This is a genomic window from Desulfitobacterium dichloroeliminans LMG P-21439 (assembly GCF_000243135.2).
Lineage (GTDB): Bacteria > Bacillota > Desulfitobacteriia > Desulfitobacteriales > Desulfitobacteriaceae > Desulfitobacterium > Desulfitobacterium dichloroeliminans.
In genome coordinates this window covers 675,734-733,404 of sequence record NC_019903.1, presented here as the reverse complement: position 1 = coordinate 733,404, position 57,671 = coordinate 675,734, and the positions used below count along the sequence as shown (strand labels likewise).

General features: G+C 43.7%; 49 protein-coding genes and 1 pseudogene (1 of these 50 cut by a window edge). 8 read left to right on the top strand and 42 right to left on the bottom strand.

Annotation, left to right across the window (positions count from 1 at the left end):
* Nucleotides 1-84: 84 nt before the first annotated feature.
* The 7 genes from DESDI_RS03360 to DESDI_RS03330 all read right to left on the bottom strand — a co-directional run bounded on the left by DESDI_RS03360 (nucleotide 85) and on the right by DESDI_RS03330 (nucleotide 4,711).
* Nucleotides 85-822, bottom strand: coding sequence for a nitroreductase family protein (locus tag DESDI_RS03360; RefSeq protein ID WP_015261229.1), 738 nt, complete (start codon nucleotides 820-822; stop codon nucleotides 85-87).
* A 521-nt stretch (nucleotides 823-1,343) separates the two neighbouring features.
* The gene (locus DESDI_RS03355) at nucleotides 1,344-1,670 is read right to left on the bottom strand and encodes a HepT-like ribonuclease domain-containing protein (protein ID WP_015261228.1); all 327 of its coding nucleotides are present in this window, start codon (nucleotides 1,668-1,670) and stop codon (nucleotides 1,344-1,346) included.
* Nucleotides 1,667-1,957 (bottom strand): nucleotidyltransferase family protein, encoded by a 291-nt coding sequence (locus tag DESDI_RS03350; protein WP_041219676.1) that lies wholly within the window; start codon nucleotides 1,955-1,957, stop codon nucleotides 1,667-1,669. The genes DESDI_RS03355 and DESDI_RS03350 overlap by 4 nt, the downstream gene beginning before the upstream one ends.
* 155 nt (nucleotides 1,958-2,112) lie before the next feature.
* Nucleotides 2,113-2,538 carry a GNAT family N-acetyltransferase gene (locus tag DESDI_RS03345; RefSeq protein WP_015261226.1) on the bottom strand — a complete coding sequence of 142 codons (426 nt, stop codon included), beginning with the start codon at nucleotides 2,536-2,538 and terminating at the stop codon, nucleotides 2,113-2,115.
* A gap of 275 nt (nucleotides 2,539-2,813) precedes the next feature.
* Nucleotides 2,814-3,350 carry a GNAT family N-acetyltransferase gene (locus DESDI_RS03340; RefSeq protein ID WP_015261225.1) on the bottom strand — a complete coding sequence of 179 codons (537 nt, stop codon included), beginning with the start codon at nucleotides 3,348-3,350 and terminating at the stop codon, nucleotides 2,814-2,816.
* A gap of 186 nt (nucleotides 3,351-3,536) precedes the next feature.
* Nucleotides 3,537-3,782: a hypothetical protein gene (locus tag DESDI_RS03335; protein ID WP_015261224.1), complete on the bottom strand. Its 246-nt coding sequence runs from the start codon at nucleotides 3,780-3,782 to the stop codon at nucleotides 3,537-3,539.
* A gap of 383 nt (nucleotides 3,783-4,165) precedes the next feature.
* Nucleotides 4,166-4,711, bottom strand: a complete 546-nt coding sequence (locus DESDI_RS03330) for a dihydrofolate reductase family protein (RefSeq protein ID WP_015261223.1) — start codon at nucleotides 4,709-4,711, stop codon at nucleotides 4,166-4,168.
* Nucleotides 4,712-5,117: 406 nt separating this feature from the next.
* Between DESDI_RS03330 and DESDI_RS03325 the strand changes: the two genes are divergently transcribed.
* Together DESDI_RS03325 and DESDI_RS03320 are read left to right on the top strand one after the other, a co-directional pair.
* Nucleotides 5,118-5,978, top strand: a complete 861-nt coding sequence (locus DESDI_RS03325; RefSeq protein ID WP_015261222.1) for a tyrosine-type recombinase/integrase — start codon at nucleotides 5,118-5,120, stop codon at nucleotides 5,976-5,978.
* Nucleotides 5,971-6,603 (top strand): IS91 family transposase, encoded by a 633-nt coding sequence (locus tag DESDI_RS03320; protein WP_015261221.1) that lies wholly within the window; start codon nucleotides 5,971-5,973, stop codon nucleotides 6,601-6,603. The genes DESDI_RS03325 and DESDI_RS03320 overlap by 8 nt, the downstream gene beginning before the upstream one ends.
* A gap of 174 nt (nucleotides 6,604-6,777) precedes the next feature.
* On the opposite strand, the gene DESDI_RS03315 is transcribed toward DESDI_RS03320, so the two are convergent.
* On the bottom strand, nucleotides 6,778-6,963 hold the full coding sequence (locus tag DESDI_RS03315) for a hypothetical protein (RefSeq protein WP_156801101.1): 186 nt from the start codon (nucleotides 6,961-6,963) through the stop codon (nucleotides 6,778-6,780).
* A 31-nt stretch (nucleotides 6,964-6,994) separates the two neighbouring features.
* Nucleotides 6,995-7,600 carry a hypothetical protein gene (locus DESDI_RS03310; RefSeq protein WP_015261219.1) on the bottom strand — a complete coding sequence of 202 codons (606 nt, stop codon included), beginning with the start codon at nucleotides 7,598-7,600 and terminating at the stop codon, nucleotides 6,995-6,997.
* Nucleotides 7,601-7,847: 247 nt separating this feature from the next.
* On the opposite strand from DESDI_RS03310, the gene DESDI_RS18015 reads away from it, so the two are divergent.
* Both DESDI_RS18015 and DESDI_RS03305 read left to right on the top strand, forming a co-directional pair.
* Nucleotides 7,848-8,018 (top strand): hypothetical protein, encoded by a 171-nt coding sequence (locus DESDI_RS18015; RefSeq protein ID WP_015261218.1) that lies wholly within the window; start codon nucleotides 7,848-7,850, stop codon nucleotides 8,016-8,018.
* Between the two features lie 2 nt (nucleotides 8,019-8,020).
* Complete coding sequence (locus DESDI_RS03305; protein ID WP_015261217.1) at nucleotides 8,021-8,434, top strand: type II toxin-antitoxin system death-on-curing family toxin; 414 nt, start codon at nucleotides 8,021-8,023, stop codon at nucleotides 8,432-8,434.
* A 348-nt stretch (nucleotides 8,435-8,782) separates the two neighbouring features.
* On the opposite strand, the pseudogene DESDI_RS03300 reads toward DESDI_RS03305, so the two are convergent.
* The 21 genes and pseudogenes from DESDI_RS03300 to DESDI_RS03205 all read right to left on the bottom strand — a co-directional run.
* Nucleotides 8,783-9,274 (bottom strand): annotated as a pseudogene (locus DESDI_RS03300) (IS91 family transposase); the annotation flags it as partial.
* Nucleotides 9,275-9,478: 204 nt separating this feature from the next.
* The gene (locus DESDI_RS03295) at nucleotides 9,479-11,053 is read right to left on the bottom strand and encodes a glutamate synthase subunit beta (protein ID WP_015261216.1); all 1,575 of its coding nucleotides are present in this window, start codon (nucleotides 11,051-11,053) and stop codon (nucleotides 9,479-9,481) included.
* A 13-nt stretch (nucleotides 11,054-11,066) separates the two neighbouring features.
* A complete protein-coding gene (gene gltB, locus DESDI_RS03290; protein WP_015261215.1) occupies nucleotides 11,067-15,713 on the bottom strand; it encodes a glutamate synthase large subunit in 4,647 nt (1,548 codons plus the stop codon).
* Between the two features lie 279 nt (nucleotides 15,714-15,992).
* Nucleotides 15,993-16,883, bottom strand: coding sequence for a VOC family protein (locus DESDI_RS03285; protein ID WP_015261214.1), 891 nt, complete (start codon nucleotides 16,881-16,883; stop codon nucleotides 15,993-15,995).
* Nucleotides 16,884-16,938: 55 nt separating this feature from the next.
* A complete protein-coding gene (locus DESDI_RS03280; RefSeq protein ID WP_015261213.1) occupies nucleotides 16,939-18,078 on the bottom strand; it encodes a mechanosensitive ion channel family protein in 1,140 nt (379 codons plus the stop codon).
* A 199-nt stretch (nucleotides 18,079-18,277) separates the two neighbouring features.
* Complete coding sequence (locus DESDI_RS03275) at nucleotides 18,278-20,365, bottom strand: glutamine synthetase III family protein (RefSeq protein WP_041219245.1); 2,088 nt, start codon at nucleotides 20,363-20,365, stop codon at nucleotides 18,278-18,280.
* A gap of 175 nt (nucleotides 20,366-20,540) precedes the next feature.
* Nucleotides 20,541-21,911, bottom strand: a complete 1,371-nt coding sequence (locus tag DESDI_RS03270) for an aldehyde dehydrogenase (protein WP_015261211.1) — start codon at nucleotides 21,909-21,911, stop codon at nucleotides 20,541-20,543.
* Nucleotides 21,912-21,957: 46 nt separating this feature from the next.
* Entirely contained in the window at nucleotides 21,958-23,163 is a 1,206-nt protein-coding gene (locus DESDI_RS03265) for an iron-containing alcohol dehydrogenase (RefSeq protein ID WP_015261210.1), read from the bottom strand.
* Nucleotides 23,164-23,338: 175 nt separating this feature from the next.
* Nucleotides 23,339-25,075: a sulfoacetaldehyde acetyltransferase gene (gene xsc / locus DESDI_RS03260; RefSeq protein WP_015261209.1), complete on the bottom strand. Its 1,737-nt coding sequence runs from the start codon at nucleotides 25,073-25,075 to the stop codon at nucleotides 23,339-23,341.
* Between the two features lie 108 nt (nucleotides 25,076-25,183).
* On the bottom strand, nucleotides 25,184-25,504 hold the full coding sequence (locus DESDI_RS03255; protein WP_015261208.1) for an SCP2 sterol-binding domain-containing protein: 321 nt from the start codon (nucleotides 25,502-25,504) through the stop codon (nucleotides 25,184-25,186).
* A gap of 181 nt (nucleotides 25,505-25,685) precedes the next feature.
* Nucleotides 25,686-27,332: a thiamine pyrophosphate-binding protein gene (locus tag DESDI_RS03250; protein ID WP_015261207.1), complete on the bottom strand. Its 1,647-nt coding sequence runs from the start codon at nucleotides 27,330-27,332 to the stop codon at nucleotides 25,686-25,688.
* A gap of 100 nt (nucleotides 27,333-27,432) precedes the next feature.
* On the bottom strand, nucleotides 27,433-28,692 hold the full coding sequence (locus DESDI_RS03245; protein ID WP_015261206.1) for an MFS transporter: 1,260 nt from the start codon (nucleotides 28,690-28,692) through the stop codon (nucleotides 27,433-27,435).
* Between the two features lie 85 nt (nucleotides 28,693-28,777).
* Nucleotides 28,778-29,707, bottom strand: a complete 930-nt coding sequence (locus DESDI_RS03240; RefSeq protein WP_015261205.1) for a 3-hydroxyacyl-CoA dehydrogenase family protein — start codon at nucleotides 29,705-29,707, stop codon at nucleotides 28,778-28,780.
* A gap of 256 nt (nucleotides 29,708-29,963) precedes the next feature.
* Nucleotides 29,964-30,884, bottom strand: coding sequence for a LysR family transcriptional regulator (locus tag DESDI_RS03235; RefSeq protein ID WP_015261204.1), 921 nt, complete (start codon nucleotides 30,882-30,884; stop codon nucleotides 29,964-29,966).
* Between the two features lie 119 nt (nucleotides 30,885-31,003).
* Nucleotides 31,004-32,089, bottom strand: coding sequence for a quinolinate synthase NadA (gene nadA, locus DESDI_RS03230; RefSeq protein ID WP_015261203.1), 1,086 nt, complete (start codon nucleotides 32,087-32,089; stop codon nucleotides 31,004-31,006).
* A gap of 122 nt (nucleotides 32,090-32,211) precedes the next feature.
* On the bottom strand, nucleotides 32,212-33,993 hold the full coding sequence (locus DESDI_RS03225) for an ATP-binding protein (RefSeq protein ID WP_015261202.1): 1,782 nt from the start codon (nucleotides 33,991-33,993) through the stop codon (nucleotides 32,212-32,214).
* A gap of 58 nt (nucleotides 33,994-34,051) precedes the next feature.
* Nucleotides 34,052-34,174 (bottom strand): cyclic lactone autoinducer peptide, encoded by a 123-nt coding sequence (locus tag DESDI_RS17520; RefSeq protein WP_083879833.1) that lies wholly within the window; start codon nucleotides 34,172-34,174, stop codon nucleotides 34,052-34,054.
* Nucleotide 34,175: 1 nt separating this feature from the next.
* Nucleotides 34,176-34,760, bottom strand: coding sequence for an accessory gene regulator ArgB-like protein (locus DESDI_RS03220; RefSeq protein WP_015261201.1), 585 nt, complete (start codon nucleotides 34,758-34,760; stop codon nucleotides 34,176-34,178).
* Nucleotides 34,753-35,208 (bottom strand): hypothetical protein, encoded by a 456-nt coding sequence (locus tag DESDI_RS03215; RefSeq protein WP_015261200.1) that lies wholly within the window; start codon nucleotides 35,206-35,208, stop codon nucleotides 34,753-34,755. The genes DESDI_RS03220 and DESDI_RS03215 overlap by 8 nt, the downstream gene beginning before the upstream one ends.
* A gap of 166 nt (nucleotides 35,209-35,374) precedes the next feature.
* Complete coding sequence (locus tag DESDI_RS03210; RefSeq protein WP_015261199.1) at nucleotides 35,375-36,553, bottom strand: benzoate/H(+) symporter BenE family transporter; 1,179 nt, start codon at nucleotides 36,551-36,553, stop codon at nucleotides 35,375-35,377.
* A gap of 166 nt (nucleotides 36,554-36,719) precedes the next feature.
* Nucleotides 36,720-38,111, bottom strand: coding sequence for a hypothetical protein (locus tag DESDI_RS03205; protein WP_015261198.1), 1,392 nt, complete (start codon nucleotides 38,109-38,111; stop codon nucleotides 36,720-36,722).
* A gap of 299 nt (nucleotides 38,112-38,410) precedes the next feature.
* On the opposite strand from DESDI_RS03205, the gene DESDI_RS03200 reads away from it, so the two are divergent.
* A complete protein-coding gene (locus tag DESDI_RS03200) occupies nucleotides 38,411-39,778 on the top strand; it encodes a citrate/2-methylcitrate synthase (protein ID WP_015261197.1) in 1,368 nt (455 codons plus the stop codon).
* A gap of 198 nt (nucleotides 39,779-39,976) precedes the next feature.
* On the opposite strand, the gene DESDI_RS03195 is transcribed toward DESDI_RS03200, so the two are convergent.
* Nucleotides 39,977-40,864, bottom strand: a complete 888-nt coding sequence (locus tag DESDI_RS03195) for an HpcH/HpaI aldolase/citrate lyase family protein (RefSeq protein ID WP_015261196.1) — start codon at nucleotides 40,862-40,864, stop codon at nucleotides 39,977-39,979.
* Nucleotides 40,865-41,136: 272 nt separating this feature from the next.
* Between DESDI_RS03195 and DESDI_RS03190 the strand changes: the two genes are divergently transcribed.
* Nucleotides 41,137-42,048, top strand: coding sequence for a sugar phosphate isomerase/epimerase family protein (locus DESDI_RS03190; protein ID WP_015261195.1), 912 nt, complete (start codon nucleotides 41,137-41,139; stop codon nucleotides 42,046-42,048).
* Nucleotides 42,049-42,726: 678 nt separating this feature from the next.
* A complete protein-coding gene (locus DESDI_RS03185) occupies nucleotides 42,727-43,620 on the top strand; it encodes a LysR substrate-binding domain-containing protein (protein ID WP_015261194.1) in 894 nt (297 codons plus the stop codon).
* 121 nt (nucleotides 43,621-43,741) lie between these two features.
* Here the strand turns inward: DESDI_RS03185 and DESDI_RS03180 are convergent, their stop codons facing one another.
* Together DESDI_RS03180 and DESDI_RS03175 are read right to left on the bottom strand one after the other, a co-directional pair.
* A complete protein-coding gene (locus DESDI_RS03180) occupies nucleotides 43,742-44,890 on the bottom strand; it encodes a TDT family transporter (RefSeq protein WP_015261193.1) in 1,149 nt (382 codons plus the stop codon).
* A gap of 171 nt (nucleotides 44,891-45,061) precedes the next feature.
* A complete protein-coding gene (locus DESDI_RS03175; RefSeq protein ID WP_427846165.1) occupies nucleotides 45,062-46,102 on the bottom strand; it encodes a GerMN domain-containing protein in 1,041 nt (346 codons plus the stop codon).
* A 262-nt stretch (nucleotides 46,103-46,364) separates the two neighbouring features.
* On the opposite strand from DESDI_RS03175, the gene larA reads away from it, so the two are divergent.
* Complete coding sequence (larA, locus tag DESDI_RS03170; protein ID WP_015261191.1) at nucleotides 46,365-47,639, top strand: nickel-dependent lactate racemase; 1,275 nt, start codon at nucleotides 46,365-46,367, stop codon at nucleotides 47,637-47,639.
* Nucleotides 47,640-47,699: 60 nt separating this feature from the next.
* On the opposite strand, the gene DESDI_RS03165 is transcribed toward larA, so the two are convergent.
* The 9 genes from DESDI_RS03165 to DESDI_RS03125 all read right to left on the bottom strand — a co-directional run.
* On the bottom strand, nucleotides 47,700-48,413 hold the full coding sequence (locus tag DESDI_RS03165; protein ID WP_015261190.1) for a glycosyltransferase: 714 nt from the start codon (nucleotides 48,411-48,413) through the stop codon (nucleotides 47,700-47,702).
* Nucleotides 48,413-49,333 (bottom strand): NAD-dependent epimerase/dehydratase family protein, encoded by a 921-nt coding sequence (locus tag DESDI_RS03160; protein WP_015261189.1) that lies wholly within the window; start codon nucleotides 49,331-49,333, stop codon nucleotides 48,413-48,415. The genes DESDI_RS03165 and DESDI_RS03160 overlap by 1 nt, the downstream gene beginning before the upstream one ends.
* A 17-nt stretch (nucleotides 49,334-49,350) precedes the next feature.
* Nucleotides 49,351-50,391, bottom strand: coding sequence for an NAD-binding protein (locus DESDI_RS03155; RefSeq protein WP_015261188.1), 1,041 nt, complete (start codon nucleotides 50,389-50,391; stop codon nucleotides 49,351-49,353).
* Between the two features lie 523 nt (nucleotides 50,392-50,914).
* Nucleotides 50,915-52,150, bottom strand: a complete 1,236-nt coding sequence (locus DESDI_RS03150; RefSeq protein ID WP_015261187.1) for an NAD(P)/FAD-dependent oxidoreductase — start codon at nucleotides 52,148-52,150, stop codon at nucleotides 50,915-50,917.
* An 18-nt stretch (nucleotides 52,151-52,168) separates the two neighbouring features.
* Nucleotides 52,169-54,076, bottom strand: coding sequence for an anaerobic carbon-monoxide dehydrogenase catalytic subunit (gene cooS, locus DESDI_RS03145; protein ID WP_015261186.1), 1,908 nt, complete (start codon nucleotides 54,074-54,076; stop codon nucleotides 52,169-52,171).
* The gene (locus DESDI_RS03140; RefSeq protein ID WP_015261185.1) at nucleotides 54,069-54,569 is read right to left on the bottom strand and encodes a 4Fe-4S dicluster domain-containing protein; all 501 of its coding nucleotides are present in this window, start codon (nucleotides 54,567-54,569) and stop codon (nucleotides 54,069-54,071) included. The genes cooS and DESDI_RS03140 overlap by 8 nt, the downstream gene beginning before the upstream one ends.
* A gap of 295 nt (nucleotides 54,570-54,864) precedes the next feature.
* The gene (locus DESDI_RS03135; protein ID WP_015261184.1) at nucleotides 54,865-56,469 is read right to left on the bottom strand and encodes an IS1182 family transposase; all 1,605 of its coding nucleotides are present in this window, start codon (nucleotides 56,467-56,469) and stop codon (nucleotides 54,865-54,867) included.
* 164 nt (nucleotides 56,470-56,633) lie between these two features.
* Complete coding sequence (locus DESDI_RS03130; protein ID WP_015261183.1) at nucleotides 56,634-57,311, bottom strand: Crp/Fnr family transcriptional regulator; 678 nt, start codon at nucleotides 57,309-57,311, stop codon at nucleotides 56,634-56,636.
* 141 nt (nucleotides 57,312-57,452) lie between these two features.
* A protein-coding gene (locus tag DESDI_RS03125) for an ABC transporter ATP-binding protein (protein ID WP_015261182.1) crosses the window boundary here: on the bottom strand, nucleotides 57,453-57,671 show its 3' portion. 528 nt of this gene lie beyond the right edge of the window; only the last 219 of its 747 coding nucleotides appear in the window; the start codon falls outside the window, past its right edge; it ends in the stop codon at nucleotides 57,453-57,455.

The window sequence follows — 57,671 nt, the reverse complement described above, 5'->3', positions numbered from 1 at the left end:
TTACCGCGATATAAACAATCTTTTTATCTAATACAAAACCTAGTCATTCTAACAACTTACAAGGCCTTAATAAATTTCTGGACGTTACTTTTCTTTGTAACCAAATGACTTCAGGTATTCTCCTACTGATCTGGTCATTTCTCGGGAAAAGCTGGAATTATACTTTCGATAGCAAAAGGCAGTAACCCAGTCCTCGTAACTTTGTTCGCCCAATTTTTTTTGGAACATAATACGCAGTTCATCACCAGTCATCCGGTTATAGTGATTTGTATGAACTATGTGCTTCAAATCGCACCGTTCCGGCTTTGGACGATTTCGTTGTTGTTCTGTTGGGTATCCAAGCACCAGCATTGCTGCTGGGAAGACATATTCGGGCAATTCAAGCATCTCCCTGTGCTCCTCACAAAGCTGTATAATATCACCGATGTAACAAGAACCAATTCCTAAACTTTGCGCTGCAATTACAGCATTTTGTGCAGCAATAACGCTGTCTTCAACTGCCAGCATCAAGTCTCCAACACCTGGCAATCTTGGGCTGCACCCACCTTCTACAAAAGCATCATACCACTTTTGTAAATCGCCACAAAAAATCAATACCATAGGAGCCTTTGCTATAAAGGGTTGATTGTCACAGGATATTGCCAGTTTATCTTTTAGACTTTGTTCGGTAATATCTAAAATTGTATATAGCTGTTGGTTCCCTGCCGTTGGTGCCTCCATTGCAGCCAGTAGAATAGTTTCCTTATCATACTCTGAGATTTTAATATCTTTGAATACCCTTACAGATTTTCTCTCGTGCAAGCTTTTCAAAACTTCGTTCATATCTTGATTCCCCTTTCACTAATTGGACAAATATAAATAGTATTACTCCATACTATTATTATGAGGCAAAATAGATCGACACTTGCAATGTAGAACAGTATGTTTATGTACGATATAGCTTACCATTGCCAGATTGGATTTAAATTTAGTTTAGTCATAATTATAAAAGTCCTATCCGTGCATGGACGCGCGGCCTTTGCGTACGGTTTCAGCTAACGTCCTGCAAATTGCCGAAGTCTGGTTACTACATTCATATTCCCCCAGATTTTAGAAATTTGCTGTTATACGAAGCCGTATGCCCGTAGATTCAGAGGCCACCACGGATGGCGGCCCCTTTAATCTAAAGAGCAAACTCATTCAACCCAATGGGTCAAAAGCAAAGCCGTATCAAGTAAAACAGGTAAGACAAATTATTTTGAAATATAAACTTGGAGGCATCATCCTCTATTTGCGGGAATCCTCGTGTTATACGATGGCCCAGCCCCAAATGCAAACATGCACTGAACAAAGTTGTCCAGTGCTTAATCTAGCAATTCCATAATCCTAATTTTGAGTCGTGGCAACTCATTTTGTACCACATTCCATACAATCTTTAGACTGATCCCCATATAGTCATGTATTAACACATCACGAAGGCCAGCCATTTGTGTCCATGGTATTTCAGGGGTTTGCTCTTTCAGTCTTCGCGAAACTCTCTTTGTCGCTTCCCCAATAATTTCAAGATTACGAATAACCGCATCCTGTATAATTCCTGATGTCATGAATTCATCTTTGTCAGAGTTAGTATATGTTTCAATCTTTATGATGCTCTCCAGAATATTGTACAGAAAGACCTTGTCATCTTTCATATAGGCCTAGCCTCCTGAAGGATCTTGTCTTTTATTGTCCAATGAACAGAATCTGGAGTGACGACATCTATCTTTCTTCCTAAGATCTCCTCAAGATCATTTTTAAGCGAGATTAAATCAAATAATGAACAATCATCGCTACACTCAACCAAAAAGTCTATATCACTTTCTGCCTTTTCTTCTTCTCTAAGAACTGAACCAAATAGTCTAACATTAGAAAATTTGTAGTGTGAAGCTATTGATACAATTTGGTCACGTTTTGCCATAATATCATTAATCGCACGCATAGTTATCACCCCTAAGTATATTATACCGTATTTTTCCATAACAATAAACTCTTTGGGCTATCGTATAACGTCCCAAGGAGTCCCGCAGCGTCCTAACCTCATGCATCATCCTCTAAGTTGCGAGAATTCTGCGTTAGCTGAGGTGGCCGTTTTTCTTACTCTAAAGTCATATTTATTATTACTTCACCCGTTTCCGGCTGAACTTCCTCGCTTAAATATGCAAATCCGTTTTTCTTATAGAATCTTCCAGCATCAATATTCTTACTGTAAACACCAACGTTTAAATGCCCCTTTTCTCGTCTTGCCTGTTCAATTAATTTAGTGCCGACTCCTTTTCCTTGCTCTTTTGGTGTAATAAATAACGCTCCAATATAATTACCAAGTAGTGATATAAAGCCAATCAAATTACCGTTTTCCTCGGCAACCCATGTCTCCGCAATTGGTAAATACTTATTCCTTAATTCATCCTTGTGTGATTCCCACATTTCCTTTGGAATAAAGGAGTGTGCGACTACACTTACGTTATACCAGATCTCAATTATTTCTTCAGTATCAGGATGCTTGAATTTCCTAATTATCATTTTTGTCCTCCTCTTGAGACCTATTAAACGCTCATGCAAGCCATTTCAGCTAACGTCCCCGGCATTCCCAACGTGTCCGCCCCGTAAGGCCTGGCGCAAGACTTGCTTCTTTCATACTACTTTTAAATTGCAAGTCTTTTGACAGGGGACATGTGGTGCGGTTTACCCCATATACTCTCTTATCCGCACCCTCGCTGGAATCCTCGTGTTATATGATGTGTCCAATACCCCTGAGAACCGTCCAGGCTCTCTATGCCCTACTTCTAGAGTGATCCTCAGTCTATGCTAAGACCCATATAGATAAAATTATTGAATTCTCCTGATATAAAGAACTCTCGAGTAATTAACCCCTCTTGAATGAAGCCAAGTCTTTCGTATACACTCATAGCTCTATCATTATCACTTCTAACTCGAAGGTTGAGTTTGCGAATAATGTTTGAAACTTTAGCCCACTGAATTAATTCCTTCACCATTTCTGTTCCAATTCCTTTATCCCAGTAATCCTTAAGGACTGAAACACCGAATTCACCCGTATGCTGTATCCGGGGCCTTGCTCCACCTTCGAAATATAAACAACCAATCACCTTGTTACCAACTAGGGCAAGAAGCATAATCTTGTTTTTGGCAGTGCGGCTTTCTTCGAGCATGGCTTGCTCATCACTTACCGATACTGAAAACTCACCAGATCCGAAAGTTAGGAAATCCGATTCACCACCAATCTTTAGTAAGTAGGCAACTAGCTCTGTAGCGTCCTCTTTTACAGCCTCTCTTAATTGCACTGTATCTCCGTTTTTAAGTTGGATTATTTTCATTCGTAATACCCCCTTGCATTTCCGCATGCAATAAACCAAATTCTCGAAATAACCACTCCGATATGGACATATCATATAACGTTCAAGAGTTCCCGAAGTCTGGTTACTACATTCATAGTCTCTCAGATTTTGGGAACACGCTGTTACAAGAAGTAAAAAGCAAACCTTCTCGAAACTCAATCTTCATTAGATTGCACCTCGGAAACCAAATATCTGCTTTATCGGCACTTCAATCTCTTCTTTTCCTGTATGATATACCAAGATATCATCCTTTGCACGAACCAACTCCCGTGTCGCTTCCTTCTCGTCATCGAAAGCCTGGATTACTGCCATATCATCAATGAATCTGACGTTATTCTCAATATGTGAATCCAGTATTTGAATCTTAACAAAACGTTCAGGATATAACCTTCTGACCTCATTCCATTCCATTAGATTCACCGCCTTCTTACTTTCTAGATAATTCCATTATACCATTTTCTTAGCCTAGAACATCATTAATTAATAAAGTGCATGGATGCACGCTCGTGCACCGATTTCGTGTAACGTCCCGCGAATTACCGACGTTGCCGGCCCGTAGGGATTGGCACGGCATTTGCCCCTGAATTCTTCTCCATACTGCAAATGGCTTGCCAAAGGCAATGTTAGTAATTCGCTGTTATCTGATGCCGTACGCCCACAGATTCAGAGGCCGCCATGGACGGCGGCCCCTTGAACCTCCGCATATTTACGATATATAAATCGTCCATGGAGTATAAACTTACTCGGTTCCATTGGAATAACCTCGAAAAACGTGACTATGTTTGGCACTATGACTATCCTCTGGGAAATTCACTCGTGCCTTCCACGGCCTGTTGCACCTCATATTCGAGGAGAAGCATCCCACTGGGATAGGCACGGTGTCGAACGAGCTCCAAACACCGACGTATTCCGTGCGGGGGGAGCAACTGCACCCCACCTCCCAGAAGGATCGGTATAATCGCCGGTTCGAACGTATCAACCAGATTCCAGGCGAGTAGTTGGGAGAAGAGATTCCCTCCACCGTAGAGCCAGATATCTCGACCGGGTTGCGCACGAAGCTCTCGAACTCGTGCTTCGAGGCCCTCGCTCACGATCTCAACATTAGGATGATCCACTGGCCGAAGCGACCGTGAGACCACGATCACTTGCTTTCCGCGAAAGCTCTCGCCCGTTGCGCGTACGATCTCGTACGTGCGTCGCCCCATCAGCAACGTGTCGAATTGCGCATACAGCGCCTCAAAGTCGAACGAGGGCTCTGGCGTAATCCAATCAAAATCATCGTTCGGTGCCGCGATGTAGCCATCCATACTACATGCGACCTGGTATCGCACCCGCCTCATCCAATTATCACCTCCACATTGATCCACTCTTGTCCAACTGAAAGGATCTATTTCATCTAAAATCTTAGGATTACCGGAAAACAATAATTCCAAAATTGGTATTATTTAATAAATAGGTTTGCAAATGTAATTCTATATACCGGAACACCTTGGTAATTTAGGTTTTGCTACAAATGGCCCTAGCTACCACACTCCGTAATCCGCGCATGGACGCGCGGTTCTTGCGCACGATTTTATATAACGTTCAGGAGTTCCCGCAGCGTCCCAACCACATGCATTATCCTCTAGTTGCGGGAACTCTGTGTTGTACTAAACCGCTGCGCGGTGGCTTTCTAAAACACAAATATACATTGAGGCATGATATCATTCTTTTGCTAACCCAATTAAATTGGAAAGGATGATTGTCATGCCTCAAGATTTACAAACTCACTCGCCTCATCTACAGAAAATGAAGTTCGAAATGGAACTCCGAGGTCTTCCGCCTCAAACTCAAAAGCTTTACCTTAGCCATTTAAGATTGCTTGGAAAACACTTTAATAAATCTGCACCGGAACTCTCTCCCAATGAACTTAAATTCTATCTACATTATCGCATTAAATCTGGGATTAGCTACAGTAACATCAACATTTCTTGTAACGCCTTTAAGCTTTTTTTCAATAAGGTACTCCACTTCAATTGGTCTGACGATGTTATCGTTCGCCCTAAACGACCGAAGAAGCTTCCTTATGCGTTTTCTCAAGATGAGATTCTAACCATTTTGGATCAAGTGAGCAATCTTAAGCATAAAACCATTCTTCTAACCACTTACTCTTCTGGCTTGCGAATCAGTGAGACCCTTAATCTGCGGGTCTCGGATATTGATTCTCAAAGCATGTTTATTCGTGTGAATGAAGGTAAAGGGAGCAAAGATCGCTTAACTGTTCTTTCTCTGGAAAACTTGAAACTGCTAAGGCTCTATTGGAAGCTTTATCGACCGACTGACTTACTCTTTCCTGGCCCTATTGAGGGCAAACCCCTTGCCACCCGGAATATTCAACACGTCTTTCAAATGGCTAAACTGAATGCTGGAATCACTAAACCGGGGTCTGTTCATACGCTTCGCCACAGCTTTGCAACCCATTTACTTGAGAATCATGCTGACCTTCGTACTATTCAGATGCTCATGGGGCATAGTGATATTTCTACAACTTCTAAATATATTCATCTTTCTACTGCTCATATTGCTTCGGTCCGAAGTCCCCTTGATCGAGGGGACTTCCATGCCTGAACTTCAAGATATCTTTAATCAGGTTCGGCTTAAGTCCATGTCCCCTGCTCAAGCCAAGGCCTTTCATATGATTCGTCGTTGTAGAACTTCATCTATGGGGTGCCACTCCGAGGTTTGTACGGAGTGCGGTTCGGTCGATGTGTCTTACAATTCTTGCCGCAACAGGCATTGTCCTAAATGCCAACACTCGGTTCAAGCTCAATGGGTTGATGCTCAGATGTCCAAGCACCTGCCTGTTGGCTATTTTCACATCGTTTTTACACTCCCTCAGGAACTGAATACCCCTATTTTCCAGAATCAGAAACTGCTTTATTCTTTACTTCTTCAAGCCGCAGGCCATACCCTTGTTGAATTAGCGAAGGATCCTAAATTCTTGGGGGCTACCACCGGGGTGACTTCAGTGCTTCATACTTGGGGGCGGAATTTATCCTTCCACCCTCATGTGCATTGTATTGTTCCTGGAGGGGGGCTTTCCAACGATGGTCTGAGCTTTGTCCGTTCAAGCAAGAAGTTCTTCATTCCGGTTAAAGTGATTTCGAGAAAGTTCAGGGGGAAGTTCCTTTATCTTTTAAAACAAGCCGTCAGGACCTGCAGCCCCTCATCAATACACGAAAACCTGTCGTGACTGTTGCGGTTCTCATTTTGTTACGCTTCTTTTTCCTAACCCTTCAGGCGCTAGTCCATGATGTTTCGCAACAGAATACTTCTTTAAAATTGCCTCTTCATTGGGGAGGGGGAAGGTCTATCCATAATGGGCATCTTACTGTATTTTTGAGATCGATTTCAGATCCATTACTCTTTAACCATCCTTATTGAGGAATTTCTGACCTGGAGAAAAAAGATTAAATTCCCATAGACCAACATCGCTCGGCAGACGGTTCAGTACAACAAGAGATTGATAATGTTCTAATTGCTGCCTAAGTAAAGATTCCTTTAAAGCCACTGATTTTTGATCAATGGCTTTTTCTGTGTCTAGGAACATCATGAATCTCTAATTAGTTATCGGAAGTTGCCATTTAGTCCATAATTATCAAATTCGAGATATAAGGTACGACGAAGTCATGATTTAATCCTTGAGTATGTCTTGCTGAATCACTAAAACTCGGTGCTTTTTCAATAACATTTTTGGCAGAATTGTCAAAGTAAAAGTGCTTTGTAGCATAAATCTTAGAAAATCTACCCTTAAAAGGATTTAAGCTTTTGTCATCATTACCCCAAACATACCATATAAAAGGAAACTCTTTATTCTCACATTCGCATATTAGTTGGTCTGGAAAAGCATTAATCCTTCTAATCGCTTGTTTAAGATCTTTATCACAAAGGTACATTAAATTTAATACTTGAATGTAAGATCTATTTTCAATTCGCTTATTACAATGCCTATAAGCTTTTAGCATTATTTTTCTTACATTAGGCAAAAGGTTATCTTTGTCTAAAGCTATTTCCTGAAGACCATTATCGCTATTACTAGAAGGCTTCGCGGAACCAGGATTTTTCCCTACAATTGCGCCAATACATAAATCATCATCTGAAGGGTTTGATACTTCTTTTAAGTAAATCCTCGTATCAAATCTAAAAGTATGATTATCAATTTTTCTAAATCTTGCCCAATAGTTACCCATAATACCTCCTCCAAGATTATCATTCTTTAATACAGTTCTAACCCAAAACGCGATACATGCAAGCAATTTCCGATAACGTTTTCGCCATTCCCGCAGCGTCATATTACATTCATATTTGCTAAGTTGCGGGAATGGACGTGTTAGCTGAAGTGTTCCCTCGTTCTTTTTAAGCCTTCAAGACTATATCCCTTCAATTTGAATAATAATAGTAATAGCAATTGTTCTAAATCACGAAGGGTGGTACAATATGGATAAAGATAGAGCTAAGCCTGAGGGGGATACTGATATGGCTATTCCAAAAGAACCTAAAGACAGCGCACAACCAAATTCTTCAAATGAGCATAAAAGGAAAATTTCTAAGGCACTTAAGGAAGTTACTTCACAACATTCCAAACTACTTAAGAAATTAGCCGAGTAATTATGAATGATATCGAGCTACTCTATATTGAAGATATCCTCGCTATTCACGAAGAAGCCATAAACGCTTTTGGTGGGAGCTTTGAATTGTACCGTGATTCCGTGTCAAAAATCAGGAGCATCCTCGACCAACAATATCCTCATTTCGATCATGATAAATATCCTACCATTTATAAAAAGGCAGCAATGCTATGGTACTTCCTAACAAAAAGTCATTGCTTTGTAGATGGTAATAAGCGAGTTGGCTTTTATGCTGCCTCCATCTTACTTAAAATCAATGGACACTCTGATTATGTTGATGATGACGAAGCGTATGATAAGGCTATTCAAATATCATGTTCTCAATTAACCGGTGAGGCATTAGATACCTATATCCACGAACTGTCACATTGGCTAAAAGAGCGATTTCCTAAGTAAGCAGATCTCATTTATAGGGGTCTGTTTTTTATTGACCAATTAGACGAACATGCAAGGAACATTTCAGATAACGTCTTAGGATTGTATCTGAATTTGAGCGAGATATCTAAGATTCCTTAACCTCACTTCTTCCTCAAATGCAGATACAATCTCGTTGAACGAAGCCGCACCAGCAATCTATGGGGATTCAATAGCTTAATCCCCAGCAGAAATGCTTCATTTACATATACTCCATGACATTCTGGAAGTATTTTGTAATATACTTCGGTATAATTACAGGAATTTCCTCTTAAAGATTTAATCTTCTCTAAAAAAGAGCACACTTATCCCTGGGCGTTCGTCAAATTTCTAAGCTACTATGATATTGGGCGGGGAATAGGCCTTGGGCGTTATGCTTTCTTTTCTAATCATTTTGCCCGTTTTACATACTGAACACACTCTTACATCGATCCCTTTGAGCTCTAAAATCAGCTCTTCCCAAGACTTCGTAACTTTTGACCGTTCTTCCTTTTCAATATTGAAAATGTCCTTACACCGTATGATTTTTGTTTTTCTATTACGGTTACTTAGAATCCCATAGTGCCTGATCTTCACAAAATTTAGGGGTAATACATGAAGTAAAAATCTTCGTATGAATTCTTCTCCATCAAGCTCCATAACTTTCTTTTCATTCTGATCGGCATAGTCCTTCCATTTAAACGTCACTCGCCTATCCTTAATACTAAGAATTCTATCATTCGATATCGCAACTCTATGGGTATATCGCCCTAAATACTCCATGACTCTCATAGGATTTTTAAATGGCTCTTTGCAGTAGACAACCCATTCCTTTTTGTATAGCTGTTTTAAAATAAATGAAGAAGGGACAATTCATTTGGCATAACAACTACCAAATGAATTGTCCCTTCTCACTTCTTAACTAGTGAATTTTGAATCGCTTACATTTCCCTCCCGACTCTTAGCCCCTTACCACTTACTCTTACCACTTACACTTACTCTTACTACTTACACTTACTCTTACTTTTACCGCTTACCTCTAGTCACTTACTTAATAATACTCTTACCCATAAGATATTTATCCACTTCGCGGGCTGCTAGCTTACCTTCTTGAATCGCCCAGACGACAAGGCTTTGGCCGCGGCGGGCGTCTCCGGCGGCGAAAACTTTTTCAACATTGGTTTCAAAGTCATCATACTCTGCTTTGAGATTGCTACGGGCGTCCCGCTTTAGATTTAACTCCTTGGGAATAGTATCTTCTGGACCGAGGAAACCCATGGCCAAAAGTACCAAGTCTGCTTCCCATACTTTTTCGCTGTTGGGTACTTCTTGGGGAACCATTCTTCCGGAGGAATCTTTCTTCCAGTTGATTTCTACGGTATGGACCTCCTTCACCTTACCTTGCTCGTTGCCCACGATCTTTTTTGTATTGATGAGATACTGGCGAGGATCTTTTCCATAGAGACTGATCGCTTCTTCCTGACCGTAGTCAACTTTGAGCTTCTTCGGCCATTCGGGCCAAGGATTGGTGGCCTCGATACGCTTGGCTGGAGGTTCAGGCATGATTTCAAACTGATGGACACTCTTGCAACCATGACGGATGGCTGTGGCCACACAGTCTGTTCCTGTATCGCCTCCGCCGATGATGATAACTTTCTTGCCTTCAGCGCTGATGAATTCAGCGCCCTGACATACGCCTGTCAAGTCAGTGCAATCGAAGTTCCTTATCAAATTTCCATCCTCGGAGCCTTTAGTCAAACTGTCACTCTTGAACTCGTTTAACTTGCCATCCAACAAGCATTGAGTATTGGCCTTCAGAAAATCTACTGCAAAGTGAACCCCTTTCAGATCCTTCCCTTCTACACTGAGCCCTCGGGCCTTGGTGGCACCGGTGCAGAGGACGACCGCATCATACTGGTTCACCAGACCCTGGGCAGGGATATCTTTGCCCACCTCGGTATTGAGTATAAATTGAATCCCGGATTCCTTCATGAGGTTGATTCGCCGCTCCACTACGGTTTTCTCCAACTTCATATTGGGAATGCCATATACGAGAAGTCCGCCGGGGCGATCTGAGCGCTCATACACTGTGACCTCATGTCCCACGGCATTAAGATAATTAGCCGCAGATAGGCCTGCGGGACCTGAGCCTACTACGGCCACCCTTTTACCGGTGGCTTTACCCTTTTTAGGTTTTACCCATCCTTCAGCAAAAGCCTTCTCGATGATCTCATATTCGATACAATTGATAGTTACGGGCTCCATAATATAGCCTTCGGTGCAGGCTCCTTCACAGGGTGCCGGGCAAACTCGGGAAGTGAACTCTGCAAAGGGACTGGTACGACTTAAGCGCTTATACGCTTCTTCCCATTGTCCTTTGTAAATCAGTTCATTCCAATCAGGAATCAAATTATGCAAAGGGCAACCGGAGACCATTCCGTTGAGCATGACCCCGCCATTGCAGAAGGGAACACCACAGTTCATGCAGCGGGCGCCTTGGGTCTTAATTACCTCTGGATCCCTGGGTAGTTTGATTTCCTGCCAGTCCTGAATGCGTTCTTCAGGAGCACGCTTCTTTGGGTCTATACGTTGATATTCTAAAAAACCGGTTGCTTTTCCCATGTCTTCCCCCCCTTTACTTCGCCGCTCCCAAGGTCTTGAAATTTTCTTCAAAGGCTACCAGGAGGGCTTCATCCCCTGAATATCCGTCTTGTGAAGCTTTATCGATATTGGCTAGCATCTGTTTATAGTCCTTCGGAATCACTTTGGTAAATCGGGTTGCATAGCCTTCCCAATCGGCAAGAATTTTACGTCCTTGGGGACTATGGGTATACTCCACATGCTTTTGAATCATGACTTGAACTTCCTTAAGTTCATCATCCGACTCGATTTTCTCTAATATTACCAAGGACTTATTGCAGTAAATCTCTTCGAAGTCTAGGATATAGGCTATTCCGCCGGACATTCCTGCCGCGAAATTGCGCCCCGTCTTGCCGAGGATGACGACTTTTCCACCCGTCATATATTCACAGCCGTGATCACCTACCCCTTCGACAACGGCGTGGGCACCGCTGTTTCTAACGCAGAAGCGTTCGCCAGCAATTCCATTGATATACGCTTCCCCAGCTGTAGCCCCATAGAAAGCTACATTACCGATAAGGATATTCTCTTCAGGGATAAAATCAGAAGTCTTCGGTGGATAGACAGCAATCTTACCGCCAGAAAGTCCTTTGCCCAGGTAATCGTTGGAGTCTCCTTCTAGCTCTAGGGTCAAGCCCTTGGGTACGAAGGCACCAAAGCTTTGTCCTGCTGAGCCTACAAAGCTTAGCTTAATAGTATCTTCCGGCAGACCTGCCTCTCCGTACCTTTTCGAGATCTCGCTGCCGATGATAGTTCCCACAACCCGATCCACGTTATTGATTTTTAGTTTGGCGCGAATTTGCTTTTTGCTTTCTAAAGCAGGCTTGCAAACCCTTAGGAGTTTTTTCATGTCTAAAGATTTCTCCAGCATGTGGTTTTGGGCTTGAGTGTTATAGCGACTCATGGGGTCACCGGCATAGGGTTGATAAAGAATTTGCGAAAGATCCAGATGGGAGGCTTTCCAGTTCTTAATATTCTCTTTGGTTTTGAGGCGGTCTGTGCGACCAACCATTTCGTTAATCGTCCTAAAGCCCAGCTTAGCCATAATCTCCCGCATTTCCTGAGCAATAAAGCGCATGAAGTTTTCTACGTGCTCAGGCTTACCTGTGAAGTTCTTTCTTAAGGCTTCATCTTGAGTAGCGATGCCCACGGGGCAGGTATTCAGATTACATACTCGCATCATGACGCATCCCAGAGCAATCAAGGGTGTGGTAGCAAAGCCGAATTCCTCAGCACCCAACATCGCAGCGATGACCACATCCCGTCCTGATAGGAGCTTACCATCCGTTTCTACCACTACCCGATCTCTTAATTTATTGAGGACTAGGGTCTGATGTGTTTCCGCTAGGCCGAGCTCCCAGGGCAGTCCCGCATTGCGGATACTGGTTCGGGGAGATGCTCCTGTTCCTCCATCATAACCACTGATGAGAATTACATCGGCCTTGCCTTTGGCTACCCCAGCGGCAATGGTTCCTACCCCTACTTCAGACACAAGCTTGACATTGATGCGAGCATCCCGGTTGGCATTCTTCAAATCGTGGATCAACTCGGCTAAATCCTCGATGGAGTAGATATCATGATGAGGTGGGGGAGAAATCAGGTCAACCCCCGGTGTGGAGTGACGTGTCTTGGCAACCCACGGGTAGACCTTACGTCCTGGCAGTTGTCCACCTTCACCGGGTTTTGCTCCTTGAGCCATTTTGATTTGGATCTCCTGGGCATTGACTAGATAATTGCTGGTCACTCCGAAGCGTCCTGAAGCCACCTGTTTAATAGCACTGTTTTTGCTATCCCCCTGCAGAAAGGCATTATGGTTGTCCCCAGCATCATGAGGCAAAACTTTAAAACGATCCGGGTCTTCCCCACCCTCGCCAGTATTGCTCTTGCCGCCTAATCGGTTCATGGCAATGGCTAAGGCCTCGTGCGCTTCCTTGCTGATAGAGCCATAGGACATGGCGCCGGTCTTAAAGCGTTTGACGATAGAATCCACGGACTCCACTTCTTCGATGGGGATCGTATCGCCTGCATTGTACTTGAAGTCTAAAAGGTGTCTTAATGTATAAACCTCTTCTTCATTGATCTTCTTGGTAAACTCTTTAAAGAGAGCATAATTTCCTTCTCGGCAGGCCCTCTGAATCAGGTAAATGGTTTCTGGGTTATACAGATGCTTTTCTCCATCTTCTTTGCATTGGAAGTAACCACCCACTTCTAGACTATCTGCATTGAGGGAGTTCTCATCGTAGGCGCTTTCATGGCGCATCTGGTTTTCCTGAGCAATCTCTTCGAGGCCGATTCCTTCTAAGCGGGAAGGGGTATAGGTGAAGTATTTGTCAATTACGTCTTTGCGCAAGCCCACGGCTTCAAAGATTTGGGCACCATGGTAACTGTGCATCGTGGAGATACCCATCTTGGTCAGCACTTTGAGCATTCCTTTGACTGAGGCTTTGATGAAGTTTTTGACCCCTTCTTTGGCAGTCAGCCCTTCGAGCAGTCCCTTAGCTGCCAGGTCTTCTATGGTTTCATAAGCCAGGTAAGGATTGATGGCCGTTACCCCATAGCCCACTAAGGTACAGAAGTGATGCACTTCCCGAGGCTCTGCGGATTCCAGCACGATTCCTAGGTTGGTGCGAATTTCTCTACGTATCAAGTGATGATGCAGTCCGGAGGATGCCAAGAGAGCTGAGATCGCTGCATACTCCTTATTCACTCCTCGATCCGAGAGGATAAGGATATTTGCACCCTCATTCATGGCTTTATCCGCTTCTCTAAAGAGTCGATCCAAGGCTCGCTCCATGGCCTTCGCTCCCCCGGTCACAGGGTAAAGCATGGATAAGGTCACCGTTTTAAACTGGGGATGATTTATCATCTTAATGGTATGGAGCTGGTCATTGGTCAAGATGGGGTGCTCAAGGAAGAGCGATGCGGTACCTTCCCGGTCTGGATTTAGAAGGTTGCCGGAGTTACCCAAGAGCAAATTGCAGGAGGTAACAATCTCTTCCCGAATGCCATCGATAGGAGGATTTGTCACTTGGGCAAAGAGTTGTTTAAAATACAGATAGAGCATCTGAGGCTTTTCTGATAAGACGGCCAGAGGTGAATCCATGCCCATGGAACCAACAGGATCCACTCCTTCAACAGCCATCGGTTGGATGGTTTTTGTAATATCTTCAAAGGTATAACCGAAGGCTTTTTGTTGTTTTAGTAAATCTTCATTCCCCTTAATTTGTACCTCTCGATCCTTTGCCATCTCAGAATGAGCTATATCTGCAAAACCTGCCGTTTGGTCGCTGAATCTAACGATGTGCTTCTCGATCCATTCCCCATAGGGGTTCCTCAGGGCTACGCTGGTTTTGATCTCTTCATCGGAGATAATTCTCTGGGCCTCAGTATCAATGAGCAGCATCTTACCAGGCTCTAATCGACCTTTGTATTGAACATTCTCCGGCTTAATATCGATAACTCCCACTTCAGAAGCCAAAATGACCTTATCATCCTTGGTGACATAATAGCGGGAAGGCCGTAGTCCATTGCGGTCCAGCACTCCACCGATGAGTACCCCGTCCGTAAAGCCCATAGTGGCAGGACCATCCCAAGGCTCCATTAAGAAGCTGTTGTATTCATAGAAGTCTTTCTTATCCTGACGCATGAGCTCGTTATTCTCCCAGGGCTCAGGAATCATCATCATTACCGCGTGAGGTAGCGTTCTTCCGGTCAAATGCAAGAACTCCAGACTGTTATCAAACATCGCAGAATCGCTGCCGGATTCATCCACAATAGGATAAACTTTGGCAATATCCTCAAAGAAGGGAGAATCAATGCATTTTTGGCGGGCTCTCATCCAGTTGACATTGCCGCGGATGGTGTTGATCTCTCCGTTATGGACAATGTAGCGGTTCGGGTGAGCTCTTTCCCAGCTGGGGAAAGTATTTGTGCTAAATCGGGAATGGACCATAGCCAAAGCCGAAGCAAAATCCAGATCGGAAAGATCCAGATAAAAATGACGCAGCTGCTCTGCCGTCAACATCCCTTTATAGACGATGGTCTTAGCGGACAAACTGGCTACATAGAAAGTGCCGCCCTTGTCTTCGCATAAAGGCAGGATAACTTTCTCCGCTCTTTTCCGAATGGTATAAAGCTTCCTTTCAAAATCCATCCCATCGCTGAGCTGAGGGTTCTTCTCGATGAATACTTGAATGAATCGCGGCATGACTGCTTTCGCGCCTTCGCCGATGCTAGTCTTATCGATAGGAACTTCTCTCCACCCAAGGATTTTTTGCCCCTCTTCAGCTGCGATGCTTTCAAAAGTGGCCATTTGCGTTTTTCTGAAATCCTCATAGCGATGAGCAAAGATCATTCCTACCCCGTAATCCCCTTTTTGAGGCAGTTCAAACCCCAATACCCCGCATTCCCGTTTGAAGAAATCATGGGGAATCTGGACTAGGATCCCAGCGCCATCACCTGTATTTTCATCGGCTCCGCTGGCCCCTCTATGGCTTAAATTTTCCAGAACGGTCAAGGCTTCATCGATGATCCCATGTGACTTTTCTCCTTTAATGCTGACCACAAATCCCATCCCGCAGGCATCATGCTCTAAGGCTGGGTCGTAAAGACCTTGTTTCTGAGGCAGACCATAATTTTGCATATTACTCACCCTTTTCTGGAATTTTCCTTGAACATCAAGCGGCAAATTATTGGTTTGAAGCTTTTGTTAAAGCAATAGTTAAACTACTGTAGGTTATTGCCACTTGCGAAGGAAAAAGAAAAAGCGCTACAAAAAGACTTGCACTTGTTAGGTACAGGTCTCTTTGAGCGCCTTTGCTCCGTTTTTCGATTAATCATAACTTATCATAGTAAGGCTTAGGATTACAACCGCTTTCGCCAATGTATACAATATTTAAGATTACTAAGAATTTCGTCTCTTCTAATAATCTAACCCTAACTTTGCCTTTTCAAGAACAGCTATATCCAGCTTCTTCATTTTCAAAAATGCCTCTGTGATCCGTTTTACTTCTTCTTTTGTTCCACTTGACAGAGTATCGCTCATATTCCTCGGTACAATCTGCCAGGATAAGCCAAATTGATCTTTAACCCATCCACACTGCTCAGCCTCAGGAACAAAGGAAAGCTTATCCCAGTAATAATCGATTTCTGTTTGGCTATCACAAAGAATCATCAAAGAAAAGGCTTCATTAAAAGTAAACTCCCCGCCAAAGCCATGGTCCATTGCGATAAACTGTCTTCCTTGGATATTCAACTCGCCGTAATTTACTTTTGCTCGCTCATCCATGGACTCCCCTGTCTGATAATAGTTTACAAACCCTTTAGCAGAGCCTTCAAAAACGGAAAGATAATAATCAATGGCTTCTTCGGCTTTACCGCATACCTCTCCGGCAAATAGCAAATTGAGTCTTATTCTCTGATGTTCTTCTTTATTCTCAACCAGCATGAGCTGCCAGCTAAGACCATATTTGTCTTGAATCCAAGCATAGCGTTTGCTGAACGGATACTCACCCAAAGGCATGAGATCGGTTCCATCGACCGATAGATTATCATAGAGCCTGTCGACTTCTTCCGGATCATTGCAAGCTACCATTAAAGAAATCGAAGGGTTCAAGGTAAAGTACGGACCGGCACTGATTGCGGAAAACCTCATTCCAGCAAGCCGAAAATCGACCGTTACAGAATCGCCCGACGGAGTATCAGGAATTGTCGTGATACTAGTGATTCCTGAATCCTCAAAAAGGTTAACATACCATTGAGCCGCTTCAACGGCTTCTTTGTCAAACCATAAATGGGGGATTATCTTTTGCATGGGCCTTCCTCCTGTTTTTTTAATTTTTACTGGTGCTCAATAATTCCTTACCCGTTCAATCCGAATTGTCTTGCCCTTTAAACTCAATTTTTCCCACTTCTTTCGGTACTTCCCCTTTGGCAGTTTCGATATAAACACTTCGCGAAGGAAAAGCAACAGATATACCTAGCTCCTCCAGTAGGGACATAATCTTAAAGTTAACATCCTCCTGAACCTCAAGGAATTTCTGCCAATTAGTTGTGTTGGTAAAAAAGTAGACAAAAATATCCAAAGAGTTATCACCGAATCGTTCAAAATAAACCAGAATGGTCTCGGGGTGAACTTCCGGATGATCTTCGAGAATGTTACGCAAGGATTTCACGCATTCCTGGAGCTGCCCAGCGGTTGTCTGGTAACTCACACCCAATTGAAAATTGATTCTCCGCTTCCCCATCCTCGACCAATTGGTAATAGCCTCATTGCTCATAACAGAATTAGGGACGGTCACCACGGCTTGGGCAAAGGTTCTGACCTTGGTGCTTCGAAAGCCAATCTCTTCTATAGTACCCTCAACACTGGGGGTTTGAACCCAGTCTCCAATGTTGAAGGGGCGATCCAGCATAATGGTCACACTACCAAATAGGTTTTTAGCGGTATCCTGAGCAGCAAGAGCGAACGCCAGACCTCCCAGTCCTAAACCTGTCAAAACACCGGCAATCTCCGTAAACCAGACTTGGGCAATGGTGATCGAGCCTAAGACAATAATGACGGCTTTAGCCCCTTTGCTCAAAAAGGAAACGAGCATATCGTCAAATTTATCGGCAGTGAGAAAGACTCGTCTTTCAAATAAAGCTGAAAAGACATCAGCCGCTCGGTAAGCCGACCAAAACAAAGTATATAAAACTAAAGACCGAATCACTCTGTAGGCAAATGCACCGATCTCTGGGGGGAGGATCAATACTTGTGTAGCAATCTGTAAGCCAATAATGATAAAAGCAAGCTGAACCGGCTTTTCCAAAGCTTCCACGATAGCATCATCAAGAGTACCTTTAGTCCTTTGGGTGAGTTTTCGCAGAAAGACAATGATCACTTTAGAAAATATTTTTCTCAGCAAAAGTGCCAGAAGCAGGATCAATAGTGCTATACCCATTCTCTTAATACTGGCGCCATAAATTATCGATTCCCACTGATTTTGGACGAGGTGCCATAAATCCATCTTCTGCCTCCTCATTATTATTCATCTCTAAATCTTTATGATGTACTTAGTATGTAACAACAACTATAGATTTAAATTATACCATGTACTGGCTTAAATTCTAAGGAGAGAATCTTCATTAGGCAACGAAATTATACTTTCTAAAAATGAAACAAAACCCACCGTATAGTGGGTTTTGTTTATCTAGCTATAGGAAGTCTTACAGCCTAAACAACATCTCCGCATAGCTGGGCAAAGGCCAATACTCTTGATCCACCAACTCCTCCAGCTGATCGGCAGCCATACGGAGGTTGGCCATGGCTGTGAAGACGTGATCCCGATAGAATACCCCTCGTTCAAACACCTCACCAATGACTTGCGCTTCCTTCGTCTTGATCTCGAGAGCTTTTAAACTCCTATCCAAATTAACCATCCGATCCGAGACCTGAATTAACAACCCTTCTTGCACCGTTACCGGGACACTGGAGACTGCTTTCACTGCAGAAATTCCGCTAGCTAGGCTTTGCAACATTTTCAGCCCTGCGGGGATAATTTGGCGTTTGCTCATATAGAGCATGGTTTGCGCCTCAATATTAATGGTTTTACTGTAATGCTCAAGCAGGATTTCATAACGGGAGTGCAGTTCTGTTGGACTGAGAACCCCGTGCTTGGCAAAGAGCGCTACTGCTTTTGCCGTGACCCAAGCCGGAATAGCATCCACGGTCGAGCTGATATTGGATAAGCCTCGGCGAGCCGCTTCCGCCACCCATTCTTCAGAGTAATTATTTCCGTCGAAGACAATTCGTGAATGCTGAAGGGCAATTTCCTTGAGCAGTTTTTTTAGTTCTCCCTGAAAATCCTCTGCCTCTTCTAAACGATCGGCCATTTGGCAAAGGGCTTCAGCGACTATGGAATTCAAAACGATATTCGGTCCGGCGATGGATAGTGAAGATGGCACCATGCGGAATTCGAACTTATTGCCGGTGAAGGCAAAGGGAGAGGTCCGGTTCCGATCCGTGGAATCCTTTCTCAGCAAGGGTAAGGTGTTAACCCCAATATTCATGCGGCTTTCAGCTATTGAGTGGGTTACCCCGCCATTCTGTAATTGGGCTAAGATATCGCTCAGTTGATCCCCCAAAAAAACCGAGATGATGGCTGGAGGTGCTTCATTAGCGCCCAAACGATGGTCATTGCCGGGGTTAGCTGCCGAGGCCCGGAGCAATTCAGCATGCTCATCAACGGCTTTCAACACGGCGCAAAGGAAAGTCAAGAATTGAGCATTCTCGTGAGGTGTTTTACCGGGATCTAAGAGATTCTTACCGCCACTGGTTGCCAAGGCCCAGTTGTTATGCTTACCTGAGCCATTCACCCCGGCAAAGGGTTTTTCATGGAGGAGACAAACCAAGCCATGGCGGTTGGCAACTTTTTTAAACACATCCATAATGAGTTGGTTATGATCGGTAGCAATATTAGTCAGGCTGAAGACGGGAGCAATCTCGTATTGACCGGGCGCCACTTCCTTGTGTTGAGTTTTAGCCGAAATACCCAGTTTCCACGCTTCCCGATTCACATCATGCATGAAGGCCGATACTCGCTCATTGATACTGCCAAAGTATTGATCCTCCATTTCTTGACCCTTAGGAGGCTTTGCCCCAAAAAGGGTTCGCCCGGTCAAGACCAAGTCCATCCTCTTTTCATAATGAGCTCTATCCACGAGGAAGTATTCCTGCTCGGGTCCCACGGTGCTGACCACGCGACTGGTCTCTTCATCTCCGAAAAGTTTGAGCATGCGGAGGGCTTGCTTCGATAAAGCTTCCATGGAACGTAGCAAAGGGGTTTTGTTATCTAAGGCTTCACCGGTATAAGCACAAAACGCAGTAGGAATACAGAGCACCACATTGCTCCCCTCTTCCCTTAAGAAAGCCGGTGAGGTGCAATCCCAAGCGGTATAGCCCCGGGCTTCAAAGGTCGAACGAATTCCGCCATTGGGGAACGAGGAGGCATCGGGTTCTCCTTTAACTAATTCCTTGCCGGAAAACTCCATGATAACCCGGCCATCATCAGTGGGAGAAATAAAGGAATCATGTTTTTCGGCAGTCAGACCCGTTAAGGGCTGGAACCAATGGGTATAGTGAGTTGCTCCCCTTTCAATCGCCCAATCCTTCATCGCACTGGCCACCACCTCCGCCACCCCAGGATCTAATGGCAGCCCATTATCGATGGTGCTTCTGATGGATTTGTAAATGTTTTTTGGAAGTCTCTCCCGCATAACGCTATCATTGAAGACATTTGTTCCGAAGATTTTCATTTTCGTTCCCCTTTCCTTTGCAACACACAAAAAGGCGCCCAAAAGGACGTACATTTGTACAGTCCATTTGAGCGCCTTTGCTCTTCTCTATGAGAATTTATGCCTTAAAAATAACATAGTACGAGGGTTGTTTTCAACAGTTATTAGCAATGTATACAATATTTATCGACTCAACCTATCTCATAACCTTTTTTACTAAGCTTAACTTATTTTTAAAGGGTGGATACCTGAAAGGAATATCCAACAAATTAGATCTTTTCATAATACTTTTTTGATGTGAAAAGGTATCAAAACTCGCCTTACCATGATATCCTCCCATTCCACTTTCACCAACCCCACCGAAGGGCATATAGGAAGTCGCTAAGTGCACAATGGTATCGTTGATACATCCTCCACCAAACGAGATATCCCTAAGGATCTGTTCTTCTCTTTCCTTTATAGTAGTAAAGAAGTAGAGTGCCAAGGGTTTGGGATGTTTATTGATTTGAGAAATAACCTCGCTTAAGTGCTCAAATTCCAGCACCGGCAAAATGGGTCCAAAAATCTCTTCCACCATGACTGGACTGTCCCAGGTTACATTATGAACAATGGTTGGGGAGATTTGACGGGTTTCTTCATTAAATTGTCCCCCGAAGACAATTTCTTCACCTAGGATAAGGCTTTGCAATCGCTTAAAATGCTTTTCATTAATTATCTTTGGATAGTCTTCATTTTTACTGGGATTTTCCCCGTAAAACTCAACCACGTATTCTTTCATTTTATCAATAAGCTTGCTCTTGATACTACTGTGAACTAGGAGATAATCCGGAGCTACGCATGTTTGCCCTGAATTCAAGAGCTTTCCCCAAATGATTCGCTTGGCCGCCAAGTCTATATTTGCAGTTTCATCCACAATGCAAGGGCTTTTACCACCCAACTCCAGAGTTACAGGGGTAAGGTGTTTGGAGGCTGCTTCCATGACTGTCTTACCAACCGCTACACTTCCTGTAAAGAAGATATGATCAAATTTTTCATCCAACAAGGTTTTATTAGCTTCTCTCCCACCGCGTACTACCGTAATAAATTCCTCTTTGAAATTCTCTTTTATGAGCTTCTCGATTACTACAGAGGTATTGAAGGAATACTCAGAGGGTTTAATAACCGAGCAATTGCCTGCAGCGATGGCGCCAATCAAGGGTGCCATCGCAAGCTGGAAGGGATAGTTCCAGGGAGACATAATCAGGGTTATTCCATGGGGTTCGGGATAGGTGAAGCTTGTGGCTAGGAATTGGGTTATCGGTGTTCTTACCCTTTTCCTTTTCACCCATTTCGGTAGATGCTTGAATGTGTAACTCAATTCTTCTAAAACAATCCCTATTTCTGTAGCATAGGCCTCAAAGGGCGTCTTGTTTAAGTCTTTACGCAAAGCCTCCCTGATTTCTTCTTCATTATCAATAATGACCTTTCTTAAGGTCTTGAGCTTCTCCATACGAAAATTCAGATCTTTGGTTTCACCCTCTTCAAAGTATCTTCTTTGCTGAAGGATCATTTCTTTGAAATCACTCATAACGCACACCTTCCACGGAACTTCTTTAGCTTTTTTAACTCTTTATCTATCTCTTTACTCTTATTAGGTCATAAAGCTTGATCAAGTCTTCTCTCGATAGAATCCTCGGTACTGGATAAAGTGGATTGGCCTCCTTAAAGGCCCGATCACTCATCGTTGGGATATCCTTCTCCATAATTCCGCAGATTGTTTCAGGTATCTCCATGCTTTGGTTAAGCTTCTTAATCGCATCAATAAATTTCAAAGCCTTTTCCTCTGCAGTATCCGTCTTTTCAGAAATTCCGATTAAATCGGCCAGTTCTGCTAAAGGTTTATGGGCTGGCTCCCCGTAGTATTCAAGCACATAGGGTAGAATCACCGCATTAGCCAGACCATGAGGTGTTCCATAAAATCCGCCTAAGGGATGGGCCAAGGCATGAACATATCCAACATAAGCCCGGGTAAACGCAATCCCAGCATAAAAGGATGCCTTCTGCATATTTTCACGGGCCACAAGATTTGTCCCGTTTGAATAGGCCTCAAATAGATTATCGAAAATCAGGTTTACTGCTTTTCTACTTAACTCTTTAGTTTCTCTGGTGTTACTTCTGCCGATATAGGATTCTACTGCATGAGTAAGAGCATCTAGGCCTGTCGTAGACGTAATATGAGGTGGCAAACCTACGGTAAGCGCGGGGTCTAATACAGCGTATTTAGGGATAAGCACCAAATCATTAATTGCATACTTCTCGTGTGTTTCCTGATTAGTGATTACTGCTGCAATGGTTGCTTCACTTCCCGTCCCAGCTGTTGTTGGAATAGCAAACAAAGGCGGGATCTTTTTTAAGACCTTGAATAGCCCTTTCATTTGGGGAATCTTCTTATGGGGACGAGCAATACGCGCTCCCACTCCCTTTGCACAATCCATTGGAGACCCACCTCCAAAGGCAATAATCCCCTTGCATTTGTTGTTATGGTACAGTTTTAGGGCTTCTTCGATATTATCGATGGTCGGATTAGGAACGATTTCATCATACACACTATACTTGATATCTACATCTTCTAATCCCTTAAGTAGGCTATTCATTAATCCTAAGGAAGAAATTCCTTTGTCAGTTACGATGAGTACATTATTGATGCCTTGATATTTAATAAGCCTGGGGAGTTGGCCTAGGCTTTTTTCCCCCTCAAGCAACTTAGGGGTGCGCCAAGGGATAAAATAGGTACCAAGCTTCAACACCCTTTGAAAGGTTCGACAATATAACTTATACATTTTATACTCCTCTTACAAATAATATCATCTTTGTTCAAATAAAAGTAATAGGTGCTTCTTTGCTTATGCCCTGCGGAATATACTTGCTGACATAGGCAAAGGTATAATTCCGTCAAAATTATGAGGAATTATACCTTTTTTTAACTACAACGAATGCTTCCCTAGCGTAAGACCTTTACCAATTTCTTACATCTAAATCCTTGTACTTAGGCAAGAGGCGAGTAGGTAATTTCAGCGCATCCTTTCTAAAAGGTGGTGCCAGTTGGGTTCCATCGCATACGATTTCTAGCACGGTGGGTTTCCGGGATGCCAAGGCTTTCTCTAAAGCTGGTCCCACTTCTTCTGGATTACTAACACGGATACCTTCTGCTCCCATGGCGATGGCCACTGGAGCAAAGCTTTCCGGATTAGGAATATCGGCGCCGATAAAGCGGTTGTTGTAGAAATCGATTTGATTTTTCTTCTCTGCACACCAAGCCATGTTACGGAAGACAATAGCCACGACGGGTAGATTATGTTCTACGGCTGTACTGACTTCATGGAGGCTCATTCCCCAAGCACCATCCCCGACGATTGCGACCACAGGAGCATCTGGATTAGCCATTTGGGCACCTAAAGCTGCTGGATAAGCAAAACCGGTATTACCAAAAGTCAATGCAGCGATATGCATCCCTTCACCTTTAAATCTCAGGTAGCTATTGGCTGTCGAGGAGACATTACCAATATCAGTAGTGACTATAGCATTTTCAGGCAATACGTTTTGGATTTCTAAAAGAGCACGGCGGGGATTGATAGGATCGCCATCTACCATAGCTAATTCAGCGATTTCTTTATCCCAAGCTACTTGACGACTCTTGATGACACTCATGTACTCCTCATTAACTTGAGGAGCGGGAATTTTCGCCTGTAATCCTTTGAGGATTTCTTTGGCCGCTTCTTTCGCATCAGCAATCAAACCTACTTCTACCGGATGGGTTCTGGCGATATTGCGAGGATTAATATCCACTTGAATAATCTTGGCACTGTCTGGGAAGTAATTGATGTCATATTGGGGAGTGGTACCGAAGACAGAAAGTCTAGTTCCCAAGGCAAGGATAACATCTGCCTCTGCCACTGTATTCATAGCTGCTTTAGAGCCCATATATCCGATAGGCCCTAGCCACAGGTGATGATCTGAAGGAAAAGCATCGTTATGGAGATATGTGCAGGCAACAGGTGCAGTAAGGAGCTCCGCAATTCTCGCTACGATGTCCTTGGATTGGGTATCTACAACTCCGCGACCGGAGATAATGACTGGGCGCTTCGCGGAACCTAAGAGCTCGACAGACTTAGCGATGGAAGCCAAATCGCCACAACCCCGTTGGGAAACACGATACTGATGGGGCTCGAGAATCTGCTCATCGATTTCTCCATAGAAATAATCCCTAGGGATATCATAGAGTACAGGGCCCCGCTCCGCGTAAGCGATGCGGAAAGCGGTCCGCAGGCAATCGGCAGCCCGGGAAGGATGAGGTACGCGAATGGTTTCCTTAGTAATAGCTTTGAAAATCTGAACGGTGTCTGCTTCTTGGAAGCCGTCCCAGCCCACTGTCGGAGTCCCAGCTGAGGGGCAAATAATAACCATAGGGGTATGAGCCGAATTGGCTGCCGCCACAGAGGTGACCATATTAGTGATACCAGGGCCATTTTGGCCAATGAGCACTCCTGCACGGCCGGTTACACGAGTATAAGCATCTTCCATATGTCCGGCGGATTGTTCATGACGAACAGGAACGAATTTAATCCCGGCTGTGGGAAAGAGATCTAACAGATCCATAAAAGCTGATCCTACAATACCTGTTACATGATCCACCCCTTCAGCCAATAAGGTTTCGCAGATAGCTTCACTGGGTGTCATTCTTACTTTTTCCATAGAACTTTCCTCCAAATCTACTCCAGCATATTCTATGCTTTACTAAGATAGTTACATGAAACCACCTATGACTTAACAAGACTCATGATTGTTAATCTTTTGCTGTTCTTAGTAGTATTGCTTAACGACTTCCAAAAGCCTTAAGGCCTTATCAACGCGGTCCACTTTAACCTTTCCAGTCATTAGACCCACTGTAGTGTTGAGTTGGTTTTTAAGTAATTTAGAATAATCATCATCAGAGATGGTTAGGGTCAACTCCGGTGTATGGGGGCAATCCTCATACACTGTGATTTGAGCATCCTTGATGACCATTTGGATGGGGCCACTTTCTTTTAGGTTAACTTGGAAGGTTAAATCCTTATCTTCCATATGACCTGGGTCAGTATTCATTTTCTCGCAAAATGAGTAGATTTCTTCTTTTACGCTCATTTCTGTGTCCTCCAATTTCTGTAGTAGTTAGCTGCTTTCTAATGTTGCATTATAAATTTACTTTGTTATTCAGTATATGTAATTACTCACATGCTTCAGGGTTTAGGTAGGGAACTGGGACAAGGGATCTATTCCCCTGTCCCCAAATTTGAATAATTATACCTGTACCCTTGTTCCACTCTTATCTGCTAGGGGGGCCGAATTGGGGGTCGGTGATGACGTTGACGCAGGACATTTTGCCGCAAGCTAGAGCACGGTCGATAGCGTTGCCTACTTCTGCAGGGTCTGTGACGAATTCACCGTAACCGCCCAAGCTTTCCACTACCTTTTCATAATGGACTTGTTCCATTAGCTCTACACCCACGAATTTGGCTTTGCCGTTGGCTTTCTTAGCCTCAGAGCGCTTGATCATGCCCCAGAGACCATCGTTAAGGATAATAGTGGTGATATCAAGTCCATACCGCTTCAAGGTATCGAATTCTGCTACTCCATAACCGAAGGCTCCGTCTCCAGTGATCATAATGACCTTCTTCTCTGGATGGGCCAGCTTAGCGGCGATGGCATAACCCATGCCCACACCTAAAGGACCAAAGCTAGTTGCAGCAATAGAGAGCATTTGTCCAGGGCCATAAGCTGGTAGTGCTAAAGTAGCCCAAGTAGCCGTATCGCCCCCATCGACGACGACGATGGTTTCTTCATTCACCCTTTGTGCAATTTGACTCATCAAATGAACTGGATGAATAGGTGAATGACTGGGGTCGCACATTTGGCCAAAGAGACCGGCAAATTGTTGTTTTACGGCATTAAGGAATCCTACCCATTGGGGACGACTTGCTGACTCGACTCCGGCATTGAGCTGCTTCAAAACTTCCTTAGCATCGCCGTGGATACCCACTTTAACGTCTAGCTGATTATTCAGTTCTGCAGCATCGATATCGATGCGGATGATTTTCATGTCTTTGCGGAAGTTTCCTCTGCCTAAGGTAAAGCCAGGTCTAGTGCCGATAACGATGGCTAGATCTGCTTCTGCCAAAAGGGCTTGGAGAATGGGGTGATCATAGCCGGGGCTAATGAACAATGGATGTTTATCAGTGATGCATCCTCTGGCTGCGTTGCGGGTTGCGAAGGGAATGCCGGTTTTTTCTACGAATGCTTGGAGTTCATGATGAGCTTGGGAGAACCATACTCCAGAACCAGCGATGATGACCGGCTTTTGAGCTTCTTTAATCAGTTCCAGAGCAGCTTGAATGCTGGCAGGATCTCCTTGGGGCTTGCTTTCAGTGATATATCTTTCTTGGAACTCCACTGTGGAGAGATCTACTTCAGTTTCCATAAGATCTCTGGGAACCTCGATGTAGACTGGTCCAGGTTTGCCGGTAGTGGCATGAGCGATAGCTCTTCCCACATATTCCGGGATCCGTTTGGGCTCAGAGACAGCACGAGCATGCTTAGTCATTTGACTGAGAATAGCCATTTGATTAAAATCTTGGAGCTCGTTACGGTCATTTTCCGTAACCCGAGCTTTACCGCCGAGAGCAAAAACCGGGAACCCTCCCACATAAGAGTTGGCTAAGCCGGTAAGTAAATTAGTCACCCCTGGACCGGCAGTTCCTGTGCATACTCCGAATTTACCGGTGGTTAAGGCCCAGCCTTCTGCTGCAAAAGCAGCGGTCATTTCATGACGAACACCGATGAAGGGAATACCCAGTTCTTCACAGCGCTCCATGGCAGGATAGATATGCCCACCTGGAATACCAAAGATATATTTAGCGCCTTCCTTTTTCAAGACCTCAGAAACAAGAGCTCCTGCTCTGCATTTTCCTTCCATGAGAAAAACCTCCGTTTATTCTTAGTTCAGTAGCTAGCCAACAGACTAGGCCTGCTCCATAAATAGCACTTCTGCCTACGCTCACTAACACTACACATTGTTACTTGGAAATAGCATTTGGATTTAAGGGGTCGATATTTTTCGGTTTCTTCATCCCCGTTTCCGGCAAGAAGAAAAGAATTAATATGAGGGAAATTAAGGGTAAAGCCACGGCAACGGCTGTTGCATTTCCTAGGCCTAGCCAGATTGCCATAGTAGTAACCGCGGTAGGAACAATAATCTGTCCCATTCGGCCGACGATGTTATTGGACCAAGCCATGGCATTCGCACGGATTTCCGTTGGGAAGAGCTCGTTCGTTAAAGTGGAACCTACGATTAAGAAAGAGTTAACAAATCCCGCGGAAATAATGCTGCAGATCAGTACTGGGTAGAAGCCTGTTAGAGTAAAGGTCAATACACTAAATACACAACCAACGATGATGATGATGGTAGCAGCACGCTTGCGTCCGATGACGTCCATCATTTTACCGTTCATGGCAATGACGAAGATTCCAGTAAGGGTTTGGAGAACGAGGCCTAAGCTTACCATGTTGGGAGTCCAGCTTAATTCACTAACCACTCTGAGGGAGAAGAAGTTCAAGGATCCTTTGACTCCGAAATAAAGGAATACCCATACCAGACACATGACGACCATATACTTGGTAAAAGGACTCCGCCAAGGACCAAAGAAATCTTCCTTCTGCGCACGATTGCCTTCCTTCTTTTCTTCTTGTATCTGTAGAAAAGCCTCTGTTTCAGGCAAATTCTTTCTCATAAGGTAAACAGGAATGATAGGAATAGCACCTACTACATAAAGAGCTCGCCAGCTTAAACCAAAACTAGTGAAAACGGGAAGCAGAATTCCAATCAGCAAAGCCCCGAATACAGCAGTCAACTGGAATCTCCCCACAGCTTTTCCTCGATGCTCCGTGGAGAACTCCTCACAAAGAATTACATATCCCACAGACCAACAGCCTATTAAGAAGATCCGAGCTACAAATTGGAAGAAGATAAACACTTGGATATTAGGAGAAAAAGCTGTCAAGAAGCTGCACGTAGAATACAAATACACGCAGGTTAAAAATACTCTGCGGCGACCGATAGTGTCCGCCATGCGCGAAACAAAGAAGGCTACCATGGTACCAAAGGCAATAATGGACAGTGCATAGCCGGACATCTGGGTGGTCAGATTGAAATCTGCTTTAATATAAGGTAAAGCAATATTGATCAATGCATCATCGAAGCCTTCGAAAAACGCCCCCAAGATGAGGATGGGCCATAGGGCTTTTTGACGCGGGCTTAAGGAGAATTTTGTGTTCATCTCTATTTTCCTCCCGAGTGAAAGTTCCTAACTTCAGGAGTTTTTAAACCAAAGTCATCCAAGGTGACATGCCACTATATGCGCTTTATTCTTTAATGTAATCGTTAAAGAGTTTAAGCTGTTCTAAAAGACCTGCTTGTCGCTGCATGGAGACCTCATTAGAATCCTCTGGATAGGTGAAGAATCCTTCCCCTGATTTTAAGCCTAATTTCCCTTCCTTAACTTTTTGGGTCACTGTAGCGGGAACTGTCGTGTCATTGCAAAGATCCGGGAAAATGATATTGTAAGCAAAGGCACAGGTATCTAAGCCGATGTAATCCATGGTTTCAAAAGTTCCTTGCCATGCGGATTTGAATCCGATACAAGCTGTATTTGCTACATCCAGATCCTCTAGAGAAACAACTCCTTTTTCATAGAGGTACAGGGCTTCCCGAGCCATAGCTGTCTGCATCCGGTTGATGAGGAAACCTTTGATAAATTGATTGATGACAATAGGTTTTTTTCCACACTTCTCTAGTACTTCTCGGAGCCAAGCTACTTTTTCTGGATTTGTTTTGTCGTTTTTCACTATTTCTACTAAGGGTATGATTTGGGGTGGATTCATAAAGTGAGCCACGAAGAAACTTCCCGGACGAAAATGGGGAAATATCTCTGGTAATGGCAAGGCCGATGTATTGCTGACAATAACAGTATCTTTAGGGCAGAACTGATCTAAATCCTCATAAACCTTTTGTTTTATGTTAATAACCTCAGGGATAGCTTCTATGACTAAGTCCGCATCTTTCACTGCTTCTTCTAAGCTGGTCATGGTTTGGAAATTGCTCATTAGGGTCGTGACATCCTGATTGGTGATCCCTTTGGATGCCATTAAGGTTAGACTATTACGTATTTCTTTAGTTCCTTCCGCTAAGGCTTCCACCTTAATATCAGACATAATTACATGATGTCCACCCATGAGGAATACCTGAGCAATACCAGGTCCCATAACACCTGAGCCAATAACAACTATATTCATTCCTTATGCCCCCTTTTATGAGGTGACGGCGCCATGTAACCTCTTATATACATTGTAGTCACTTTCACTTGTTCTGGCTAACACATAATTTAGAATATTCTGCGGGATGCCACAAATCTGATTTGTGGCCTTTTATCCTAGAGAGTTTGCAGCAAGTTACTAACAAGTCTTTGCTAAGGCATATAGATGTATAAAAAAATCCGAGAGAGTCTCTCGGATAAATAGTTAAAGATTTGCTCATGAGCTATAAGCTTGATCAGCAATGATAATCTTGTGTTGTTAATTTAAGATAGCTAATGAATTCCTTACAGAGCTCTGTCTGTGAATTAACACTAGAATACACCAACCCAATGGTGATATTATTGTGCTTTTCGATGGCTATAGGAACTACTTCCCCCTTCTTGAAAATAAGCTCTTTTTCCAAACCAATTCCGGTAACAAAACCCACTGCTAAACCTTCTTCAATCATTTTTTTATAGATCTGCATACTATTTGATTTCTGAATCTGTATAGAAGAGGGGTCCTGATAACGCTTGATAGTATCCAGAATCCACCCATAGAGATCTTCGGATACAATCAAGTTTTGTTCAAAGAGTTCGGTATGCGAGATCACACGCTTTTTCTTAAGGGAGGACTTTTTTCCGGCACAAACAAAAATCTTATCGTCAAGAATATTTTCATAGTTCAATCCCAGGTCAGAGATGGTCTCAGAAAATCCCTGATCCTCGCCTGTGCGGAAGATAATACCAACGTCACTTTTCCCCTCAGCTACATTACTTATAATTTCTTGAGGACTGTGCTCCTTTAAAATGACATTGACCTGGGGGTGCAGTTTATAAAAGGAAACCAGAATATCCGGGAGGGTCATGTAAGGAACCACGTCAATGCAGAGGCTACCTTTAAGGACTTTTTTGGCAAGCTGTTTCTTATTAAATAGAGAATTCAGCTCGTCAATCTTTGTCAAAATCTCCTGTGCTTTATTGACAAATTCCTCCCCCTCACTGGTAAGGGATATACCCTTATGGGAACGTACTAAAAGCTCAACATTAAACTCCTTCTCCAAATTACGAATGGCAACACTAAGATTCTGTTGGGACACATGAATCTGCTCCGCAGCAACAGTCAGGGATTTATTCTTGCTCACCTCAACAAGATAGTATAGCTGCTCAATACGCATAAACACCCTCCATCCCATCATCCATAGTGCTCGTGCATAATCCTCCTGCTACTCCTTTGCCCCGTCCAATCTTAGAAGAATTGTAGGATAGATTGAAGCTTATTTAATCTTGAGTAGTTTTACTTACTCAACTCCAGCATGCGTTCGAGAGCCACCACAGCATCCTTAGCTATTTCAGGCTTGACGCTAATCTGATTGACCACCTTGCCTTGCTGTAGGTTTTCCAAAACCCATAGGAGATGGGGCTGGCTGATACGGCTCATCATCACACAGAGGCAAACATTTTCATTCAAGCAGATGACGGTTTTATCGGGATTTTCCTTGGCCAAGCGACTGACTAGATTGATCTCCGTTCCCACCGCCCACACACTGCCGGCAGGAGCTGCCGTAATTTGACGAATGATAAAATCGGTGGAGCCGCTCAAATCGGATTTTTCTACTACAGCATGACTACATTCCGGATGGACAATCACCGTAATGCCCGGATACTGACTCCGGACATAATCCACATGGGCGGGAGTAAATCTCTGATGAACACCGCAGTAGCCATCCCAAAGAATAATCTGCGGGGCGACCTTCGGCAATTCAATATCCCAGTTCTCTCGCTGCCATTGGAACATATCTTCTTCCTCTAAGCCCAGTTGGATAGCGGTATTGCGACCGAGATGCTCATCGGGAAGGAAGAGCACATGCTTGCCCTCATTAAACAGAGTCTTAAGGATCTTCAGGGCATTGGAAGAGGTACAGGTTAACCCCCCATGACGGCCACAAAAGGCTTTGACTTCCGCCGTAGAGTTCACATAGGTTACAGGCACAAATTCCGCTTGGTACTGGGCGGTAATCTGATTCCAACATCGCTCCACATCTTCTAGTTCTGCCATATCAGCCATAGGACAGCCCGCATCTAAATCCGGCAGGATAACCTTCTGCTCAGGCGCACCCAAAATATCAGCGGTCTCCGCCATAAAATGCACACCACAAAAAACAATGAACTCAGCATCCTTCGCTTGGGCAGCCAATTGAGAAAGCTTCAAGGAATCTCCGCGGTGATCGCAATAGCGAACAACCTCATCTCGTTGATAATGGTGTCCTAATATCACGAGCTTCGAACCCAACACTTTCTTCGCTTGCTGAATCCGTCGATCCATTTCCTCCTCACTGAGAGAAAGATACTGCTCCGGTAGAGGCTTTTGACTCATGTTCATATCTTAACTCCTCCGTTTCCACACCTAAACTGCAACTATCCTTACGTTATTCATTTATTTAACCAAATGACCGTTTATCTGTCAACTTCACCCACGATTGGCCGAAAATGCATCAGCCCTTCTCAGCCAGTGACTAAGGTAAGCTTTTTAAACTTAGCCTTAAAGGTCGTGCCTTGGCTACTCGTCTCAAAACCCAAATCACCATTATTGCGATGAGCAATGCCCATAGAGATAGCAATACCTAAACCTGTACCACTTTCTTTGGTGGTAAAGAAGGGAGTACCGATTTTCTCTTGGATTTCCGCAGGAATACCGGGCCCTTGATCCTGAACAGCTAAGATTACATGATTTCCTTCCTCATACGTGCGAATGATGATGCATCCGCCTGTCGAAGTAACCTCTAAAGCATTGCGCACGAGATTGAGCAACAATTGGCGAATTTCATTTTCGTTCAATGTTAAGCTCGGCAGCGGATTTAGGTTGAGTAAGATTTCCTTACCCGTGTTATTAGCATCAGCCTGAATCATGGGGAAAATCCGATATATGATTTGATTGATATCCTGTTCCGTATTATGAACTATATTGCTTTTCGCCAAAGATAGGAATTCGGTAATAATCGTATTCGCCCGATCAATTTCAGAGATCATCAGCTCATTGTATTCTTTTTCTTCTGGGTCATTCACCTTGGAACTGCGCAACTGCAGAAAACCCTTGACCGTGGTAAGGGGATTTCTGATTTCATGGCTAATCCCTGCCGCCATTTGACCGATTAGGTTAAGCCGTTCAAGGCGACCCATCTCCTGCTGTTGCAACCTTCGTTCCGTAATATCCCTAAAGAAAATTGTGATTCCCCCATGAAAAGGATACACGCTAAAGTTATAATACTTCCCTTTAACAACTATCCCATCCGCTTCAAAATAACGAGGCTCCAGCTGGTTGAAGGTCGAGGCAAATAACTGATGGGTTGTTGTGTTCTGGAACCCTGGAATAACTTGAAAAACGCTTTTCATATACAAATCTTTATCCGAAAGATTGAAGTGTTTCTTGGTCACTTGATTATAAAATAGTATCCGCCATTCCGTATCTAAAGAAAGCAATCCATCGGAGATGCCCTCCATAATCTGGGTCAATCGTTGCTGAGACTCCAGTAACTCTTCATTCATACTACTAAGCTCTTGAGTATAATCCATGATCTTATGAAAAACTGGCACTAGCTCTGGCAGCTTGGAAACATCCCACATGGGTACAGTCTCAGGATGAACAATGGACTCACTGAAATTCTCTAGTTGGGTTTGAATATTTTTTAGATGTTTATTAATTAAAAGAATAATAATACTTAAAAGTGCAAAAATAAACACAAAGAATATATTTACGCTGGAAAAGGAAATCAAGTTGAATTCGGGGTTGTCGGCAAAGGCCCACACATACCCTAATAATTGATTGTCCTGTACAATCGAAATACTTACGAGACTCAAATGTTCAAGCCGCAAATGCTGTGTACCATTATTCTCACTTAAATTCGGCAGAATTTGATCCAGCGTATACTTAATCTTTTCCTCTTCGGAAAAGACCCAATCCGCCTCAATGTCATAATAGGCCACCGAATAGGGAGATGCCTCTTGAAGGAGGGGTTCTATTTTACCACTCAGTTTTTGTATGTCATTGTTTTCCGAAAGCCGTGAACTGGCGTTATCCTCAGCAAGCCTCTCTATGTATTGGCTTACAATTCTTTCCTTAGCCTCAATGGCGATACTTAATAATTCATAATCCAGCTTAATCGATTCCTTCTGCCAAAAAGTTTGGCCGAATAAGAAAATTAGAATCATGCTGAGAATAAAAACACTTATTGTAATATTTAATAAGGTGGATTGAATAATTGATCGATTAGAAAGTCCTCTGCCCATTTTAGCCTCCAAACCTTAAAAAGCTGGGACAAACCCAGCTTTTTAAGAGAATCTTAGATTATTTCTGCAAGGATTTCGGCGTTTTGGGTTGATAGGCCCAGATTGCGCATGCAAATACGGATGTTGCGCTGGCTAGGACCATCAATGATGTGGCGAGTGCTGCAAAGATTGTCTTTTTCACATTATCCACCTCCCCCATGATTAAATAGCGGCAGCAAGGTTAAGGATTGATAGAGTATTCCCAAACTCAAGCTGACATTTAGCATCGCATTAGATGATATTAAAACAATAACAAAACTTACTATAACAAATGCGATGGATAAGCCTTTTAAATTTCTTTTTAGTTTTGCAGAGTGAATCGGTTTATTCGCGCTATCGACCGGGGCCAAAATACTAACGATAATTAAGGCAACGCCTAAGCATGCCCACAGCATTAAATCAGTAACGACCCGGTACTCCACTAGCTTTTGGGTCAGCACCCCAAGACCACTATACAAGATTGCCCCAAAAATAAGGCATTTAGTGGGGGTATCAAAATGTGCCCCTCCGGAAAACCTGCGGAGTATCACTCCAAAGACGGCCGCGATAAGGGCTGTCTTGACTGCACCGACTAATAAGGCAAAAAGAATCAAAAGCAAGACACCTATTACCGAATGTAGTGATGTCTCGATGGCATAAGCAACAATCTCTTTTTTGTCGTCATTATAATCCAAATCTTTCGTGATAATATTAGTCAAGTCATTACTCATTTCATTAAGGCTAATCATTCTTCTCCCTCTTTCGCCTAACTATAAATGCAGTAACAAAAAGCAAAATAACTTGGGGCTCAGTAAATAACACCCTCTTAATTGGATCGGTAAAAACGGCCTCTTGCGATGTGTTAAAAATCGCCATAAGGGATGAAATAGAAATAAGCTCGAAAATACTAATAGCTACCAAGCAGAGAAGCGTTGTAATTAAAGACGTGATTATTTCTTTTCCCTTCAGCATTAAAAATATAAACAAAATAAAAATAATTGCCAGAGTATGCGTTCCAAAGGGCATGCTCATGGACCTAATAACGTAAGCAGTTAGTGCCAGCAATACCCCTAAGGGAATAATTTCTTTCCAGCGAAAAGGAAGCTTCGTAATCGCGTATGCCAATGCAACCATTCCAATTTGTTCCGGAATACCTTGGAGCAATAAAACATGGATCGGAATATCTATACAACTCACCTACTTCGAATAAATTACATCCAGGGTAGAACTAAGTTAAAAGTAAATAAACAAAAAAAGCCCACTACAACATTAATTTTCTACACAATTGTTGAAAATCCTTCCAATCGGAAGCGAATATTTAAAAATATTACAAAATCATCTAAATAATTTTTTTAATTTTAGCTTACCGCGATTCGATAAATCGTGCGACTAACGTCCCCATTAGCAACGACCAGACCGGCGCACTAATATTAAAGATGGTAATGTTCGAGAAGGCAATCACAAAGGTAAGAGCCGCACTTATTTTGATCTTAGGGTTGGAAAAACCAGTCGATAAGCTATTGCCAAACACTCCCAACAAAGCAAAGCCTACCAGCAGTGAGATAAAGGATTTGGGCAAGACTTGGATCAGCGGCACCAGTTTCCAGGCAAACAAGCCAAAGCCAAGAAGAATGACTCCCGAGACCACCGCCCCCATATAGCGTTTTTCCTTAGGACCGGCCTCTTTATCAGAACAAATGGCGGACATCATACCCGCCACATTGGCCGATTGCCCTCCAAAAAAGCTGGCAAGTATCGAGAATATCCCACTTAAGGCGATGACCTTGTTGACAGGTGGCTTATAATCATTTTGTTCTAAAGCCCCTAAACCAACCGCTGCATCGTTGCTCAAAATCAATAAAGCCAAAGGAATTGATACCGATAAAAAACTGAGCGGATTAAACGCAGGCATTTGTAAGGTAGGCATCACTACATCGGTGCCAAGGGTGATTCCCGCCAACGGCTGCGTCAGGAATAATAAGAGCGCCGCGGTGAACACTCCCGCCACCATGGGAGGAACTTTAGTCTTCCATTTGCTGAAGATAAGGAAAGCTAATAGAGCCCCTCCTCCAATCAAAGGCAGCTTCGTGATGGAAGTAATGAAATTCACCATATAGCTGGTAATCATGCCCGCCAGCATCACAGCAATAATCTCTTTCGGAACATAATCAAGAAGCTTGGAAAAAACGCCTAATACACCGATAGCTAACATCAATAGTGCAGAAACAAGATAAGCACCCAAGAGATTGGCATAACTAAACTGAGCCGTCACAGTAGCCAGAAAAGCAACGCCCGTAATGGTATGCGCCCCAACTATAGGCATCTTGTAATGCCAAGGGATAACGATACTGAAGAGTCCCCCAAACACATAACAAGAAAACATCCACATGATGGTCTGTTCGGTTGTAAAGTTGCCATTAGCAGCCGCTTCCAGAATAATGGCTGGCGGTCCCGTGATTGCAATCAGTGCAGAGACAAGTCCTGCAGCCATATTGCGCAGATTTAAATCCTTAAGTCTATTCCTGCTTAAGCTAGTCCCCAATTCTCTGCATCTCCTCGATATTATTCCTCAGAACTCTACTTCCTCTTTGTAACATGCTGAATCTTATTATAGCTCAGACTTGATTCAATGCTCAAGAATAAATTCAGATTCCACGGGTCTCTCTATATCAGTGGAATTGAAGGCAATTATCCTTTGAACTGAAGCTCTACAAAACCCCCAAAGTACGCATTACGGTCAGGAATACTACTAAAGCAATGACCGAGAAAAATGCATAAAGACCGTTCCAGTGAATACTCACACGCAAAGGTGACTCCCCAACAATACTGGATACGGCAATCACATTCGCTGATGAGGGTGAAATCGCTGTGCCAATCGACCAACAGGCCGCCAGAACAAGAGCCAAATAAGTAGGCGAAACTCCATAAGCTGCAGCTTGTACTGTTCCACCCAGAATGGTCACTGTGACAATGGGATGAACACCTAAAGCAGACACACTAAGTGAGCCGCCAAGAATCACCAAGGTCAAAAGTAGCGCATTCGTTCCCACCAAGAAGGATAGCAGCTGCGGAATATAATCCCCTAGGTGAGAATAATTGATGCTATGAGCCAATAGGCCAGCCCCGATAAAAAGAATCATTTCATTCTTAATGGCTGGTAAGCGAAGATTAAAGTAATCTCCTTTGAATTCTTGCCAAAATACCGGCAAACGCTTAATGAGTGCTAGCCAAATTAATGGATAAATCAAGGCCAAGATTGATACGATAGCAATAGTGGAAATTCCAGTCGCCCAAGAGATGATGGCAATACCTATAATCAAGACAATGGAAAAGGCAGATAGTTCGATGATTTTAGTTACTTGATAACCTTCTCCCGCAGGGGTGGATTCCCCGATAACCCCGATTCCTTGAATTGTCTTCCGTTCTTCAAAAATCGTCATCACATAACCGACGATTCCTAACATAACGCCACTAGCAATAGCGAAGGGAAAGAACGCAGACCAATTAGAACCCGTTAACTGGACCACTAAAGCAATGCCCGCTGTCGTAGGGGCCCAAATGGTACAGGTACTAAACCCTCGACTGATGGCCGAGCTGAGCAGTTTATGGTTCGAACTCAGGCTACTATTCCGACAGATTTGATAGACGAGGGGCACGACAGCTATGTTGACCAAGATCCCCACGAAAGCTGATAGAAAGCTGACAAGTAAATAATAGCGACTATTGGTCTTAATATGTCGCTCAAAAACCCCTTCGAGAGCCTGAGTATATCCCCCACGATGAATAGGAATTCCCAATAATGGGACCATAACAAACATAACGACAAAAAAAAGATTGCTATGCAAGGCCTCTTGCCAGACACTCACAGGTGCTTTAGTATAAAGCAATAGAATACTGCTGATCGTAAATGTTGCATAACCAATCATTCTCGAAGATCCTGAAACCTCCTTGAAACTCAAAACGAGCACAATCAGCATTAGAACAAAAATCAAGTCCTCGATGGCTGGAGATTTTATCGCTAAATTGCTCAAATAGGCGATACTAAGAGCAAAGGTCAATATGCTGCGAATACGAGTAAGAAGCTGGCTGAGAAAGCTCATTGAAAACCATCCTTTATGAACATTACATATTTTCCTCACCTAACTATAGCAGGTTAATACTATACTTCAACGGATTCCTTTTATTAGTCTTAATATTGCATGTATACATGGGTTGACCCTTTCCCATTCTTATTTTTCTCTATAATATCATATATAATATAAAGTAAGCTTCCCAACAGCACGCGACAAAAATTTCTTGACAAATTTTAGGTGACAACCCATAATATATATAAAGTTGTCTGTTTGTCTATGCAAGAATGCAGTAAAGCCTACATCAACAAATAGAGAGGAGTTGTGCTATGGAAAATTATGAAGGAAAACAATTTGAAGAAACTATGCTAGATAATCTATGTGATCTCACCACAAAAAAAGGGCCGATTGACCAGGAGCTCTACAGCAAGTATGAAGTCAAACGGGGTCTGCGTGATTTAGATGGTAGAGGAGTACTGGTTGGCTTAACAGAAATCGGTGAGGTTCATTCTTATATTATCGATGAAGGGGAAATGGTCCCCGTCCCAGGCCGCCTTATCTACCGAGGGTATGATATCGATGATCTTGCCCGGGGTTTTATGGAGGATAATCGTTTCGGCTTCGAAGAAACGGCCTACCTTCTTCTCTTCGGGGACTTACCTAACAAACAAGAGCTGTTGGATTTTCATCATCTTCTCGATATCTATCAAAAGCTCCCCGATAATTTCGCTCGCGATATGATTCTCAATTTACCAAGTAAAGATATTATGAATGGTATGGCACGAAGTGTCCTAGGTTTCTATAGCTACGATTCCAATCCCGATGATACGTCAATACGAAACGTACTTAAGCAATGCATCCGATTGATTGCCGCTTTCCCTTCTTTAGCGGTCTATAGTTACCAGGCCTATACCCACTATCATGGCAATGAAAGCTTGGTCATCCATAGTCCTCAACCAGAACTGAGCCTTGCCGAGAATATCTTATACATGCTTCGCCCCAACCACAAATATACACAACTTGAAGCAAGACTTCTTGATCTGGCCCTCGTCCTCCACGCGGAACACGGTGGCGGGAATAACTCCTCCTTTGTTACCCATGTCGTCACTTCGACAGGGACGGATACTTACTCAGCGATAGCCTCTGCACTTGGCTCTCTTAAAGGACCCAAACATGGCGGTGCCAACCACAAAGTCATTCAGATGTTCCATGATATTAAAGAGAATATCTCCGATTGGCAAGATGAAGAGCAGCTTAGCGCTTACTTGAACCGAATTCTTCTGAAGGAAGCCTTCGACCGCTCCGGATTAATCTACGGCATTGGCCATGCAGTCTACTCCATCTCCGACCCAAGAGCCATGGTGCTTAAGCATTATGCTTCGAAGCTTGCCGCTGAAAAGGGTTTAGAGAACGAATTCAAGCTTTACGCTAAAGTAGAGGAGCTAGCACCTCAGATTATTGCTAAACACATGAAGATTTATAAAGGCGTTAGTGCTAATGTGGACTTCTACTCAGGATTCGTTTATCAAATGCTTAATCTTCCTTTAGAAATGTTCACCCCTATTTTTGCCCTTTCCCGAATTGCCGGTTGGAGTGCTCATCGGATTGAAGAAATTGTCAATGGCGGAAAAATTATTCGCCCCGCCTATAAGAATGTCATCCCCCGCCAGGCATATGTTCCTTTGAATGAGAGATAAAGCTATTTAGCTCAACCAAAAGGGAGCCGTTGCTCACGAACTAAGTTCGCTAGCAACGGCTCCCTTTTTAAAATTCTATTGTTAGCTTAAATATGAGAATCAATCCTCTTGAACTTAACTTATTTGCCTTCTTGAGCTAGTAATCAAATTAAGTTCAGCGAGACCTGCTCAGGATCGATCTTCTTTCAATAGTATTGTTTACTTCTTTCCCAGCTTGGCATCTATCTCAGCTTGATTCGCAAGAATATCGAGAGCATTGCTATACACAGGGGTATCCACTAGTTTATCGTTATAGACGATTGCCGCTTTCCCTTTCGCAATGGCTTCCTCTTCGAAAACCTTCTTAATCTCTTTAGCCCATTGCACATCCTCTGGATCAGGAGAATAGAGACGATTAGCAGCTTCCACGAGACTAGGATGAACGATCATCCGGCCCTTATACCCCAACTGACGTCCTTCAGCTATGTTGCGTACATATCCTTCTTTATCAGTATAATTGAGGAATGGAGCATCAAGAGCTATAATGCCAGCAGCACGAGCCGCAACAGCAACATAACCACGGGCGAATTGCTGCTCTTTTGCTTCAGGGGTCAGCTTGACTTGCATATCACGGGTATAATCTACTGCACCAAAGATTGCGGCGGCGACACGAGGGCTAGCAGCGCAAGATTCATATGCATTGATAATACCGATTGCTGTTTCAAGCAGGAGGCAGACCTTAATACTTCCTACTTCCAGGCCCTTCGCTCGCTCCAATTCTTCAAGTCTCCAAGAAAGACGCTGTACGTCCCCAGCACCGGCAACCTTGGTCAGATTAATTCCTGTAAGACCTTCACATACTGCAGCTTCCAAGTCATCATTGGTCATATTGGTCTCCCAAGCATTCACCCGAACCCACACCTCAGCACCTTGAGAGCCTGCGTGCTTAACATTTCCACTAACCATTTTGCGTGCTCTAGGTTTTTCCAACGGTGGTACTAAATCCTCCAGATCCAAAATAAGTGCATCCGCCCCATAGGTTAAAGACTCGTCTAGGGCCCCCTTATCATTTCCCGCAACAAAGAGTACCGATCTCATAATAGCCATTTTTACTTCCTCCTTACAAATCAGAATTTTCATACGGCTTTATGACTTCATTGTAGATACCTCATGACCGTAAGTAAAATACCTAATCTGAATACAGTATATTTATGGATTGAATAAGTCCTGAATTTTACATCTCGTCATCCAATTCCGCCTTCTTTATTCCTCTATCGAATACGCAATATTCCAAACAACTATTTTACTCTTTCGATAGAACTCTTTATTCTTAAGTTGAGCCACAAAAGAATTCCATAACAGATTAAGGAGGATGCCCAATGAATGAATCCTTTCGTAAATATATGAAAGTAGGCCTAGTTCATTTTATGGCTTATCCCAGCACTGGCAATGGAGAAGGGCCCATCCTGGAAACTCTGAGAAGGGTTGCCCTTGATGATTACTTCGAAGTCGTCGAAATGACCTGGATTAAAGACCCTGTCATTCGAAAAAAAGCCAAGCAAATCATTGAGACTTCTCATATGGAATTCTCCTATGCAGGAATGCCTCGACTCTTGACTACCAAGCAGAATCTCAATTCTCTCAATGAGGAAGAGCGATTACTAGCTCTAGCTAATGTCAAAGAGGGTATCGATGAAGCCTATGAGATGGGCGCAAAGGATTTTGCTTTCCTCAGCGGAAAATATGAAGAAGCTAAAAAGGAAGAGGCCTATCAGGCACTAATTCGCTCTACCAAGGAGATATGTGCCTACGCTAAATCCAAGGGACCTATGAAGGTCGCTATTGAAGTATTTGACTATGATGTGGACAAATGTTCTCTGATCGGACCGGTGGCCTTGACCAAGCGATATGCTAGTGAAATATGCCAGGAATACGATAATTTTGGTTTAATGGTAGATTTAAGCCACCTACCTCAGCTACGGGAAACACCCGAGGAATCCCTGATCCCTGTAAAGGACTATATTATCCATGCCCATATGGGCAATACTCTTGTTAAGGACAAATCCTCTCCCATCTATGGAGATGAACATCCGCGATTTGGCTTCCCTGGCAGTGAAAATGATGTGAAAGAACTTGTAGAATATCTCCGCGTCCTTCTAAAGATTGGATTTCTCAACAAAGAAAACCGACCGATTGTCAGCCTAGAGGTCAAACCCTATAGGGACGAGGACCCTGAATTGGTCATCGCCAATGCCAAGAGAGTGCTCAATCTTGCTTGGGATCAGGTGTGAATTCTGAATTCTTTATTGTTAAAAAATCGTTTAAAAAGCGAAGAAGTAGAGTTTATGTTCGGCAGAAGAACTTAAACTCTACTTCTCTTTTGTTTTATCTCCAAATAATCGATGGAGCGAATGAATATCCCCACCCTGCTTCTCCAAAAACAGAGCCATATTACAGTAAGAAAGATTGTTAGGAAGGATGAAACTCCCGAAGTTAGTGGAGAAAGGATATCTTTCTATAGGTGAAGAAAGAAACTCCAACCACCGCTATAATCCAAAATGAAAACAGCAAGCTATACCCTTGCCAAGGGTTGAAAAAAGACATCACCTTTGGCATCCATGGATAGAGAATATTACTCCAGCTCCCCATCCCTAGAATAATTGCCACACATGCAAAGATTCGATACTTTAAAGACTATGTTTTGGACATATCACTAAACCCTTTCAAGTGATTGATCCATTCAACCAAGTTCGTCCTAGAAGATTTCGGAAATTTACATTATACTTAAGAGTATCGATCTAGGGCAACCCCCTTTACAAATACAATTGTCGAGCAGATCAACCAATATGTATTCCTCAGACTTTTCAAACTTCTAATTCTATTTTAATTACCTTCTATTGCGATGTAAAATACTCGTTACGAATACAATATATTCGACCAATGAATAAACGTAAAAGGTGGGGAGATACGTGGAAATACGGCATCTAGAGTATTTTATCGAAGTTGCGCGTCATAAAAGTTTCAGCATCGCAGCTGAAGTAACCCATACTTCTCAACCCTCGATCAGCAAAGCAATTAAGGATCTAGAGGCAGAGTTGGGAAAAACCTTGTTTTATCGCAGTACAAAATATGTGAAACTGACAGATGCCGGAGAGCTTGTTCTTGATCAAGCACAACAAATTGTAGCCGCCTTTAGAAATATCAACACTCAACTAGAAGGTCTAGCCAAACTACAAACTGGTAAGATTCACATTGGACTCCCCCCTATTACTGCTGTCACCACCTTTTCCCATATGCTCGGTGCTTTTAAAAGTGAGTACCCGAAAATTCAGATTCAGCTTTTTGAATATGGCCCCAAGAAGATTGAAGCTTCCCTCCAGGATGGCTTACTGGATTTTGGGATCTTTACCCCAGAAGACTCAGATCTCTTCGAGTGGATTTGGTTCGAGCAAGACCCTCTCAGCGTCGTTATGCACTCAACCCATCCTTTAGCCCGATATGACCTCATTGACTATAAAGATTTTGAAGGAGAACAATTAATCCTTTACAACAATGACTATAAGCTCCATGACATAATTATTGCTGGGTGCAAAAATGCTGGAATTACTCCGGAGATTGCCTTTGAAACCTCCCAACGTGAGCTGATGACGCAAATGGTGACTGCTAAGCTGGGGGTAGCTCTATTACCCACCAAAATATGCCAGACTCTGAACCCCCTTACGATTACCTACCGCCCCTTTGCAGATACGAACTTATGCTTGCAATTGGCCTTAACCTGGAAAAAGGGTCGTTATCTTCCTCATGCCGCTCACGAACTGTTAGCCTTTTTAAAAACAAATTATCACCTTATAGAATCCTACTAAAGATAGATAAGAAAAAAGTGGAGGTTGCAAACTGCTTAAAAAGCGATTTGCAACCTCCACTTCGTTCACTTTAATGTTCTGCACTATTATTATGCTACCGCAATAGCCCTGAACTTCAATCTCAGGGAAGAGCAGAAGAACCGTATTCTGACTTACGGATCGGAGAACTGGCTGGTTCCTTCTTGGGAGTTTCGGGAATGGGGGTTCCTGTAAAGAGTTTCCCACTTACCGCTCCCCGGATTGTGTTGACAAAAGTATATACCCAAAGCAGAACCAATAGAAGGGTTAAAAATACCGTATATCCCGTTGTCAGAGGGGATAAAAAGATGGCAGCAATCTTTTGGCTGGAAATCGTATACGCTGCCAAGGGGAAGATATATGCCCACCAACCCATACTAAAGGGAATTCCACTCTTGCGCATTTGATAGATACTGATAATCGCGATAATGCCCACAATCCAGATACCAAATCCCCAGATCACAGCAGCTACTAAGTTTGCTAAATCCGTGCTAGCTAAAAGACCGATACTATGAGCATGCTTTGACTGATCGATGATGGCACTGACAGCAAGCCCCACTGCGCTGACGAAAATTCCAAAGGAAGGAATCGTCTCTGCAGGAGGAAGGGGATGGTACGCTAAACGCACAAAAACAATGGCACTTATGAAGATAAAAAGAAAAAAGCCAATCCCAAATAAGGCAGTATTAGTGATGAGTACAGAGACACTCCAAGAAGGCTTCATTTTCATGGTAAGTTCAAGAACAGGATTCCCAATCAAAGAAACTGCCATATTGGCAATAGGCGCCATAATCCAGGAAAAATTAATCATTTCCGGCTTGGGGGTTTCCTCTGCTCGCATGAATCTGAAGGTGCTATAAAAAGTAAAGAAGGTGACCCCGATGATTGCAATAATCCAAGCAGCAAAAATGATGTTGTAGGTCAGTGCCTCACTTAAATATTGACTCCAGATTAGAAAAACATTGGTCCCCACAATGGTCGTTGCTACAGGCATAGTTACGAAGAAGTTCCCTGCTAAGGGATGATTTAAATCCCGATAGGCATAAGGGAAAAACTTTGTCCAGCGAATCACCCAAGGAACTAAGACGATGAAATAGAGCAGGTCAGCTAAGGCTGCTATGACTATACCTAGAGAATGCCCCAGAGGAAAAACATCCTGCCAAAGATACAAGATATTGGCTAATCCCCCGGTGCCCATGATGACAGCAAACCAAGCAGGTGCTAAGTATTTAATAGGATGACGTTCTTGCACGATTAAGCGGCCCCTCTCAGTGAAACGTTGTTTCATTTATAGACATAACTATTACATCACAAATTGGCCGTAAATTCAAGACTATTTCTATTTCTCAAAGCAAGAACAGGTGGTAAGCTCCACCTGTTCTTGCTCTTCATTATTCAAATGTAATGGTACTAAATAATGATCTCACGATTTTTCCACAACATTTTTATGATCAACTTTGAAAAACTCCCCTTTTTTCATTTCCACATGACCTGAAGCATAAGGTTCTCCTTCAAGGGTAAGGTTTACTTCACTTACTCCATAATAATCACCTAGAGTATTGGCAATGCTCTGTAGAATCATCCCTTCATACCCAGCTCCAGCATTCATTTCGGCGACGAGATTTTTGGTGAAGTCCACATAAACTCTTCCATCTTGATTTAGATGAAGGCTCTTTATTTTAACATTATCACCGATGAGCTTACCTTGATTGGCTGCCTTCTTTTTAAATTCCTGTTCAAAGACCTGTTTCGTGATATCGTTGGTCTTAAAGGACAATTGAATTGTTGTCGTATGGATTTTCCCATCATCGATATTTGGATAGTAAGCCTTAACATTTTGCACTAGCGGGGTGCTTTTTTCTAACTTGCTTAAGGTCGAGGTTACTTCGTAGTTATCAGTACCTTTGAACACCGATTTGACTAAGCCCACATTAGGAGCATAATAGTCCATAACCGCGCTATCCTCTCCCTCCGTAGTCACTTCAATGACCTTATAATTTCCAGAAGGGGTTGAAAGTTCCATATCCACATTGGTAATGGTGCGCTTCCGATTATCTGGCAAGGTCCATGTCGTTCCTTTGGTGAGAGGCTCTTTAAGAAGGACTTCTCCCTTGCTATTCAGCTTAGAACTCTTGGTCAAATTCTCGCGATAATAGGTCTCCCCTTGGGCTAGCTGCTGTATTATTTGTCCTGCATCCAGCACTAGCACGCGTACCATCTCGGTGCCGCCATTATTTGTCCGCAGTTGCACCCTATCACCTGTAGAGTAATCGACATAGGTGGTATAAGATGCATATTCGTTGCCCTGGCCTTCATACACATATCTCGTATTGTCTTGGTAGGCAAGATAGTCAGCAAATTTATCCTCTTGAGCAGGTTGCTCACCTGGGTTGTTGCCAGTAGGGGGATTTTCTTGAGTTGTACCGCATCCTCCAAGAAGAAGGAGTGCGCCAAGTAAGCTCATTATGCCAATGATTATGGTATACTTCTTCAAATTTATTACCTCCTCAGCTAATCTCTAATTCAAAATTGTACATATCCCATTTGGGCTTGTCATCACACTTATTATACCCATCTAAAAGAGCTTTGACTATAAACACCTGATTCTTATATCAATAGACTTCCTATAGCGAGTAAATCTGATTCAAAAAAGGATTTTATGCTATAAGAAGAGAAATAGGGTAAAAATTATGGCAACTTTAAAGGTAATGACAGGAGGAAATTGCATGCAGATCCGCTTGCCCTATGGTACTTCATATCTAGAAACTACAATTCCTGATGAGCGATTAGCTGGCATTTTGACTTTAGATAGCTATTTACCAGAAAAAAATGCACTCGACCTAGTACAAGATGCTTTAGCAACCCCCTTTGAAAGTCGCACGCTTAATGAGTTGGCACGAGAAGCTAAAAAAATTGTAGTGGTGACCAGTGACCATACTCGACCTCTGCCCAGCAAGCAGACTCTTCCCTTTATTTTAAAGGACATTCGAAAGGGCAACCCTTCTGCAGAAATTACAATCCTAATCGCAACGGGTCTCCACAGAGCCCCTACCGACCAAGAGATGGTGGATAAGTTTGGCGCCGAGATTGTCGAGCAAGAGAAATTTGTGATCCATAAAGCAGACGATTACTCGACCTTGGTTAGACTGGAAGACCTTCCTTCAGGGGCACCCTTGTGGGTCAATCGATTGGCTGTGGAAGCGGATTTATTGTTGGCCGAAGGCTTCATTGAACCTCACTTCTTTGCAGGCTATTCCGGCGGCAGAAAAAGCATCATGCCTGGCATCTCGGGTCGGGAAACCATCTTGATCAATCATTCTGCTGGATTTATCGACCATCCCAACACCCAATCCGGAACGATTCAAGGAAATATCTTTCATCAAGATATGGAGCATGCCGCTCGTCAAGCGGGTTTAAAATTTATCCTCAACGTTACACTCGATGAGGAGAAAAACATCATCGGAGCCTTTGCCGGTCATCCCGAAAAAGCCTTTGACCAAGGAGTGCGATTTACTGAAAAGCTTACAAAACTAACCTCTAAGCGTGCAGAGATTGTTCTGACCAGCAATGGCGGTTATCCTCTTGATCAAAACTTATACCAAGCGGTCAAAAGCATGCGCACTGCCGAATATGTAGCTAAAAAGGGCGGTGTGATTATCACTGCCGCTTCTTGTATCGATGGAATCGGTGGTGATACCTTCCATAGAATGTTGCTAAATCCAGGAGGAGCGGGGGCTATACTGGAAGAGATTCGTGCTACCGAACCAACCGCCACAGATCTTGATCAATGGCAAGTCCAGATTCTAGTGCGAATTCTCCTAGATTACAAAGTCATTGTGGTCACCGAAGGAGTTGATCCTCACGAACTTCAAGCTATGGGCTTGGATTGTGCAACAACCCTCGAGGAAGCCTTGGCAAAAGCTTATGACTATACGCATAATGAAGCTGAAATCATTGTGATTCCTAATGGAGCAGGAGTTTTTGTGGAAAGTATAGAATGATAAGCGCACGAATAGGGGCTTTGAAAAATGCAGAAGTTTTTCAAAGCCCTATATTTTTAACTACGACCTATCCCCTAACCACTCAGGGAAAAGCTCTATTGCTCTTTGCTGAACCATGTGAATGCATTCTGTCGCGGGGTGAAGACTCATATTCTCCCCATGCCATCGATAGGCGATGAGAGGTTCCCTAATAAAGCCGGAGGGAAAATGGCGAAGGAAACGAAACCACAATTCATAATCATGAGCTTGGGGTAGTCCTTCATCGAATGGTCCCACTCGCTCTAGGGCAGAACTCCTCATCATTACCGAGGATCCGTTAATAAAGCACCCTCTATGCAAATTGACCACCATTTCTTGCCGGGTAGGGTGGAAGTCAGAAGTGACTGTATATTTTTTCAAACCATTTTCATCAATAACAATAAAGCTCGTATAGCAGAACCCCACTTCAGGGTTAGTTTCCATCAATTGAACCTGCTGAATCAATTTCCCTTTTAGAAACATATCGTCGGCACTCAGCCAGCAAATATAATCGCCAGTAGCTTTCTGGAGTCCATGATTAAGGGCGTTTGAAGTCCCCCCATTGGACTTATAGATTACTTGGATACGATTCTCATATGCTTGCAGACGTCGGGCAGTGTCATCTGTAGATCCATCGTTAACGACAATGATCTCCAGATTGGGATAACTTTGACGAAGAACACTTTCCACTGCCCAGGGTACATAGCGAGCGTGATTATACGTGGGTATAACCACACTCACTTTGGGCATTGCCATCAACGTCCCTCCCCGTAAATTTTCTTCATCCACTCGACCGTGATGGGAAGACCCTCTTCTAGGGCTATCCTTGGATTATGATTAAGATCTATAATGGCTTTCCGAATATCCGGTCTCTTACTCACTGTATTGTGTTTGTCTTCAGAAAGATAGCGAACCAACTCTGGGTCGCCTTGGGTGTGCTTGAGCACAAGATCGCTGAGTTCCTTAACACTGCGATATTCAGTTCCGCCGATGTTATAGACTTCACCAGCTTTAAAATTATCGCCGACATTGGCAATGGTGGGAATAAGGTCATCCACATACATAAACACGCGATGATAACCCTCATAGACCTCATAGGGGATTCCTTTGAGCGCACGATAAACAAAAAGACAAACGACACTGCGGTAAGGATGATAATACTCCCCCGGTCCATAGGCATTAAAAAGCCTCAACCTCACGATGGGAGTTTGGTATTTCTTCTCGAAGTTCATTATCTGAACTTCGTTGGCCCATTTGGTTAAAGCATAGTCATTATGCTGAATGATAGTCTTTTGTTGAGGGAGATCTTCAGTTAGCAGGGGTTCCGTGGCTTCCCCATAGATTTCTGAGGAGCTGGTGAAAATGAGTCTGAAGCCCTTTTTTAACTGCCATTCTAAGATATTGCGAGTTCCGATCACATTGGCTTCCCAGAGGGTATCATAATAGTGTTCACCGTTAATACGACCAAACTCAGCCGCTAAATGATAGACCACATCATAATCCTGTTCAAATACCCGCTCCAATTGACGGTATTTAGCAATATCAGCCCGAAAATAATTTTCTTCCCCTGCATGTCGAAGATCTACTTCCCATACTTCGTGGCCCCGCTCTTGAAGCTCCTTGACCAAACGGGTGCCCAGAGTTCCTTTACTCCCTGTCACTAAAACTTTGGACATACTTATTGCGCCTCTTTTCACTTATTTAGGGCTTTTCCCCGCTCCAGGACGATGCAATCCCGAGTGGTAGCTTCGTCATTTTTTGCGTCGGTTTTGAAACCAGCAGCTTCCAGTTCTTCGGGTGTGAACAAAGGATCCTGTACCCATACGATGTTACTCGCTGCTTCTAAAGCTCGGACTAATTCCACTCCACGGCTATGCTTGAGATCCTTGACTCCTGTTTTATAACTTAATCCTTTGATGAGAACGATTTGATCACTGCCCACCTGCTGGAGAATTCTATCGCGATACTCTTGGTCTGCTTTAGCCGCTCCTTCCAGCAATGGCGAAGGGCAAACCTTACGCAAAAAGCGCATATCCTTCGGCAGACATTCTCCGCCTATTCCCCAGTCTGTTCCGAGGAGTTCCACATTGCTCTTGCTATTGACAGCCTTTCTTAACTCCGCAAAGTCTAATTCATTATCAACGCAATACCGATAAAGCTCCTGAGCAAAGGCCACATCCAGATAACGCTTGACGTTTTCAACTACTTTAGACAGTTCCGCAATCCGCACATCCTGGACTTCGACAAGCTGGGGGACCAAAGGTCCATAGAATTGACTTCCTTTATTTAGGCAAGCTTGGGTAAATGCCCCCATAACTCTCGGAGTGTCACAGACCGTCTCATCGACGCCAAACATGACCCGATGAGGCACATGAATTAAATAGACGTCTTTTCCGCATTTATATCCCTTACCTTCCAGGTACTTGTGAACCAATTCCATGGTACCCGGTGGCAAAGTGGATTCGATAGAGATTAAGGCACCGGGACAGATGATCATTTCCTTTAAGGCTGCAAAGATATTCTCCGCTTGATCACCCGTCGATGGAGCCAGCAGCCAAGTATCGATGCTCGTAAGCGCTCGATAATCAGTGGTTACCCGATGACCTTGATTGCGCAGCTCGTTGACTCGACTTTCATTAACATCAACCCCGATGACGGAGTTCGGAAACTTTTTATTGAGATAAGTGAAAAGGTTAAAGCCTATATTCCCCAATCCTACGACAGCAATTTTCATCTTTTATTTCCCTCCCCAAATCGTCCGTAGTGGCTTCGTGCCGACAAGTTCAACTCTCTAAGGTGGCTTGCAAGTGACGCTAGATCCCCAATATAGGAACCTAGCGTCACTTGCAAACTCTAGCTCCCACTAAAGCTACCTTGAATCTTGGTTTCCATATATCACACTCTATGGGAGTACCCCTGCTCTTGACACAGCTTTTTACCACCTTATCAACCCTTATGACACGCACTAAAGGATAGAGGAAGCTCTGTATGAAAATGGTAATCCCGCACTCAGCTTGGAGATTGGAGGAACGTGTTAAGTTTATCGGATGACGGTCTTTCCCGCTCGGGAATCAAAAAAAGCCAAGTGGTTCGACTTAGCCTTGGCTTTGAGCCCTTATAGTGAACAAAAGGAAAAAAGGGTAATGATATGAACTATCTTTGATACATAAAAAGAGACACTCACCATCATGAATGCCTCAGAAATAACAAAAAAAATTTTTTATAGTATTTTATTCGAAAGTTTTGTTCAGCAATTTTTAGAGGACAAACCGTACTTGAGCCCTTTTTCCAGCGCGAATATGCTGCCGTATTGCCGGAGAAAGAGGTTCGCGGGCTTGAATTAAAGCGCTGAGGATGCCTGCCTGCTCAGGATGACCGATTAAGACATACCCCTTCAAATAATCTCCTTGCCAGATCAGTGATTGATAGGAATCTTCATTCACCTGCCACGTGAGGGTATCTTCAAAACCTTCTTTTCTTTGAGGGGGTTTAATGATTCCAGCTGAGATGATTCTGAGTCCAAAGAAATCTACTGAATTCATCCCCATGGAACCTTTATAAAACGTTTTCTTACCCGTCATATTCAAGGCCGCGATACGTCCTTGTTCCGTGGCATTTGGCCAGACAGCGTTGATGCGCGGACCTTCGCGAAGATAGTCCCAGGCTTCCGCGACATCCCCTGCTGCATAGACATGGGAAAGATTCGTCTCCAGATAGTCGTCAACAACAATTCCATGCTTCAGCTTGAGGCCTGTATTCAAAAAAGGCTCGGTATTGGGTCGAACGCCCTTGCCAATGATAACTAGGTCTGCTTTCAGCCTTTGACCGCATTTAAGTCGAACACCTTCGACATGGTCTTGACCCTCAATAGCAGCTACATCTGAGTTAAGGATAATGTCAATGCCATGATCCCTCAAGTGTTGCTCCAACCTTTGGGCGGCAAGTGGATTGAGCATCTGGGAGAGGATATAGCCCGACGATACGACCACATGGACCTCTAATCCCTGCTTGCTTAGTGCATAAGCAGATTTTAAACTGACTAAGCCACCGCCGATGATGACCGCTTTTCCCCCTGGCTTAAGCAAAGCTCTAATGCCCTTAGCATTTTCTAGATGGCGGAGGGTGAACACTTCCGGCAAAGAGGCCCCAGGCAGATCCAAGGTAACCGCGGAAGCACCAGTGGCAATTAGGCAGCGATCATACTCAAAGGACCTACCGTCAGCGGTACTAACCCTTTGCTGTTCTGAGTTAAGTCCTGTCACTCGACAGCCATAATGGATATCTAAATTCAGCTTCGCCAATTCTTCTGGGGTGCGCAGAAAGATTTGCTCCTCCTCAATATCCCCGGCTAAGTAGTAAGTGGTTAGACAGCGGGAGTAGGAAGGATAGTGATCGGCCGTGAGAACTGTTATCGTCCCCTGGGGATCAGCTTCTCTAATCCCTTCAGCAGCAAAGATTCCTGCCGCACTGTTCCCAATAATGACATAGTTCATAGAGCTTCCCCCCAGTGCTTATTGGTCCAAGCCCAGTGCCTTCCGTTTCTTACAGATATCCTCGATAAGCCCGTGTGCTGCTGTTTGGGGATCCGTTTCCACATAGAATTTCCCGCCGATGACGTCAGTGAGCCCTGCTGTGAGAAGTTCGGTCACCTGCTTGCTCCCTAAGACAGGAGGCACAACGCCTAAGTGGGTGGTAAATCCCATGGTAACAGCCCAGGTCCCGATACTAAGTGCCTTCTCGTGCTGGGGTTCTGGAGCACTGGCGGCTACAGGCAGAGCGGCAGTGTCTACCCCGAGATAACCCGCCAATGCCGTCACTAAATCTCCGATGCGTGAGTTATCCACGCAGCTCCCCATATGCAATACCGGCGGCAGTGGAGCGCCTAAGCCGGCGGCCTCGCCAATCGCTGTAAGCACAACTTTCAGGGACTCGCCGGCATATTTCTCTGCTCCCTCTGAGTTCATCATTCCTGCTTTCGCCAAAGCATGGGCGGAGCATCCGGTAGCCACGACCAGAACATTGTTCTTCAAAAGCTCCTTGACCATTTCGACATGGAAGATATCCTGTGCCACTTTTACATTGTTACAACCTACAGTGGCTACGACGCCGACGATATTACCGTTGACGATATTATCTACTAGGGGTTTTAAGGGTTGGTCTGCATCCAGCTTGGATAAAGCGCCCACGATGGCTTCCACACTGAAGCCAGCCATAATCTTGGCCCGATAATCGGGGATATGAACCTTGTTGGGATCCCGTCTGGCATAGGCCGCGATGGCTTTTCTGACGATCTCTTGAGCGGCTTCATCGGCATGTTCTAGGGTAAAAGGTATATGAGTGGCGCCGGGAATCTTCACTATGGGCATGGTAGTAATCAACTCAGTATGGTAACAAGAAGCAATCTGTCCTAAGGAAGGCATAATGCATTGGACGTCAACGACCATCGTATCTACTGCCCCGGTAACAATAGCTAATTCTTGGGCGAGGTAATTGGTTGCTAGAGGAACACCTTGACGCATAAGAACTTCATTACCGGAGCAGCAGATTCCGGCTACTTGTACCCCTTTAGCTCCTACAGCCTCTGCTTCAGGTGAGAGGGTTTTCGCCCATTGAACAATTTTCTCTGACAGAAGTGGCACATGACCATGGACAATCAGATTAACATAATCCTCTTTTAGTACTCCTAAGTTCGCTTCAGTCACTACGGGGGCCGGTGTCCCAAACAAAATGTCCTGCATATCTGTGGCGAGCTTCAGTCCGCCATAGCCGTCCACCAATCCCTGCTTAGCGGTCGCTAATACAAGATTGACGGGGTCGGCATCCATACCCATGGTAGTCTGATGCATCGCTTCCCGAATTTCTCGATCGGGATTGCGCGGCAGTATCCCCAACGATTCCCAAACTTCAAGCCGCTGTTTCGGTGCATGGGCACTCACCCATCTCATAGGCCGTTTCTGATGATTGCCCATATCCTCATAGGCTACTTGAACCACCTCCAAGGCCAACACATTGGGTTCTTTACTTTCTGTCTCTATGCCTAAACCAGTGGCAATAGCTTTTAATTTATTGATATCTGCAATAGGGTAATCGATTTTGCCTTCCGCAGCCAATTTTAAGGCCTCCACTGCCTCATAGGCATGATCCACATGAGCTGCAGCACCGGCAGCTACCTGGCGCAGCAAATTTCGAGCAACTATCACGTCAGCTGTAGCACCACAAATTCCCTTCTCCGGTCCCTTACCAAAGGGATCAATCCGACATGGCCCTTGAATACAATGGCGACAGCAGAGCCCTAAACTTCCGAACCCACACTGAGGCTGTTGCTTTTCATAGCGATCCCATACCGTTTCGATACCATCCTTATCAGCCTTTTTAGCAAGATCCAAGGCCGCTGGATCAATACTGCGGATATTAAGCATGATTAGTAACCTCCTTTAGTTGGTTCATCCAGGATTTACGGGTGCCACTGGCAAATCCGTCTACTTCAACAAATTGGATTGCTTGCGTCGGGCAGGCCGAGACACAAGCCGGCTCATAGTCCAGCTCCCGGCAACGATCACATTTTACAACTTGGCGAGCTGACCCCTGGCTGATAACACCAAAAGGACAAACCATGACGCACATCCAACATCCGACACATTTCTCCGACTTGATCTGTACCAAACCGGTAGCAGGATCAACTCGCATGGCCCCAGCCATGCAGGCGTGAACACAGGGTGTGTCAGAGCATTGTCGACACTGCAAGGGCATCTTCACTACCCCGTCTGTCTCCACAAAGACACGCTTGTGAGGAAGCTCTTGTTCAAAGATAGCTGTAAACAACTGCTTCGATTGGGAATGGGCTACAGCACACGCTAGTTCACAGCTTTTGCATCCCACACAACTTTCTGAGCGTACCAGTAACTGTTTCACAATATCCCTCCTTACCAAAACATGCACTATTTTATTCTGATAAGTCTATACTATTATAATTTTCAGATAACTACTGTCGGCTTAGCGACACAAAAGCAAATTGCCGGGATATTATCTAGGAGAAACAAAAGCAAAGAAAAGGGAGTGTCGCAAAACTACTTTTTAGAGTAGTTAGCGATGCTCCCTTTTCCTTCTTGGATAAGACTTTAATTACAAATATATATTCTTTCAAATTTTGTTAGGTCCGAACTAAATTTGAGTACACAAAAATAAGCCTATGGTTTTCAAAGATTTTTTAGGCTGTTTTTAATGGATGAAGTGGCTTACCTATTCTTTCATTTTGTATTTTGGCATGAAGCTTATTCACGTTATAGCCCAAGCACAGCAGCATAAATTCTGTCTTTACGTTACTTTTTCCTCGCGTCAAAAATCGGTTGAAGTTATAGTCGTTTTTTAGAACGCCAAATGCTCCTTCAACCTGAATTGAACGGTTAACTCTAAGCAAGATTCCTTCTTCCGTTGTGATGTTTTCATAAGATATCTGACGTTTTTCTACAAACGTTTTAGATACCTGCATCTTCCGATTGCCCTTCGCCTTGGTACAGCGGCTTTTATGCGGGCAATCACTGCACTCTTCACATTCATAGACGGTTATTTCTGAACGATAGCCAGTTGCTGAGGTTCGGTAGGTAATCCCCACAGGCTTTAGCTGTTTACCATTGTGGCAGGTATATTCATCCGTCTCCGCATTATAAAACATATTTTCTCGTTTACCGATGTTCTTTTTGAAACTCCGCTTTTTCCATTGTTCATAGGTTTGAGGTTTTATGTAGTAGGTCTGCTTTTGTTTTTCGAGATAAAGATAATTTTCTTCGCTCTCATATCCGGAGTCTGCAATCACATTTTCATAACGCATCTTTAATCGAGACTCCATTTCCTTTAAGAAAGGAATCAGGGTGGCTATGTCATTTCGGTCTTGGAAAACTCCAACTCCAGTGACGTACTCACTTTCTACACCGATCTGTACATTGTAAGCAGGCTTTAACTGAGCGTTGCGCATATGATCATCTTTCATATGCATGAAGGTCGCATCGGGGTCAGTCTTGGAGTAGCTATTTCTTCCCTCAAACAACTGGTTATGAGCATTGTATTGTCCCTGGCGGGCAGAGAATGCTTGCAATGCTTCTGTAAACTTTTGCAGCTTTGATTTCCGTTTACCAATCCCGTGAACAAACTCAAGCTGCTCCTGCTGACGTTTCTCTTTTAAGTACGCTAACGCGACGTTTAGGTCCGCGAGCAAGCTCTCTTTAGAGACTTTGAAGTCAGCCTCATAGGTAGCGTTCATCTCCTCTATGCATGACTGAATCTTTTCGAACATCTTCGCTTCGTTTTTGTTAACGGCCTTTTTCCAGACAAACGTGTAGCGATTAGCATTGGCTTCAATCTTTGTTCCATCGACAAAGAGGTTCTTAAATTCTATCTCATTGATGCTATGTAGATAGTGAAACATTTGATAAAAAAGATCGTCGATACATCCTTGGAGATAGTCTTTTCGGAAACGGGCTATGGTGCTGTGATCGGGAGTTTTATTGCCTTCCAGTAACCACATAAAGTTAATATCCCTTTTGCAGGCGGATTCAATCTTTCGGCTAGAATAGATATTGTTTAGGTAGGCATACGTCAATACCTTGAATAGAATTTTAGGCTCAACTGCAGGTTTTCTTCCAGTGGAAGAGTAGGCCTTGTAAAGTGCGTCGTAATTTAATCCCTCCAAAATGTGGCTTAGCAGTCGAACGGAGTCATCCTCAGGTATTAACACTTCAAGATTAAGTGGCAAAACTAGTTGATAGATGCCACCGAATTGAGTATAATTCTTATTGTATGATTTGGTTTTTTGCATAACTCAATTATACAATAACTGTGGATCTTTCGGGATCCATAGTTTTATTTTTACACAAAAAGGGCTGTTGCTCGACGAACTCTTCTGTTCGTTTTGCAACAGCCCCTTTAATCGATATACTTTGGATTAACCACATGAGAATTTATTTCCATAAAGCGCCTACCTCATGAATGGTCGTGGCTTACTTTCACCCATAGCTTTTCGGGTTTTAATAGCATCACATGCCCCCGATGCAGCTCAAGAATCCCCTGCTGTTCCCAATGACGTAATATTTCATTGATAGTTTGGCGAGTGCTTCCACTCAAGGAAGCTAATTCCTCATGGGTAAGATGAATGGTATAACATTGTTGCTTCATTGTTATATTTTTAGCCTGCAAAGTTCGCCAAAACACGCGGGCCAAGCGAGATGCTGTTTCGCGAAATGCCAAGTCAGCAATCAAGTCATTGGTCAAGCGTAATATCGTCCCCAGCAGACGAACTAAGCGTCGGGCAACTTCAGGTGACTCATCCATTATGTTGCGAAAATCAGCCATACTAATATAAAGGACCTCTGTTTTTTCAATTGCCGTTGCCATGGCCAAAGAATGTTCACTGTAAACTTCCCCAACTGAAAGGAGTGTAATCGTAAATTCTTTACCGTCCTCAGATGAATAAGCAATCTTCACCTCACCAGAGAGAACAAAAAAGATTACATCCGAGCCAGGAGAGGAAAAAACTAATCTCTGTCGCTTGGCAAAGCTTTTCCCCTTAAAGTACTTTTTCCAAGACTCCAGCAAAGCTGGCGGCAGTCCACTAAAAAAGGGGAAGATCCCCAGATCAGGTATGTTATTCGGGTAGGGCATGGCTCCACATCCCTTCTTGGCTAGCATACCAAAAATGCACTTAATAATCTGACAATAATATATCTAGATTTCTATGAAAACACAAGAAGTCCTTTATTAAAAAATACCCAGACACTACACGCAGTGCCTGAGTAATAAACATTATAGGCTTAAAAGCTTTCTGATCTGTCGTTTGTATCCCATGAACTCATCAGATAATAGAAACTCATCTCCACGAGGTCGAGGGGTATCGATAAGGATTTCATGAGCAATGATTCCAGGCGGACCTGTCATGATATAGACTCTGTCGGAAAGCAGGATTGACTCGTCAATATCATGAGTAATGAATAAGGTAGACATATTGATGCGATCCATGAGGTC

What these genes read in the sequence shown, in the direction of transcription:
- DESDI_RS03360 (WP_015261229.1), bottom strand. Translation starts at nt 822, where the DNA reads ATGAACGAAGTTTTGAAAAGCTTGCACGAGAGAAAATCTGTAAGGGTA.
- DESDI_RS03355 (WP_015261228.1), bottom strand. Translation starts at nt 1,670, where the DNA reads ATGAAAGATGACAAGGTCTTTCTGTACAATATTCTGGAGAGCATCATA.
- DESDI_RS03350 (WP_041219676.1), bottom strand. Translation starts at nt 1,957, where the DNA reads ATGCGTGCGATTAATGATATTATGGCAAAACGTGACCAAATTGTATCA.
- DESDI_RS03345 (WP_015261226.1), bottom strand. Translation starts at nt 2,538, where the DNA reads ATGATAATTAGGAAATTCAAGCATCCTGATACTGAAGAAATAATTGAG.
- DESDI_RS03340 (WP_015261225.1), bottom strand. Translation starts at nt 3,350, where the DNA reads ATGAAAATAATCCAACTTAAAAACGGAGATACAGTGCAATTAAGAGAG.
- DESDI_RS03335 (WP_015261224.1), bottom strand. Translation starts at nt 3,782, where the DNA reads ATGGAATGGAATGAGGTCAGAAGGTTATATCCTGAACGTTTTGTTAAG.
- DESDI_RS03330 (WP_015261223.1), bottom strand. Translation starts at nt 4,711, where the DNA reads ATGAGGCGGGTGCGATACCAGGTCGCATGTAGTATGGATGGCTACATC.
- DESDI_RS03325 (WP_015261222.1), top strand. Translation starts at nt 5,118, where the DNA reads ATGCCTCAAGATTTACAAACTCACTCGCCTCATCTACAGAAAATGAAG.
- DESDI_RS03320 (WP_015261221.1), top strand. Translation starts at nt 5,971, where the DNA reads ATGCCTGAACTTCAAGATATCTTTAATCAGGTTCGGCTTAAGTCCATG.
- DESDI_RS03315 (WP_156801101.1), bottom strand. Translation starts at nt 6,963, where the DNA reads ATGATGTTCCTAGACACAGAAAAAGCCATTGATCAAAAATCAGTGGCT.
- DESDI_RS03310 (WP_015261219.1), bottom strand. Translation starts at nt 7,600, where the DNA reads ATGGGTAACTATTGGGCAAGATTTAGAAAAATTGATAATCATACTTTT.
- DESDI_RS18015 (WP_015261218.1), top strand. Translation starts at nt 7,848, where the DNA reads ATGGATAAAGATAGAGCTAAGCCTGAGGGGGATACTGATATGGCTATT.
- DESDI_RS03305 (WP_015261217.1), top strand. Translation starts at nt 8,021, where the DNA reads ATGAATGATATCGAGCTACTCTATATTGAAGATATCCTCGCTATTCAC.
- DESDI_RS03295 (WP_015261216.1), bottom strand. Translation starts at nt 11,053, where the DNA reads ATGGGAAAAGCAACCGGTTTTTTAGAATATCAACGTATAGACCCAAAG.
- gltB (WP_015261215.1), bottom strand. Translation starts at nt 15,713, where the DNA reads ATGCAAAATTATGGTCTGCCTCAGAAACAAGGTCTTTACGACCCAGCC.
- DESDI_RS03285 (WP_015261214.1), bottom strand. Translation starts at nt 16,883, where the DNA reads ATGCAAAAGATAATCCCCCATTTATGGTTTGACAAAGAAGCCGTTGAA.
- DESDI_RS03280 (WP_015261213.1), bottom strand. Translation starts at nt 18,078, where the DNA reads ATGGATTTATGGCACCTCGTCCAAAATCAGTGGGAATCGATAATTTAT.
- DESDI_RS03275 (WP_041219245.1), bottom strand. Translation starts at nt 20,365, where the DNA reads ATGAAAATCTTCGGAACAAATGTCTTCAATGATAGCGTTATGCGGGAG.
- DESDI_RS03270 (WP_015261211.1), bottom strand. Translation starts at nt 21,911, where the DNA reads ATGAGTGATTTCAAAGAAATGATCCTTCAGCAAAGAAGATACTTTGAA.
- DESDI_RS03265 (WP_015261210.1), bottom strand. Translation starts at nt 23,163, where the DNA reads ATGTATAAGTTATATTGTCGAACCTTTCAAAGGGTGTTGAAGCTTGGT.
- xsc (WP_015261209.1), bottom strand. Translation starts at nt 25,075, where the DNA reads ATGGAAAAAGTAAGAATGACACCCAGTGAAGCTATCTGCGAAACCTTA.
- DESDI_RS03255 (WP_015261208.1), bottom strand. Translation starts at nt 25,504, where the DNA reads ATGAGCGTAAAAGAAGAAATCTACTCATTTTGCGAGAAAATGAATACT.
- DESDI_RS03250 (WP_015261207.1), bottom strand. Translation starts at nt 27,332, where the DNA reads ATGGAAGGAAAATGCAGAGCAGGAGCTCTTGTTTCTGAGGTCTTGAAA.
- DESDI_RS03245 (WP_015261206.1), bottom strand. Translation starts at nt 28,692, where the DNA reads ATGAACACAAAATTCTCCTTAAGCCCGCGTCAAAAAGCCCTATGGCCC.
- DESDI_RS03240 (WP_015261205.1), bottom strand. Translation starts at nt 29,707, where the DNA reads ATGAATATAGTTGTTATTGGCTCAGGTGTTATGGGACCTGGTATTGCT.
- DESDI_RS03235 (WP_015261204.1), bottom strand. Translation starts at nt 30,884, where the DNA reads ATGCGTATTGAGCAGCTATACTATCTTGTTGAGGTGAGCAAGAATAAA.
- nadA (WP_015261203.1), bottom strand. Translation starts at nt 32,089, where the DNA reads ATGAACATGAGTCAAAAGCCTCTACCGGAGCAGTATCTTTCTCTCAGT.
- DESDI_RS03225 (WP_015261202.1), bottom strand. Translation starts at nt 33,993, where the DNA reads ATGGGCAGAGGACTTTCTAATCGATCAATTATTCAATCCACCTTATTA.
- DESDI_RS03220 (WP_015261201.1), bottom strand. Translation starts at nt 34,760, where the DNA reads ATGATTAGCCTTAATGAAATGAGTAATGACTTGACTAATATTATCACG.
- DESDI_RS03205 (WP_015261198.1), bottom strand. Translation starts at nt 38,111, where the DNA reads ATGAGCTTTCTCAGCCAGCTTCTTACTCGTATTCGCAGCATATTGACC.
- DESDI_RS03200 (WP_015261197.1), top strand. Translation starts at nt 38,411, where the DNA reads ATGGAAAATTATGAAGGAAAACAATTTGAAGAAACTATGCTAGATAAT.
- DESDI_RS03195 (WP_015261196.1), bottom strand. Translation starts at nt 40,864, where the DNA reads ATGGCTATTATGAGATCGGTACTCTTTGTTGCGGGAAATGATAAGGGG.
- DESDI_RS03190 (WP_015261195.1), top strand. Translation starts at nt 41,137, where the DNA reads ATGAATGAATCCTTTCGTAAATATATGAAAGTAGGCCTAGTTCATTTT.
- DESDI_RS03175 (WP_427846165.1), bottom strand. Translation starts at nt 46,102, where the DNA reads ATGAGCTTACTTGGCGCACTCCTTCTTCTTGGAGGATGCGGTACAACT.
- larA (WP_015261191.1), top strand. Translation starts at nt 46,365, where the DNA reads ATGCAGATCCGCTTGCCCTATGGTACTTCATATCTAGAAACTACAATT.
- DESDI_RS03165 (WP_015261190.1), bottom strand. Translation starts at nt 48,413, where the DNA reads ATGGCAATGCCCAAAGTGAGTGTGGTTATACCCACGTATAATCACGCT.
- DESDI_RS03160 (WP_015261189.1), bottom strand. Translation starts at nt 49,333, where the DNA reads ATGTCCAAAGTTTTAGTGACAGGGAGTAAAGGAACTCTGGGCACCCGT.
- DESDI_RS03155 (WP_015261188.1), bottom strand. Translation starts at nt 50,391, where the DNA reads ATGAAAATTGCTGTCGTAGGATTGGGGAATATAGGCTTTAACCTTTTC.
- DESDI_RS03150 (WP_015261187.1), bottom strand. Translation starts at nt 52,150, where the DNA reads ATGAACTATGTCATTATTGGGAACAGTGCGGCAGGAATCTTTGCTGCT.
- cooS (WP_015261186.1), bottom strand. Translation starts at nt 54,076, where the DNA reads ATGCTTAATATCCGCAGTATTGATCCAGCGGCCTTGGATCTTGCTAAA.
- DESDI_RS03135 (WP_015261184.1), bottom strand. Translation starts at nt 56,469, where the DNA reads ATGCAAAAAACCAAATCATACAATAAGAATTATACTCAATTCGGTGGC.
- DESDI_RS03130 (WP_015261183.1), bottom strand. Translation starts at nt 57,311, where the DNA reads ATGCCCTACCCGAATAACATACCTGATCTGGGGATCTTCCCCTTTTTT.